Genomic DNA, 57,671 nt, shown 5'->3' with positions numbered 1-57,671 from the left:
GCATAAGGGCGCATAGCAGTAATTGCATCTTGAGCCTTTTTTAATTTTGCAGCAGAAACCATTTTCATCGCCGATGTAATTTGCATCGTGGATGAAACAGAAGTAATCCTATTACGTATTTCCTTTAAGTTTGCCATGTTTTTATAGTAATTAGTAATTAGTGAATAGTAATTAGCTCTTCACTAATCACTATTCACTTTTCACTGAAAATTAATTATATTTTGCTGAAATTTCTTTTGCTACTTTTTCTAAAACGTCAGTGATGTTGTCATCAAATTTACCTGCTTTAAGAGCATTTAATGTATCTCTGTGTTTAGCGTTTAAGTATTCTAAGAAATCTTTTTCAAATTCTTTTACTTTTTCTACAGGTACATTTCTTAACAAGTTTTTAGAACCTGCATAAATGATTGCTACCTGATCTTCTACTGTAAAAGGAGAGTTTAAACCTTGTTTTAAGATTTCAACGTTTCTTTTTCCTTTTTCGATAACGTTTAAAGTTACTGCATCTAAGTCAGAACCAAATTTCGCGAATGCTTCTAATTCACGGAATTGAGCTTGGTCTAATTTTAATGTACCTGCAACTTTTTTCATAGATTTGATTTGCGCATTACCTCCAACACGAGATACCGAAATACCTACGTTGATTGCAGGACGAACTCCAGAGTTGAATAAATCACCATCTAAGAAAATTTGTCCGTCTGTAATCGAAATTACGTTTGTTGGGATATATGCAGAAACGTCACCTGCTTGCGTTTCGATAATTGGTAATGCTGTTAATGAACCACCACCTTTAACGATTCCTTTGATAGAATCTGGTAAGTCATTCATGTTTTTAGCGATTTCGTCGTTAGCGATAACTTTACAAGCTCTTTCTAATAAACGAGAGTGTAAGTAGAAAACGTCTCCAGGATATGCCTCACGTCCTGGTGGTCTTCTTAATAATAAAGATACCTCACGGTAAGCAACAGCTTGTTTAGATAAGTCATCATAAACAATTAAAGCTGGACGACCAGAATCTCTAAAATATTCTCCGATTGCAGCACCTGCCATAGGAGCATATACTTGCATAGGAGCTGGGTCAGAAGCGTTTGCAGCAACAATAACAGTATAAGCCATTGCACCTTTTTCTTCTAACATTTTTGCAATTCCTGCTACAGTTGAAGCTTTTTGTCCAATTGCAACATATATACAGAATACAGGTTGTCCTGCATCATAAAATTCTTTTTGATTTAAGATGGTATCAATACAAACTGTTGATTTACCAGTTTGACGGTCACCAATAACCAACTCACGTTGTCCACGACCAACTGGAATCATTGCATCAACTGCTTTTACTCCTGTTTGTAATGGTTCAGTTACTGGTTGACGAAAGATAACTCCTGGAGCTTTTCTTTCTAATGGCATTTCGTATAAATCACCACCGATTGGTCCTTTTCCATCAATTGGGTTTCCTAAAGTATCTACAACACGACCTACCATTTGTTCTCCTACTTTAAGAGACGCAATACGTTGTGTTCTTTTTACAGTTGAACCTTCTTTGATTCCTGTTGATGGCCCTAAAAGTACCACCCCAACATTGTCTTCTTCTAAGTTCAATACGATAGCTTCTAATCCGTTTTCGAATTGTACTAACTCTCCGTATTGAGCGTTTGATAATCCGTAAACACGAGCGATACCGTCTCCTACTTGAAGTACTGTTCCAACTTCTTCTAACGATGCACCAGATTCAAAACCTGATAATTGTTGTTTTAATATTGCTGATATTTCAGCAGGTTTAATTTCAGCCATTGTGATATATCTTTAATGGTATATTAATTACTAAACTCTCTTTTTAAATTTTGCAATCTGTTTGCTACAGACGCATTGTATTGTTTGTCACCCATTCTTAATATAAATCCACCAATGATAGCCGGATCTACAATATTTTGGATGGTAATATTTTTATTTGAAAACGTTGCAATTTTTGCTAATACTTTCGCTTCTAACTCAGGAGATATCGGAAATGCAGTTGTTACTAATGCAGTTTCTATCCCATTAAGTTCATCATGTAAAGCATTGTATTGTAAAGCAACATCTTGCAACAACTCAAATCTTTTATTTACTAAAAGTAATTGAAACAAGCTTTTTGTTTCTTTTTGAGCAGAAGCAAAAATTTCAGTTACTGAAGAAAATTTGATTTCTCCTTTAACTACTGGACTTAGCAAAAATTCTTTCAATTCAGCACTGTCTTTAATTGCATTTACAATTGAAGTCATGTCTGCATTTACAGCAGGTGTGTTATTGTTTTCTTTTGCAATATCCAAAATGGCTTTAGCGTATCGTATTGCTGCTCTAGTTCCTGCCATGATATTAGTTTAATTTTGCATCACCTAACATTTTCTCAACTAATTTAGTTTGAGCTTCTTTGTTAGATAATTCTTCTTTTAACAATTTCTCAGCAATTTCTAATGACAAAGAAGAAACTTGATTTTTCAATTCTGCCATAGCTGCATTTTTTTCACTTTCGATTGAAGCTTTCGCTTGATCAATCATTTTTTCACCTTGCGTTTGCGCTTCAGATTTAGCGTCGGCAATCATTTTTTCTTTGATTTCTCTTGCTTCTTTAAGCATTAAATCTCTTTCTGCTCTTGCTTCAGCTAATAATTTTTCATTGTCAGCTTTTAAATTTTGCATATCTTTCTTAGCATTTTCAGCTGCTAATAAAGCATTTTTAATTCCTTCTTCTCTATCATTAACTGCATCAAGAATAGGTTTCCACGCAAACTTTTTTAATAATAGAATCAATCCAACAAATATAAGTACTTGCCAAAAGAATAATCCAAATTCAAACTGATTTATTAATTTATCCATTATATATGATTTTAAACTTTTTTGTAATGATAAAACAATAGTTACAACCAACCGTTGCAACTATTGTTTTTAGTTTTTAATTAAGCAGCAAATAATGCAGCGAAACCAATACCTTCAATTAACGCAGCAGCAATAAGCATAGCTGTTTGGATTTTTCCTGAAGCTTCTGGTTGGCGAGCGATAGCGTCCATTGCTGAACCACCGATTTTACCAATACCTAAACCTGCTCCGATTACAATTAATCCTGCTCCTACAATAGTTGGAATTTGCATAATATATATATTAAAAATTAAACATTCTTATTAATGATGTGCTTCTTCATGGTGATGTTCTTCGTTTGCTGAACCAAAATATAGTGCAGATAACATTGTGAAGATATACGCTTGTAAAAAAGCAACTAATATTTCAAGAATTGAAAGAACAAATGATAGTCCAAATGACAATGTGCTTCCAATCCAGCTTTTAAAAATAAACATTAAACCAATAATACTCATTAACACAATGTGTCCTGCAAAAATATTTGCATATAAACGTATCATTAATGAAAAAGGTTTAATTATTACTCCTAATAATTCAATAGGAGCCAGAACTATTCGCATTAATTTTGGTACACCTGGCATCCAAAAAATATGCCCCCAATAGTTTTTATTAGCTGTAAAGTTTGTGATTAAAAACGTTAAGATAGCTAATGAAAAAGTAATGGTTAAGTTTCCAGTAACGTTAACTCCTAGTGGAGTCAATCCAAAGATGTTTAAGAATAAAATAAAGAAAAAGATAGTTAATAAATAACTCATGTATTTCTTATAATTTTTTTCACCAATGTTTGGAATAGCAATTTCATCACGAATATAAACTACTAATGGTTCAAATATTCTTCCAAATCCTGATGCAATTCCTCCATTTTTAGCATAAGATTTTGCAAGTCTTACAAAAATGAAGAACATTAAAAAAGCTGTAATTAAAATAAATAGAACACTTTTTGTAATTGAAAAATCTATTGGTCTAGCATTTGAAGGATGACCAGTTTTTTCATCTTCATGAATAGTTCCTTTCTCATCTGTTTTGTAGATTTTACCATCATGATGGTTAATTACATAGTAATTTCCATTAGATTCAGCTACACTTTCTCCATGGTGAAATTTTGATGAAGAAAACACATGTAATCCGTTATCCCATAAAATTACTGGAAGTGGAAAACCGACATGTTTACCTTCTTTGAAATCTGAGTATAATGTAAAATCGTGTGAATCTAAAACGTGGTGTTTAGTAAATGCTTTTACTTGAGATTTAATATCTGTTGGTTCAGCGTGTCCATGTCCTTCTTCGTGAGCAACTTCTTCTGTTTTTGGAGCAGCATGAGCTTCAACAACAGTAGAATCATTTGTAGAATTTGCAAAATTCACAATAGGCATTAAAGCCATTGTCATTGCAAGTATAAACTGGAGTGGTTTTTTTGAAATCACCATATCTTTTGTAAACTTAAACTATGAGGTTTATAAAATTTGGTGCAAAGGTACATTTTTTCTTTATATTCCAATTATATTGATGTTTTTTTTTGACTATTTTTTATTCAATATTTTTGCGACTATTATTGTTTCGATAAGAAGAAATATAATAAAAACGGCAAAAAAGTTGATTTTCTCTATCTTATTGTCTTGAAGATGAAGAACTGGACGCACTAAAAAAAACGCAATAACCATTTTTATACTAGTTGCAATCATGAATACCATACCTGTATTGTCAAAGTTTTTATCTGAAATTTTAGTGACAGTAATTAATACTACCAATGAAAGAATAAAAAAAACAAAATAGAGTGTAGGTATTGAATAATAAAAGCTAATTTCTTTTCCTTTAAATTGAGGTAGTTGAAAAAGTAATAAATGTATAATTGAAAGAGGTAAAGCGGCAAAGATTAGTTTTTTTAAAATTGCAATACTATTTGTCATTTTTATTCAATTGATTTACTTGTCTTATAACGTTATACAGCGCTAAAAACACACCTATTAATGTTACTATTTTTGTATAAGTGTTATCAGCGTTTCCATATTGTTCATCCAACCATTTACCAAAATAGGAAAAAACAAAAATCACAATTCCCATTTGGATAGGAATATTAATTAAGGCTAGCCATTTGTTAAATTGATTTTTGTTTTCTGGCATTATTTATTAAATTTCTTGGATGCTTCAAAGGCTACGCATTTCGCAACTAGCTTCAAATTTTGCACCTGGTTCAACAGCTAATTTTCCAACAATAACTTCTCCAGTTATGTGGGCTTTAGATTTGATATTTAGCATGCCTTCCGCTTGTAATTTACCTGAAAATTTTCCTTCAATGTCGATACTTTTACAAATAATATCTCCTTGAACTTCACCTGTTGGACCAATTACAATTTTTCCTCCAGAGGTAAAGTTTCCAGTTAATTTTCCGTCAAGTCTAAAATCAGCTTTTGTAGAAATATCTCCAGTTATCGAAGTTCCTTCAACAATTCTATTGGTTTTTCCCAATAAATGATCTTGGTTTTTAACTTTGTCAAACATTTTTGAGGCGTTTTTTTGAGGTTATTATTTATTCAACTGTAGCCATTCTTCAAATTTTTTCTTCATTTGAACAATTTTATAATCTTCGGTTGAAATGATGTAGGCTTGATCTTTAATTTTATAATTTTTATGCTCTTTTAAAACAGACAATACTGAATTAGCCGATTCTTTTGAACTGAATCCATGAATTACTATAAAATTATCCGTCACAGTGTAAATATCATTTGAAGATTTTAGCAATACTGCGTTTGCATCTTTAAGATATTTTTCAATTTTATCTGTCAAATTTTTAACCTCTTTATCCAAAGGGAATTTCTTTGGGAAAAGTATTTTCCATTCTGTAGCTTCTTCTTTACTAAAGGTTAAAGCTTCTAATTTAGGTATATCGGTTTTAAGTAAATTTTCAGCTTGTTTTCCTTCTTCGATATTTGGATAAGTTAGTGCTACAAAGTTTAATGCTTTTTTGTATTCTTCTAAACCTTGTAATCTTCCAATTACTTTTGCTTTAAGTAATTCAAATTTTGATACAGCTTCTTCTCCAGTAAATCGATTGATTTGTGCGTCAACTTCTGCAAGTACTTCTCTAATTTGGTTGTTTTCAAATTTTTTGTACAAAGCATTGTAAACAATTTCTGGATTTGCTTCATCTGTAATTTCAACACTTGGATTTTTTACAATTTCTGCATATCTGCTAGTTGGGTATTCTGATAAAATTTGTTGTTTCATTAGCTCGGCTTTTGCTGGAGCTATTATTTGATAAATTTTAAACAAATTGTATTTTGCAGGAAGAATTAATCGCTCTTCTGGATTGTTCTTTAATAATTGCTCTAAACGAGCAGCTGCCAATTCATTTTCTCTGAATTTTTCCTTATAAATAATGCCTAATTGGTAATATGCAAAGTTTCTGTCTTTTGCCAAACTGTCTAATAATTTTGTGTCAGTAGGTATTTGTTTTAGGTAAAAATCCGAATTATATTTTGGATTAACAGCTAATGCAGTAGAATCAGTTTCTTTTTCATCTGATAAATCTTCTTCATCTGCATTATTTGAATCCAGATTTGTATCGGAAGACCATCTCCAATTATCTTTTAAAACACGTTTTCCCCATTTACCACTAAATTCTTTTTTACCATATTCAACCGTTACGGGGTTGTAGAAATAAAAACTGTTGTTATCTATACTTCCCATGTCTCCCATTCCTGGCGGTAATGTTGATGGTCCGCCATCTTTAGGCATTGTTGGAAGATTGTCTTTTCCTTGTTTTAATGGATCACCAGTATTTTTATTGTTGGCTGCTAAAATATTAGCTTCTTTCTCTGCTTTTTCTGCAGCTAGTTTAGCCTTTTTTTCGTCTGATGCTTTTAGTTTTATGATGTAATCGTCATAATATTTTTTTCTATCTAAATCATTCATTGCTACTACAGTCAAAATGCTATCGTTTTGCTGCGCAATGGTTTCATATTTTATTACATCGTCTAGATTGACTCTTTTCTTTTTAATTTTTCTGTATTCTCTTGTTCTTTCGTCTAAGCGAAGTAATGTACTGTCATAATATTTTCCAGCAATTTTATATTGAGCTTCTCTAAAATGGATTTCACCAATATTTCTATAATTTGAAGAAACTAAATATTTGTCTTGAGAGGTAGATTTGATAGATTTATTATAATATTTTTCTGCAACTCTATTTTTTTCTTGTTTGTCATAAAAAAGTCCAATTTGATGATTCAAAACATCTAAATATGGGCGATTTTCTCTGTCTTCTAATAGTTTTGTGAATTTTTCTACAAAAGCTAAAGTATCACCTTTTTTGTAATCAAATTGTTGTGCTTGTTTAGCATGGGCTTGAATAATATATCTGCGTGGAGATTTTCTATTCATTTGGATTACATCATCAAAAGCTAAATAAGCACTGTCTTGATAATTCATGCTTTCATACAATTGTCCTAAAATAAAAGAATATCTTGCTTTTTCTTCGTTGTTTTCCGTTGTTTCTTTAGCAATTTTTATTGTAGCAATTGCGCTATCTTTGGCTTGAATATTAAGATAGGCTTGTGTTAACATTGCATTTGCATCGGCTAAATCTTGACCCGATATTTTTTTATCTTCTAAAAGTTTTTTAAGATTTTTTATAGCAACTTCATCGTTGTCTAAACGAATGTTTACTTTCTCACGCCATACTTTCGCATGATAAATTTTATCACTTAGTGGGTATTTGTACAAAATGTAATTTAATGCCTCTAAAGAAGGAATAAAACGATTATCATAGTAACGTGCTTTTGCTAACAACAAATAAGCTTCGTCCATTTGCGGGTTTTTTTCTGTACCGGCAATGTTCATGGAATGCTTTTGAATGGCTTTAACTGCTTTTTCTTCTGCACGTTCAAAGTTTGGGTTTTTTGTTTGGCCAGGTAATAAAGCTTCTTCATTGCTTGGCATTCTTTCAACAGGAAGAATTTCCCAAAAATTATCTTGATAGGTTGTTTTTAAGTCCGCTAAACCTTTGTCTAGCGCTAGATTTCCGTTATACAAAACATTATATTCTGTAGTAACTGCGTGGAAATTACGGTTAATAAATTTATCCTTTTTAACAGAACAAGCTATTAAAAAAAGTATAAAACTAATCGATAAAGAGTATTTTATTATGTTGCTTTTCAAGGTAAAAACGTTTTTGTTCTTAAACTACTAAAACTTGTTTTTAGTATGTACAGAATGGTAAAAATACGTTTCTTTTTTTGAAGTGAAAAAAAATAAGCAAATTTTTGTTAATCAAATACGTTTTTCAAGTCTTTAATTACCTTGAAAGCAATGTCAATTTGTTCGTCACTCACAATAATTGTAAACTCATTAGTAGTTGAAATTACTTCATGAATTATGATTCCTTCCCAAGCTAAACGCTGAAAAATATAATAATAAACACCTGGAGTTGAAATGTTTTCTTGAGGTAACTTTACTGTAATAGATGAAAGGTTTTCTATTTTATGTGTTAATTTTTCACCTTTGAATAAGGCATCAATTATAGGACTAATTGAAGCACTGGTTACAATATTGGTTTCATTTACACCACGAGAAGATGTATAAAAGATATCTTGTAATTTGTTAATTTCTGATAATAATTTCGCTTGGTTTTCCAATAATGTATTTGAAATCACAAAGGTATAATCTGTTAGAGATGAGCGAACGGTGATTTCGCCAATATTTTTTAAGACTTTTGAAATTTTATAATTGATTTTAAAATCTAATTCTTCAGAAAGTCGTTTTAACGACATTACAACGGCGCCTTGTTTTACATCTTTTCCTAAATGAGCTTCTAATTCTGGCATCATTATTCTAGCCAAAGAAGTTAGGTTGATGATTCCTTGCGAAAGCGAACTCAATAAAAAGGGTTTAGATTTTATGTATTGTTCTACTACTGATGAGATAGTTTTCATTCTAAATTGTTGTATTTGTAGTTATTTGGTACAAATATATAAATTTAAAAACAAATTGTTATAAATATAACATTAAAAATAATAAAAAGCTTCTTCAATGTGTTCTATAACAAATTCTGAATTTTCTTTATGAATTGCCACAATATCAAATCGAACTTCGGCATCAATGTCGTTTTGGGTAACGTATTCATTTATAGCTTTTACTAATAATTGAATTTTTTTAGGTTTTACAAATTCCTGTGGTAATCCAAAATCGATGCTCGAACGCGTTTTTACTTCAACAACAGCTAATATTCCATTTTTTTGAGCAATAATATCAATTTCAGCTTTATCAAAAAACCAATTCGTTTCTAAGATTTCGTAACCGTTTTTTTCTAAGAAATCAACTGCTAATTCTTCTCCAAACTTCCCTAAATCGTTATGTTCTGCCATTATTAATGTTTAGTTATTTGAAAGACAAAATCACTTCTTTGTCGTTTACTTCAAAATCAACTTGTTTTCCTAGAATCAATGTTCGGTTGTCTTTTTGATGTCCTGCTGGAAATTCAAAAGCAATAGGAATGTTGTATTCTTTGGCAATTGCAGTAATAATTTGCACTTCGTTTTGCCCGAACGGAATTTCGTTATCGTGCATGTCAGCCATACTTCCTACAATAATTCCTTTTACATTTTCAAAATAACCGTTGCGTTTTAAATTGTACATCATTCTGTCGATGTGATACAAATACTCATCCAAATCTTCAATAAATAGAATTTTTCCTTTCGTATCAATCGATGATTTCGAACCTAATAAACTATATAAAATCGAAATATTTCCACCAACCAATTCACCCGAAGCTTTTCCTTTTACATCATATGCTTTTGATGGAATTGCATAGGAAATAACTTCTCCAAAAAGCGCTTTTCGCAGCGTTTCTTTTACTTCTTCAGGTGCTTTTGGAACCGTAAACGGCATAATCGAATGCAATGTCGCTACTCGTTCCACATTCAATTGACTGTGTAAAACAGTAACATCAGAAAAACCCATAATCCATTTTGGATGCTTTTTGAATTTGGTAAAATCTAACGAATCAATAATTCTAACCGTTCCATAACCACCACGAGCACACCAAATGGCTTTGATGTTATCGTCATCCATCATTTCTTGAAAATCGGCAATTCTTTCGTCATCGGTTCCGCCTAATTGGCAACTATCTAAACCAATGGTTCTGCCTAATTTAGCTTTTAATCCCCAAGATTCTAATAATTCAATAGCGGGTTTTGCATCTTCTGGAAAAAATTTACGAGCCGTACAAACAATAGCAACTGTGTCGCCTTTTTTAAGATAAGGTGGAATTTTCATTTTCTTTTGCGAATGAGAAAAGTTTGAAATTAAAATAAGTATCAAAATAAATCTATACATCGTCAGATTTTATTAACTCAAAAGTAAACAAAATCCAATTAAAATTCGGGATTTCATCACTAATCGATTATTTTTGCATCAAATTTTATGATGATATGTTAGAAAATCCAAAAAGATATACGATTACAGCGGCTTTACCTTATACGAATGGTCCTATTCACATTGGACATTTAGCAGGTGTTTATGTTCCATCTGATATTTATGCGCGATATTTACGTTTACAAGGAAAAGATGTAGCTTTCATTTGCGGAAGTGATGAACACGGCGTAGCAATTTCAATGAAAGCGAAAAAAGAAGGTATTACGCCACAACAAGTAATTGATAAATACGACGGAATTATTCGTCAATCGTTTTTAGATTTCGGAATTTCTTTTGATAATTATTCGAGAACTTCAGCTGAGATTCATCACAAAACGGCTTCGGAATTTTTTAAAAAATTATATGATAACGGAGATTTCATCGAAGAAACTACCGAACAATTATACGATGCAAAAGCGGACCAATTTTTAGCTGACCGTTTCGTAACAGGAACTTGTCCAAAATGCGACAATCCAGAAGCGTATGGCGATCAATGCGAAAAATGTGGTTCGACTTTAAATGCAACGGATTTAATTAATCCGAAATCAACAATTACTGGAGAAACTCCAATTTTAAAATCTACAAAACATTGGTTTTTACCTTTAAATCGTTACGAATCGTTCTTAAGAGAATGGATTTTAGAAGGTCATAAAAACGACTGGAAACCGAATGTTTATGGACAAGTAAAATCGTGGGTTGATGGTGGTTTAGAACCAAGAGCCGTAACACGTGATTTGGATTGGGGAATCGATGTTCCAGTGGAAGGTGCGGAAGGTAAAAAATTATATGTTTGGTTTGATGCGCCAATCGGCTACATTTCGTCAACCAAAGAATGGGCGGCTCGCGAAGGAAAAGATTGGGAACCGTATTGGAAAGATGCCGATACAAAATTGGTTCACTTCATTGGAAAAGATAATATCGTTTTCCATTGTATCATTTTCCCAGCGATGTTAAAAGCAGAAGGAAGTTACATTTTACCTGATAATGTTCCAGCAAACGAATTCTTAAATTTAGAAGGAAACAAATTATCGACTTCTAAAAACTGGGCGGTTTGGTTGCACGAATATTTACAAGATTTTCCAGAAAAACAAGATTCGTTGCGTTATGCTTTAACAGCAAATGCTCCAGAAACCAAAGACAACGACTTTACTTGGAAAGATTTTCAAGCAAGAAATAATAACGAATTAGCAGCGATTTTTGGAAATTTCATCAATCGTGTGGTGGTATTAACTAATAAATATTACAACGGAATTGTTCCAGCTCCAAACGAATTCACAGAAGTTGATGAGCAAACGTTAGCCGAATTAAAAGCATATCCAGCCGTAATTTCAAGTTCAATTGAGCGTTACCGTTTCAGAGAAGCGTTAGGTGAATTAATGAATGTGGCTCGTTTAGGAAATAAATACTTAGCGGATGAAGAACCTTGGAAAATGGTAAAAGAAAATCCGGCAAGAGTGCAAACACAAATGTATGTGGCGTTGCAAATTGCTTCAGCTTTAGCCGTTTTATCGGAACCATTTTTACCTTTTACAGCTAAAAAATTATCGAATATTTTAAAAATTGATGCTTTAGGTTGGAACGATGTAACTACTAAAACAGATTTGTTACCATCAGGGCATCAAATTGGTCAAGCCGAAATCTTGTTTGCCCAAATTGAAGATGCAGAAATCCAAAAACAATTAGACAAATTAGAAGCAACTAAAACCGCAAATAAAGTGGAAAACGCAAAAGCTGAACCGCAAAAAGAAACAGCTTCATTTGAAGATTTTGCAAAAATAGATTTACGAATCGGAACCATCATCGAAGCAGAAAAAATGCCAAAAGCTAACAAATTGTTAGTGTTAAAAGTAGATACTGGTATTGATGTAAGAACCATTGTTTCTGGAATTGCAGAGCATTTTACACCTGAAGAAATAATTGGAAAACGCGTAACCGTTTTAGTAAACTTAGCACCAAGAGCATTACGTGGTGTGGAAAGCGAAGGTATGTTGTTGTTAACAAATAATGCAGAAGGTAAACTAGTTTTCGTAAATCCAGATGCGGAAGGTGTGATTAATGGTGCGATGATATCTTAAATTATATATTGACAATGAAAAAGTTTATTTTACTGTTCTTTCTGTTCTCAAAATTAACTTTCTCTCAAGAGTTAGTAAATTCGATTGACATTAATCTTGACAAGATTAAAAGTTTTTATCGTATTGAAGACCCCAATAACAATGAGTATGCTCTTATTTTAAAAAACAAAGAGAACATTGAATTAATAAAAACTGACAAAAGTTTTAATGTATTAAGTAGGTTTGAGCATATAGAAATTGATAAGTCTGGAGATTTCATGGGTAATAGTATAAAAGAAAATTTATTCTATACTTATTGGAAAAAGAACAAAAAAACATTGGAGGTACTAACTATTGATTTTGAAAATAAAAAGATTATTAAAAATGAAATAAACTACCCCATTGACAGTAATGAAAGAATTTTATCTAGTTATACAAAAGATGCATTTTTTAATACTATTACTGTAACCAAAGAAACATCAATTATAAATTATTACAGATTTAATGGTCTAACAGTAGAAAAAAATTCATTTGACTGCTCTAATATGAGTTTTGTCAATTCATTAAATCAAAAAATAAAGTTTTGGGATTTTTTAAATGACGAAAACGGAACAGTTTACAAGGCTTCTTTTCCAATATTTTTAACGGATAAAATTAACTTTAACTCTGTTCATGCAACGGAAAAAAAGAAAATTTATGTTGATAATGAAAGAATTATTATTTCATCAGATGTAAATAATAATTTTAGTCAATTTGTAATACTGTCGTTAAAAGATTTTACCGCAAATAGCCACATTGTTTCTAAGCAGGATGAAAATTCAATTGATTCATTTTTATCTAAGGAAACGAATTCTTTTGTAATTGACAATAAAATTTTTATAGCTAAATTTAGCAATGAAAGAATTTCAATCATTATTAAAAACTTTGACAATAAAACACTTAACTCTTTTTCAATAACTGCTACAGAAGGTCATCAGTATATCAATTCAGAACTTATAGAAGAAGTTGGAGGTATAAAAAACAGAGAAATTCTTAAAAATGAAGAGAAATTCTTAAGAAAAAGTTTTGCTAAAAATCCTTCAATAACAGGATTCCTTTCAAACGATAATTATTATTTATCTATAGCTGGAGTTTCTTATCCAAGACAACAATCTTATCAAATGCTTGGAATGTTTGGGTTAGTTGGAGGTATTGCGGCAGCAATCATTAATGATGGTTCAGGATCATCAATTACTTCTTATTCAGATAAAGATGTTGTATATATTAGAAGTTGTATATCTTCTTCAGATTTCAAGCCAACAAATTTGAAAAACGTGACTTCAAATTATGATAATGTTAGATCTTACGTTGAAAATAATAATTCAAAAGAAAATTTTTTAACTCTTTTTGAAAGTAATAACCATTTTTATCTTTTTGCCCATAAAAACAAACAGGAAAAAGTGACAATATATAAATTCTAATTTTTTCATGAACCCCAAAATAATCGCTTTCGACGCAGACGACACTTTATGGCACAACGAACCTTATTTCGATGAAGCACAGGAGCGCTTTTGTGTGTTGTTTCAAGATTATGCATCGAGCCAAGAAATTTTGGGATTGATTTTGAATCATCAGGTGAAAAATTTGCCTTTGTATGGTTTCGGAATTAAAGCGTTTACGTTATCAATGATTGAAACTGCTTTGCAATTGACCAATCATCAAATTTCGGGAAAAGGAATTGAGCAAATTTTAGCTATTGGAAAAGATTTATTGCAAAAACCTGTCGAATTGTTGCCAAACGTAGAATCAGTTTTGGAACAGTTGAAAGGAAAATATAAATTGGTTGTAGCCACAAAAGGCGACTTAAAAGACCAACATAGAAAATTACACGATTCGGGAATTGGCGCTTACTTTCATCACATTGAAGTCATGAGTGATAAAGCCGAATTAGATTACGAAAAAATGTTAGGGCGTTTGGATTGCAAAGCCGAAGATTTTCTAATGATTGGAAATTCCTTAAAATCAGATGTCTTACCAGTTTTAAATATTGACGGACATGCAATACACATTCCGTATCATACGACTTGGGAATACGAAAAAATTGATTTCGAAATCAAACACGAAAATTTCAAATCGTTTACCCATATTACTGAGATTTTACCTTTGTTAAAATGAAACGAAAAATTGACATATCTTCTTGGAATCGAAAAGGACATCTAGAGTTTTTCTCAGCTTTCCAAGAGCCTTTTTTTGGAATAACTACAACAATTGATTGTACAACTGCTTATGAAAAAGCAAAGGCAATGCAAATTTCATTTTTTGTATATTATTTTCACAAAACTTTAGCTGCTGTTAATCAAATTGAAAATTTCAGATATAGAATAGAAGGTGAAGATGTGTTTCTATACGAGGAAATTGACGCTTCTGCTACTATTATGAGAGAAGATAAAACGTTTGGATTTTCGTTTATGAAATTTCATGAAGACATTCACGAATTTAATACAATTGTTCAAACAGAAATTGAAAGAATTCAAACCACTACTGGAATTTTAACGAGAGAATATCCTGAAAACATTATTCATTTTTCGGCTGTTCCTTGGATAAATTTTACTGGATTAACGCATTCTAGAAATTTTGGTGTTGCCGATAGTTGTCCAAAAATTTCCTATGGAAAACTAGTAGAAGAAAACGGAAAGAAATCGATGGCGCTTTCAGTTACAGCACATCATGGCTTGGTTGATGGTTATCACATAGGCTTATTTATTGAAGCTTTGCAAACCGAATTAAACAAATAAACCACCAACTTTCGCTGGTGGTCTTTTCTCAAACGGCATTCAAAATAGCTAAAATATCTTCTCCGAATCGCTCCGATTTTTGTTTCCCAAAACCTTTGATTTGTTGTAATTCATTTAAGTTACTTGGCTTATACATGGCTAAATCGATTAATTCTGAATTGTGACAAATCATATACTTTTTCAGTTTCAAAGCTTCCGATTTTTCGTTTCTCCATTGATTTAAATACCCATAAACTTGTTTGTCTTTCGGATTTAAATCTTCATAAGATTTACGTTCTAATCGTTCTGGTTTTTCTTGTTCTTCTGATTCATAATGAACAATAACCGACCAATGCGCTGCTTCACTTTCCACAAATTGAGTACTTGATTTTTTAAACGTTACCGTATTCAAAAAAGCATTCAATTGTTGTTGATCGTACTCCAAAAATGCGTTATCCAAACGGATTGAAAATACTCTAACTTGCATAACATCTTTATTTACCGATTAACAAAATTTCATTGGCAACAACTTCTGTAACATAGCGTTTGTTTCCGTCTTTGTCGTCGTAACTTCTGTGGGTTAACTTACCTTCTATTCCGATTTCTTTTCCTTTGGTTACAAATCTTTCGATGATGTCGGCTGTTTTTCCCCAAGCGGTTACTCGGTGCCATTGCGTTTGTTCTACTTTGTCACCGTTTTCACGATAATACACTTCGTTTGTAGCAATGCTGATGTTTGCTAATTTTTTTCCTCCTTCAAGGTTTTTGATTTCTGGTTCTTGACCTACGTGTCCGATTAATTGTACTGAGTTTTTCATGGCGTATAAATATTAAATGTTTGTGTTACTTGATTTTTTGGAACACGGATTTAATAAATTAGAATAATTTAAAAAATCTATGTTGAACTTGATTTTTGAATTTGTTCTTGAACTTGACTATTTGCTTAATAAAACCAATTCATTAGCAACCACTTCTGTGATATAACGTTTGTTTCCGTCTTTATCGTCGTAGCTTCTGTGGGTTAGTTTACCTTCGATGGCAACGTGACTTCCTTTGGTTAATAATTTTTCAATAATGTCTACTGTTTTTCCCCAAGCGGAAACGCGGTGCCATTCGGTTTGTTCTACTTTTTCACCTTTGGCGTTGGTGTAATTCTCATTCGTAGCGATAGTAAAGTTTGCTACTCGTCCAGATTCTAAATTTTTGATTTCTGGTTCTTGGCCTACGTGTCCGATTAATTGTACTCTGTTTTTCATGGCGTGTAAAAATTTAAATAATTAATAAAATTGATTTTTGAAATTGAACTTGTATTTGAATTTTGCTTTCGTTCATTTCGACAGTGCAAAGATGGGACAAGAAAAAAACGTTATTCGGTATTTAGCTATTTAATATCGGTTGTAAATATTTGTAAGCGTTTGTAAATGGAAAATATTTTTGTATATTAGCTTTAATTATAAGACTTTACAGATGAAAAAATCAATCTTTCAAAAAGGTATTTATTTTTTACTTTTTATTTGTTCGTTTAGCACATTTGCACAAAAAACTCTTAATTATAACGATGAAAAAGGTTCTCCAAAAGCCACTTTACAAGATGTAAAATGGATTGTTGGCAATTGGACAGGCGAAGCTTTAGGTGGCATTTGCCAAGAAACGTGGAGCGAACCGATTGGAAATTCGATGATGTTTAGTTTCAAATTAGTGGTAGATGGAAAAGTCGCTTTTTATGAATTGGGACACATTATTGAGAAAGACAAAACGTTATTATTACAACTCAAACACTTTGACGGCGAATTAAAAGGTTGGGAAAAAGCGGAAGTAAGCGAGAATTTCAGACTGGTAAAAGTTACTCCAACCCATGTGTATTTTGACAAATTTACATTTGAGAAAATTTCGAATAACGAAATCAATATTTACGTGGTTTTTGAAGATAGTGGTAAGGAAATGAAGTTTAATTTTAAGAAGTAAGCCATGAGTAAAACCTGTTTAGAATGTGGCGATAAAATCATCGGTCGCGAAGACAAAAAGTTTTGTTCGGATGGCTGCCGCAATGCGTACAACAACAAAATGAATAAAGATCAGAACAATCTGATGCGCAACATTAATAATAAATTGCGTAAAAATTATCGCATTTTGTGTGAACTCAACCCAGAAGACAAAGGAAAAACCACAAAAACCAAATTACTTAGTAAAGGGTTTGATTTTGAGTTTTTTACCAGCATGTTACAAACCAAAACCGGCAACACTTATTTCTTTTTGTACGACCAAGGCTATCGCGCGTTGGAAGATGATTTTTATATGTTGGTAAAGAAAGATAGTTAAGAGAATAGATGAAAGAAGAAAGAGAAAAGATTGCCATACTCGGTTGTGGTTGGCTGGGTTTACCTTTAGCCAAATCATTGCTTTCAAAAGGTTACGAAGTAAAAGGTTCTACGACTTCGGAAAGTAAATTGGTAATTTTGAAAAATGCTGGGATTTCGCCTTTCCAAATTCAATTGGAGGAACATCAAATCATTGGAAATATGGAAGATTTTCTGAAAAAAATCGATGTTTTAGTGATTGATATTCCGCCTGGATTGAGAAGAGAACCTTCGACTTCAAACGAAATGACATTTGTAAATAAAGTAAAAACGTTGATTCCGCTTATCGAAAAATCAGAAATTCAGAAAGTTATTTTTGTGAGTTCGACTTCGGTTTATGGTGATAGTTTTCCTATTGTTGAAATTACAGAAGAAACAACCCCAAATCCCGATACCGAAAGTGGCAAGCAATTAGTTATTGCTGAAACTCTTTTACAATCAAATCCAAATTTTAAAACTACGGTAATTCGTTTTGGTGGTTTGCTTGGCGAAGATCGTCATCCAGTGAAATTTTTGGCAGGAAGAACGAATGTTGAAAATCCAGATGCACCAGTGAATATGATTGAGAGAAAAGATTGTATTGGAGTTATAGAAAAAGCTCTCGACTTCGCTCGAGATGACAATTGGGAATGGAATCAAACCTTTAACGCTGTCACACCTCAGCATCCAACGCGCAAAGCATATTATCACAAAAAAGCGGATATTTTGAATTTGCCATTGCCTACCTTTGCAGAAAATTCGGAATCGAAAGGTAAAATTATTTCTAGTGAAAAAGTAGAAACGATTTTAGGTTATTCGTTTCAAAAAGAAATTTAGTAATGGCGTATTTTAGCGTATTTCACAATTACATCAAGCAAAAGAAAAATGCGATTGGCTTACCAATTTTAGCATTAATTTGGATTAGCTTTTTCTGGGGAACGACTTGGATTGCTTCCAAAGAAGGTGTAAAACATATACCTCCGATGCAATTGGTAGCGCTGCGTCAACTTTTTGGTGGATTGTTGTACTTGCTTTATTTCTTAATCAAAAAACATCCTTGGCCAAACAAGCGACAATGGCGCACTATTCTAGTTTTGAGCGTTTTGAATTTCATGCTGAGTAACGGTTTGAGTACTTGGGGTGTAAAATACATTTCGAGTGGTTTGGGAGCGATTATTGGTTCAATATTTCCACTTTGGATAGTAATAATTAGTCTATTTCGCGGTCAAAAAACATCTTGGAAAGCGGTTGTAGGTTTGATTGTCGCTTTTGGCGGAATTTGTGTGATTTTCTACGATTACCTTAACGATTTCTTAGAACCTGAATTCCGTTTTGGAATTTTACTTTCAGTAATTGCTACGTTTACTTGGGCGTTATCTTCGATTTATATCAAAGAAAACAAGACGAATTTCAATCCGTATTTTAGTTTGGGATTGCAAATGTTGATTTCGAGTATTGTGATTTCAAGTGTGATTGGATTTAATGGCACTTCAGTCCCGTTAAGTGAAATTCCTGTTATTTCTTGGTGGTCGATTGGTTATTTGGTGGTTTTTGGTTCGGTATTGACGTTTATAGCTTTTATTTATGCTTTAGAAAATTTACCAACTGAAATCAGCAGTTTGTATGCCTATATCAATCCGATGGTGGCGTTATTTTTTGGTTATTTGTTGTTTAATGAACCTTTAACTACTGCGATTATCATTGGCGGAACAATAACGATTATTGGACTTTATTTAGTGAATCGTGCGATTAAGAAGAAATAAATTTAGCCACGGATTAAAAGATTAGAAGGATTACAATCTGTGAAAATCCTTTAATCCGTGGCGATAATCTCAACTGTTTTATTAAACAAAAAATCCCACCTAAAAAGATGGGATTTGATTTATTCTTGAATTTGATTACCAAATTTTCACACGCTTGTCTGGTGCTACATACATTCCGTTGTTTGGTTGAATGTTGAACGCTTTGTAGAACGCTTCCACATTTTGTAACGGTACATAAGCACGGTACATTCCCGGTGAATGAGGGTCTGTTTTTACTTGATTTTTGATGGCTTCGTCACGCATTTTACTTCTCCAAATGGTTGCCCAAGAAATAAAGAAACGTTGCTCAGGTGTAAATCCGTCAATCAATCCTGGATTTCCGTTTGCTTTCAAATAGATTTGTAATCCGTCATAAGCTGCATTAACTCCACCTAAATCTCCGATGTTTTCTCCTAAAGTAAATTTTCCATCCACAAAAATTCCAGGTAAAGGTTCTAAAGCAGAATATTGGTCTGCTAAAGCGCTACCTAATGTGGTAAATTGTTTCAAATCTTCATCACTCCACCAGTTTACTAAATTTCCTTCAGCATTATATCTTGAACCTGAATCGTCAAAGCCATGTGAAATTTCGTGACCAATTACAGCTCCGATTCCGCCATAATTTACAGCTTCATCTGCTCTGTAATCATAAAATGGAGGTTGTAAAATAGCCGCAGGAAATACAATTTCGTTATTGGTTGGATTAAAATATGCATTCACCGTTTGTGGCGACATACCCCATTCTTCTTTATCTACTGGTTTTCCAAGTTTTTCAACATTTTGTTGATGGCTCCATAATGCATATAATCTTGAATTTTCGAAATAGGTTCCACCATTATTTGGGCTTACTACTGTTAATTTTGAATAGTCTTTCCACTTATCAGGATAACCGATTTTTATTCTTGATTTTTGTAACTTTAATTTTGCGTTTTCTTTTGTTTCTTTTGTCATCCAAGGCAAATTATCGATACGATTTTCAAATGCTGCAAAAACGTTTTTAATCATTGCTTCTGCTTTTGCTTTTGCTTCTGGTGGGAATTTTTTCGCAACATATAATTTTCCTAAAGCTTCACCTAGTCTTCCGTTGACAGTTGCTAAAGCTCTTTCATCAGCTGGACGTTGTTTTACTGCGCCTGTTAAAGTTTTGCCATAAAATTCCCAGTTAGCATTTTCAATTTCTGTAGAAAGTATTCCAGATGAACCTCTAAGGGCAGTCCAACGCATGTAGGCTTTCCAATCTTCAATTTTGTTTTCTTGAAAAATAGCTTCAACAGCTTGTAAGTATTTTGGTTGAGAAACAACTACAGAATCAATTTTTCCAATTCCTACTGTTTGAAAATAACTATTCCATTCTACTGACGGCAATAATTTTTGTAAATCAGCAATTGCCATTGGGTTGTAAGTTTTTCTTCTATCTCTACGTTCAACTCTATCAAAAGTTGCGGTCGACATTTTAGTTTCTAAAGCTAAAATTTTCTTTGCATTTTCTGTTGCAGTAGTTTCAGATTCTCCTATAAATTGAAGCATTCTAGAAACGTGAGCAATATATTTTTCGCGTTTCTCTTTGTTGTCAGGTGCATCAGATACATAATAATCTCTGTCTGGCAAACCTAAGCTTCCAGTTCCTACATAAACAACATTTCTATTGCTGTTTTTAGCATCTGCACCAACATAACTTCCAAAGAACCCTAATCCCATTTCTGGTTCTAATTCAGCTAATAATGTTACTAATTCTTTTGAATTTTTAACAGTATTTATTTTAGCTAAATAAGGTTTAAGAGGCTCAATTCCAGATTTATTTCTGCTAACAGTGTCTAAGATAGATTTGTATAAATTGATTGCTTTTGCTTGATCTGAATTTGGATCGATGGTTTTATCATTTATTGCCTCTTTAAGAATTGCCATGACATCGTCATCAGTGTTTTTACGAAGTTCGTCAAAACTTCCCCAACGGGTTCTGTCTGCTGGAATTTCGGTTTTATCTAACCAGCTTCCGTTTACATATCTATTGAAATTGTCTGCTGGACTTGTTGATTTGTCCATGTAATTCACATTGATTCCAATTGGTTCTTGTTTTTTTACTGCTTCTTGATTCGATTTGCACGAATAGAAAGTTGCTGTTAAAAAAAGGAAGCCTAGACTTCCTCTTAAAATGAATTTATTCATAATTTATTCTTTAATAATTCTTTTTACGGTTGCTTGTTCATTACTCATGATTTTTACAAAATAAATTCCTTGAGATACGTTTGATAAATCAATTGCAGTTTCAAAGTTTGTTACAGAAATTTCTTTTTTAGACCAAACAATTTTACCTGTTAAATCATAAACATCAATTCCGGTTGGTTGAATGTTTCCTAATGAAATATTGAAAATTCCTTTAGAAGGATTAGGGTAAACAAAAACATTATTTAATTCAAAATTTTGATTTGAAAGCGTTCCATTAATAACAAAGTCGTCAATATTAACTCCTAATTGAGTGACAGATTCGTCAGAATGAAACACAATTCTAAAAATGATATTTGTTTCTGAGTTTAGAGCATTTAATGGATAGGTATATGTAGTCAAAGTAGTATTTGTTCCTGTCCATTGACCACCAGGACAATTATTACAATCTGTTCCCGTGGTAAGAGGAGTTCTGTCACTATTATACCAATTAGTATCCATAGTTCCTAATAAATTCCATGTTGCCCCAAAATCGGTTGAATATTGTACATAAGTAACATCCCAATTTACCTCTAAATCATATTTCATTGCAAAACTAATTTGAGGATTTATAACATTTGATAAGTTATAACATTGAGATACTAAGTATGATTTAGTTACATTAGGATAATTTCCAGTAACATTTGTTGTGTATACTGTATTACCAGCAGAACTCATAGCTCCAGTTGTTCTGATACCTCTTTGCCATTGCGATCCGCTTCCACCATCATTGTATGAAATTAAAGCATTGGAAGGTGTTGTAAAAGGATTAACCACTCCAACAGTTCCAGCATCATTAACATAAAAAGTTGAGGAACCACTATTGTTGTCTGAATAGGCATCATTAGTTATAGTTGTGGTTACATTTAAAGTATGTACACCTCTTGTTAAAGTAACGCTAGGTAAATTAATACTAGTATTTGTATTTGGTGCAATTGAACCATTCCAAGTAAAGCTATTTGGTGTACTGTCTATTGTATAATTAATTGTAACCGATGTGATTGGATTTGTTCCGCTATTTTTAACTTCAATTTGAGGAATAACAGTATCGCCACAATTAATGTTTACACCTGGACTTTGAATACTCACAAATTTTACATCATCTGCAGGAATTTGAATAGGAATATCTGTTTGCCAAATACCTCTTCCGTAAGTTGCTGCGACAAGTTTTGCGTCTTCTAAGTTTATTTCTAAATCGGTTACAGACACATTTGGTAAATTTGTGTCGAATGCTTGCCAAGTAGACATTGAATCATCTCTGTAGTAAACACCTAAATCAGTTCCAACATATAGAGGATTGTCAGTGTTTCTTCCTTGATGCACAATTATATTTTTACCGATATTTGGTAATCCTGTGAAAAAATTAGCAAAAGATGTTCCTCCATTTGTAGATTTTAATACACCTCCAGAAGTACTTTGAGTAGTTATATAAACAATATTACTATCAGTTGAATGAACTTCTATAGAAGTTATGTTACTTGTGGTTGTATATACATTTGTAAAAGTGATACCTAAATCGGTGCTTTTGTATAAACTAGAACCATTAGCAACATACATAATATTGTCATTTGATGGGTCAATACTAATTAGTTCTAGATTACCAGTACCAATGGTTCCTGTGTTTTGTTGAACCCAAGCTCCAGAAACCAATTTGTATAAGTTGTTATAGCCTGCAAATAAATCTCCAGCAGCGTTAGCCATTAAAGGAGTTACCCAATTGCCATCAACACCAGGAGATCCAACAGAAGCACTAATTCCATTTCCAGCATTGTTGCTTATGTAAAGACTTCCTCCACTTTGAATAAAGCCATAATATTGATTTGGATTATTTGGATTTATAGCAGTGTCCATTCCGTCAGCGCCATAATAATTTTTCCATTGACCACTACTATACGCGTGTCCACCATTATCTTGTAATCCTCCCACCATGTTTGCAGCGGATTGTTTTGAAACAGCAATTTTATAAAATTGGCTAATTTGAACACCGGCTGTTAAATCAGTAAAGTTTGTTCCGCCATTGTTTGAAACATAAATTCCACCATCACTTCCACAAAAAAGTTTACTTCCATGGAATCCTAAGTAATGGATGTCAGCATGAGTATACGATGGAGCCGTTGGCGAACTCCAATTGTTTAATTTGGTTACAGTAGCTCCACCATCAGTAGATTTCCAAACATTCAAACAACCCGTATAAATTTCATCCGCATTAGTAGTTGAAGCGGCTAATGCTAAATCATACCATGATTGATTAGACTCAAAAACGTCTCCAGTTGTTGATTCGTTTGATGAGGTTTTAGTCCAACTTGTTCCTGAATTAGTAGAACGATATATTCCTTGCATATCACCGCTAGAATTAGCACTCAGCACATAGATGTAATTTGCATTCGCAGGTGTTACATCTAATAAAAGTCTACTAGAAGTTGCAGGTAATCCTAAAGTGATTTGAGTGAAACTTGTTCCTGAATTTGTTGAACGATAAAAATTTGTGTCAGAAACAGCATAAACAGTTGTTGGGTCTCCAGGTTTTAATCGAATACTACCTTGAGAAAAATCACCTGTTTGTACACTTGACCAGGAAGTACCACCATTTGTAGTTTTATAAATTCCGTTATTTGTTGCGCACCATAATATTTGATTATTTGTGGGATGAATAATTAAATCACCAGCTCTTGATGGGTTAGAGCCTCCCATAGTACCAGTTGCATTCCAGGTTAAACCACCATCAGTAGATTTATATACTCCAACCGAATATGAATCTCCTGCATCTTTGTCTCCAGTAGCTATGTAAATTGTATTTGAATTTGAGTAATCAACAGCTATTCCAGAAACACCTATTTGAGGTAATTCATCTGTAAGTGGAGCCCATGTTGAGCCATTGTCTGTAGATTTCCAAATTCCCCCAGCAGGTGAACCTAAATAAACAATATTGCTATTTGATGGGTCAACATGAACGGTATTTACACGACCTTGACCTGAAGACCAAGAGCCAGTATTTGTATGGGTAAAAGGGCCTACAGGTTGCCAGTTACTTACAGGCAATGAAAAAGCACTATTTTTATTTGTCTTCGCTATGTTTTTTTGACGCCAAGCATTCCAAAATTCATCAGATGACATGACGTAACCTTGATCATTAGTATAACTTCTCCAATGGTATTCCCATCTCATAAAAGGCTTGTAACCAGAACCTTTAACGTTTTTGTCTCTTGTTGACCAATATTGGTTAAATGAAGTTACCAATTCGTCAATAGTGGCTTCGCCAGTTCGTGCTGTAGATACGTTAGCCATCCATGGGGCAGAAGGATTAAATTGTGAAAAACCTAAAAAGGAACACAATAAACTAACAATCAAGTAATTTTTAGTCATATTAGTAGTAGTTAAATAGTAAAATTTCACAAATATAGCAAAGAAAATCAACATATTACAACTTTAACGTTCGTTTGAAGTGGCTTTAAAGCCTAATTATGTTTATTTTTGCAAAAAAATATAATGCTAAAATATCTGAAACCATATAGAACATTTATAATTGTCTTTTTGATTTTGTCAATAGCTATTTTTTTTGGAATTTATTCTTTACAAACTCCTGAAAAAATGTTACCAATATATTCACCAAGAGATATTAATCCTGAATTAGTTGATTCTACGGTGCAACATATTGGCATCGACCATAAAATTGCTGACTTTGCTTTTACCAATCAAAATGGGAAAATAATTACACAGAAAGATTATGAAAACACTATTTATGTAGCGGATTTCTTTTTTACTACTTGCCCAACGATTTGTCCAAAAATGACCGATAATATGGTTTGGTTGCAAAAGCAATTAAAAAAATATCCAAGCGTAAAACTTTTGTCTTTTTCTGTCACTCCAGATATTGATACTCCAGAAGTACTTAAAAAATATGCCATTAAAAAAGGAGTGGATGATTCACGTTGGAATTTAGTAACCGGAGATAAAAAGGAAATTTATTACTTAGCAAGAAAATCATATTTGGCTGTAAAAACTGGAAAACCAGAAGAATTATATGACATGGTTCATACCGAAAATTTTATTTTGGTAGACAAAAATAAAAGAATTCGCGGTTTTTATGATGGAACAAATCTAAACCAACCCAGTGATGACCCAAAAGTAAAAAACATGCAACAATTACTTGCCGATATAATTTGGTTAGTTGAAAATCAAAAATAATTGGTATTAAATTGATAATTATCAGGTTTTCTAAATTTATAATTTTTACTTTTGTATTTTAATTCAATCTAAATAAGAAAATGAACACTAATTCGTCAGCTCTTAAAATAGGAGAAACAGCAACTATAACGGCTGTTAATTTAGACGAAATCCCACTAAAATTATTAGAGATGGGATGCTTGCCAGGTAATAAAATTACATTACTTCAAGTAGCACCTTTTGGCGATCCATTATATTTTAATGTGAACGATTCTCATGTGGCTATTCGTGTGGAAACCGCAAGAGAAATAAGTGTTTTAAAAGATAATTAAATGAGTTCAAATCTTATAAAAGTTGCTTTAATTGGAAACCCAAATGTGGGTAAAACATCTGTTTTTAATGAGCTTACTGGTTTAAATCAACAAGTAGGAAATTATCCAGGAATTACTGTTGAAAAAAAACAAGGTGTTTGTAAATTATCTGATAGTGTTAAAGCAAAAATTATTGATTTGCCAGGAACATACAGTTTAAATGCTAGTTCAATTGATGAAAATGTAGTAATTGAACTGCTCCTAAATAAAAATGATGAAGATTTTCCAAATGTAGCCGTTGTAGTTACAGAAGTTGAAAATTTAAAGCGAAATTTACTTCTTTTTACCCAAATTAAAGATTTAGAAATACCAACCATTTTAGTCATTAACATGGCTGATAGAATGCAATTAAAAGGAATAGAATTAAATATTCCGATTCTTGAGAAAGAATTAAAAACTAAAATTGCATTAGTAAGTTCAAGAAAAAAAATAGGGATTGAAAATCTTAAAAACCTAATTTTAAACTACGAAACACTTTCTACAGAACCTTGTTTGCACGCGTCTTCAATTGATCCAGATTATTTTAATAATTTAAGAAGAGCTTTTCCAAATCAGTTGTTATATAAGCTTTGGTTAGTGATTACGCAAGATGTTAATTTCTTAAACTTGGATAGAAACGAAATTAAAAGTTCATTTACGAAATCGCATGCCGATTTAAAAAGATTACAACAAAAAGAAACTATAAAACGCTATCAGTTTATTAATGATACGCTAAAAATAGGTCAAAAAATAGATGTTTCAAAAGCATCCGATATTCGTGCAAAAATCGACAGAATTCTGACACATAAAATTTTCGGTTATGTAATTTTCTTCGGAATTTTGATGTTGATTTTCCAATTTTTATTTGATTGGAGTAGCATTCCAATGGATTTTATTGACGAAACTTTTGCTAATTTTAGTTCACTCGCAAAGCAAAATTTACCTGCAGGAGAGTTCACAAATTTAATTAGCGAAGGAATTATTCCTGGAATTGGCGGCATCGTAATTTTTATTCCACAAATAGCATTTTTATTCTTATTTATTTCCGTTTTAGAAGAAAGTGGATATATGAGTCGTGTGGTTTTTTTGATGGATAAAATTATGCGAAGATTTGGGTTGTCTGGAAAAAGTATTGTCCCTTTAATTTCAGGAACAGCATGTGCGATTCCAGCTATAATGGGCGCAAGAAATATTGAAAATTGGAAAGAACGATTAATTACTATTTTAGTAACTCCTTTTACAACTTGTTCAGCGCGATTGCCTGTTTATGCTATATTAATCTCATTAATTATTCCCGAAAAAAGAGTGTTGGGCTTTTTAAGTTTACAAGGATTAACGTTAATGACTTTATATTTATTAGGATTTGGAATGGCAATTTTTTCTGCCTTTATACTTAATAAATATTTAAAGTTAAATTGTAAATCTTATTTTGTTGTAGAAATGCCAAGCTATAAAATTCCAATGTTTAAAAACGTTGGAATTAATGTGCTAGAAAAAACAAGAGCATTTGTAACAGGTGCTGGAAAGATTATTTTAGCGCTTTCTATTATCCTATGGTATTTGGGTTCCCATGGATTAAGTGATGATTTTAATAATGCAGAAAAAAATGTAGTAGCCGAACTTCAATCGAAAAACATCAAGCTAAATCCTTCTTTAATTGAGGATAAAGTAAATGCCTATAAACTTGAAAATTCCTATATAGGTTACATGGGAAAAACGATAGAACCAGTAATTAAACCGCTTGGTTATGATTGGAAAATAGGTGTTGCAGTAGTAAGTTCATTTGCAGCAAGAGAAGTTTTTGTAGGAACATTAGCCACCATATATAGCGTTGGAAGTCATAGTGATGAAGAAACTACGATTAAAAACAGAATGGCAGCTGAAGTGCATCCAATAACTGGAAATAAAGTATTTAATTTTGCAACAGGAATTTCGTTATTGCTTTTTTACGCTTTTGCAATGCAATGTATTTCTACGTTGGCTATAGTAAAAAAAGAAACAAATTCTTGGAAATGGCCTATAGTTCAATTAGTATTCATGAGTGGTTTTGCATATCTAACAGCATTAATTGCATATCAAGTTTTAAAATAAAAGGCATAGTTTTTGATTAAATAGAGAAAACTAAAACAGATGAAAAACACATTACTTATACTTTTATTTGCCTTAACATTAAACACCACTTTTTCTCAGAAAATTGACAAATCAAAAAAAGAGTTGAATGCAGGAAGTTCATCAAGTTCTTCATCAAGTAGTAGTTCATCGTCTTCATCATCTTCAAGAAGTTCTTCTAGTTCTAATGATTTCGGGCTGGTAGGTTTACTGGCTGAAGGATTTTTATACGTCGGTTTTTATTCAACAATAGGAGATTATAGAAATGAAGATCATTTGTATAATTCTCTTTCTAAATATCCTTATTTTGATGGTGAATCTGGTAATTTTGTTCGTGATGGAGATAGTATTCAAAGAAATAATAAAATGCGATTTGATATAGAAAATCATTTTCTGTATAGTAGTAATACTTCTTTTGGGAATCATTTAAAGGCTAAAATTAGACCTTTTCAATATTTTTATTTGCAAGCAGATTATAGAGAGTTGATAGAGAAAAATATTTTCACAAATGAATATGATAATTTATCTATGTTTCAATTTAATTTTGCATATGATAGAATTCGTTTTAAAAAGTTTAATATTGGATGGACGCTTGGAGCAACTTATATTGGAAACGAAGTAAACAAAGCAGGAATTTCCTATGGATTGAATACTGATGTTTTTGCTTTTAAAAATATAAGTTTTAATGGTGCATTTCAATTGAGTAAGATAAATGGATTATCTGTGAATTCTTTTGAGTTTAGAGGGAAATATCATAAAAAGAATTACTTTTTTTCAGCGGGTTATGAACATTTAAAAATAGCATCTCCAAGTTATAATTTTATCACAATAGGTGCTGGAATATATTTTTAAAATTATGGATATACAACAAATCTTAGTTTACTTGTCTTTGGCTGTTGCAATAGGGTTCTTAATAAAAAAATTCTTTTGGAAAAAGCGCACTAAAAAGTCAAAGCCTTGTGGCGACGATTGTGCGTGTCATTAACCCAAAGCTACGTCTAATGTCATCATCACAATAAATCCGCCGATAAAACCTAGTGTTGCTATATCAGTGTTTTTATCTTGTTGTGTTTCTGGAATAACTTCTTCCACTACTACAAAAATCATGGCTCCAGCTGCAAAAGCTAGAGCATAAGGTAATATTGGAGTAAAAAAAGTAACCGCAACTGCTCCTAAAACTCCAGCAATAGGCTCTACAATTGCAGACGATTGACCATACATAAAACTTTTCCAACGGCTCATCCCCATTCTTCTTAAGGGCATTGAAACTGCAATTCCTTCTGGGAAATTTTGAATTCCAATTCCAATAGCTAAAGTAACTGCTCCAGCAATTGAAGCTTCTGGAATTCCTGCAGCTACACCACCAAACAAAACACCCACCGCTAATCCTTCCGGAATATTGTGCAACGTAATAGCTAAAACCAAAAGGGTAGTGCGTTGCCATGGAGATTTAATTCCTTCAGTCTCTTTAAAATTGATATGTAAGTGCGGTAATACTTTGTCTAATCCAAAAATAAAAACAGCTCCCAACATAAATCCCACAGCAGCAGGAATTACTTTTACAAAACCATCTCCTTTGCTCATTTCAATTGCAGGCGCTAATAAACTCCAAAAACTAGCCGCAACCATAACGCCCCCTGTAAAACCAAGCATTCCGTCTAAAACCACTCGATTCATGTTTTTAAAGAAGAATACGAACGAAGCACCAAATGCGGTTAATCCCCATGTAAAAGTTGTAGCTAATAATGCCGCTAAAATAGGATCAATGCTTTCAAAAAAATGGATTATTGTATCAAACATAATTATTGTACATATAAATTATTAGCAATTTTATTCGAAATAGTCAAGCGTTTTCCATCGATTTCTACAGTTAAAGTATCATCAAAATCTTCTTTGTCGATTACTTTTACAATAGAACCTAATGCGATTTTTTGTTTGTCTAAATATTTTAAAAAATCGGTAGAGGAATCCTTCACGCCCACACAATGAAATGAAGCGTTAATTTCAACTTCGGATAACAATTGTTTTTCAATTTTCTTAATCACACCTTTTGCATCTGGAATAGGATCTCCATGTGGGTCAGCCACAGGAAACCCTAAAAAGGCATCCAATTTATTAATTAATTGTTCGGATTTGATGTGTTCCAATTCTTCTGCAATTTCGTGTACTTCATCCCAAGAAAAGCCTAATTTATCTACTAGAAAAACTTCCCATAAACGGTGTTTTCTCACAATCATTTTTGCAGAATGTAAACCTTTATCTGTTAAAGTAACGCCTTGATATTTCTGATAACTTACCAAATCTTTATCCGAAAGTTTCTTCATCATATCTGTTACAGATGATGCTTTTGTATCTAACATCCCAGCAATAGCATTCGTATTAACGCCTTTTGGAGAAACCAACGACAAATGATAGATAACTTTAATATAATTTTCTTCAGAAATGGTCATAATCGATTTATTTCGACAAATATATGTTCTTTTTTTAGATTGCTAAATATTTTATTTTTAGTTTTGTCTAAAAATAAATTTATGAAAACAAAAATTTCTATTTTACTTATTCTATTTTCAACTTTTACTTATTCTCAAACAAAAGACACTTTAGCTAATAATTCTGAAATGATGAATGATGTTGTAATTTCTGGAACACTAAAACCTGTTAAAAGACTCGAGTCACCAGTGCCTGTTGAAATATATACTCCAGTATTTTTAAAGAAAAATCCAACATCAAATGTCTTTGAAGCTTTACAAAATGTAAATGGGGTTCGACCACAACTCAATTGCAATATTTGTAACACAGGTGATATCCACATCAATGGATTAGAAGGCCCATACACTATGGTAACGATTGATGGAATGCCTATTGTGAGCGCACTTTCAACCGTTTATGGTTTATCTGGAATTCCGAATTCGCTAATTGATAGAATAGAAGTCGTTAAAGGTCCCGCCTCAAGTTTATACGGAAGTGAAGCCGTTGGAGGTTTAATAAACATTATTACCAAAAAACCTTTGAGTGCACCTTTGTTTTCTGCTGATATTTTTTCGACTTCTTGGTTAGAAACCAATGTGGATTTAGGTTGGAAAAGTTCGGTTGGAAAAAAAGCGGTTACTTTAATCGGCATCAATTATTACAATTACAACCAACCGATTGACAATAACAACGATAATTTTACCGATGTAACCTTACAAAAACGAATTTCCATCTTCAACAAATGGAACTTTGAGCGAAAAAACAACAAAGAATTCACCATTGCAGGACGATTATTTTACGAAGACCGTTGGGGTGGCGAAATGCAATGGAACAAATCGCATCGTGGTGGTTCGGAAGTTTATGGTGAAAGTATTTATACAAAACGTATGGAACTTTTAAGCAAATATCAATTACCAACTATAGAAAACATGTATTTGTCGTTTTCAATGACGGCACATGACCAAAATTCGGTGTATGGAAACACGATTTACTTGGCGAATCAAAAAATTGCTTTCGGACAATATACTTGGGATAAAAAGTTAGAAAATCACAATTTGTTATTGGGAGCGGCTTTTCGTTATCAATATTATGACGATAATACAACAGCTACAACGACTGCAGAACAAACAAAAATCTATAGCATTTTTCTTCAAGATGAAATAAAATTGGCTCCAAAACATCATATTTTATTAGGAGCTCGATACGATTACAACAACAATCACGGCAATATTTTTACACCGAGAATTGCCTACAAATGGAATCCAACCGAAAATGATGTGTTCCGAATTAATGCCGGAACTGGATTTCGAATTGTAAATCTTTTTACCGAAGAACACGCGGCTTTAACCGGTTCGAGAGAAGTGATAATTACCGAAGATTTAAAGCCTGAAACTTCTTACAACATCAATTTGAATTATTTGAAAAAAATTAGATTTGAAAACGGTACTTTTTTAGGTTTCGAAACTTCGGCTTGGTACACTTATTTTAATAACCAAATCATTCCAGATTACGACACCAATCCGAACCAAATTATTTATTCCAATTTAAATGGTTATGCACAAACATTAGGAATTAGCGGTAATATTGATTTAGTAACGCCTTTCGGATTAAAAGCGATTCTTGGTTTTACAATTATGGAACCGAAAAATGTACAAAATGGAGTAAGTTCAACACCTGTTTTAACGGAAAAATACAGCACCAATTGGGCAATAACTTATGATATTCCAAAATGGTTTTTGTCCATCGATTACACAGGGAATTTATATGGACCGATGCGATTGCCGATTTTAGGCGATTTAGACCCAAGACCTGAATATTCTCCTATTTGGAGTTTGCAAAACATTCAATTTACTTATAAAAAATTTCGTAGTTTTGAACTTTATGGCGGTGTAAAAAATATTTTGAATTGGACACCTAATAGAGGAACTCCATTTATAATAGCTAGAGCAAACGATCCGTTTGATGAAGGTGTTGAATACGATACAAACGGAAATGTTTTAGCCACACCAAGCAATCCATATGCTTTAACCTTTGATCCAGGTTATGTGTATGCACCCAATCAAGGAATAAGAGGTTTTTTAGGAATTCGATATACCATTTATTAATGCAACATTATCATTATATTTTCACAGGTTCAGGTTTATCGGCTTTGATGACGGTTTATAAAATGCTTTTATCTGGAAAGTTTGAGGATAAATCCATTTTATTAATTGATGAGAATGCTAAAAAAGTAAACGACAGAACTTGGTGCTTTTGGGATGAAAATAATTTGTTTAATGAAATCGTTTCAAAAAAATGGAATCAAGCTGTTTTTGCCAATGAAAAATTCAATCGGGTTTTAGAACTAACGCCTTATCAATACAAGAAAATTAATAGTTTAGATTTTTATGAATTGGTTTTCAAGAAGATTTCCGAACATAAAAACATTCATTTCCTAAATCAGAAAGTAGTTGATTTTACAGAATTAGGTAATCATTGTGTTGTAAAAACCAAAGAAGAAACCTTCACTTGCAACAAAATTTTCAATTCGATTTTTAATCCTGAAATTGTTACAGCGCAAAATAAATTTCCATTAATTCAACAACATTTTATCGGGTGGTTTATCAAAAGTAAAGAAGCAGTTTTTACACCTAACTGCGCTACCTTCATGGATTTTTCGGTCGAACAAAAAGGCAATACGCGTTTTATGTATGTTTTACCAACATCAGAAAATGAAGCGTTGTTAGAATATACATTGTTTTCAAAAGATTTACTTCTGAGGGAAGAATACGAATCTGAAATCCAGAATTACATTGAAAATTTAGGTATAAAGGAATACGAAATCATCGAAAAAGAACAAGGCAATATTCCGATGACGTGTTATCCTTTTTGGAAACACAATACAAAGAACATAATCAATATTGGTTCGGCTGGCGGTTGGACAAAAGCTAGCACAGGTTATACTTTTAAAAACGCATCCAAAAAATCGAAAGCTTTAGTTCAATTTCTAAAATCAGAATCAGACTTTTCGAAGTTTCATAAAAAAAATAAGTTTTGGCTCTATGATTTGTTATTATTGGATATTTTAAGTTCAAAAAACGAATTAGGTTCTAAAATATTTTCTTCGATGTTCAAAAAAGGAAACTCAACTATAATTTTTAAATTTTTAGATGAAGAAACTTCTATTTGGGAAGATTTTCAAGTCATTTGGAAATGTCCAAAAATGATTTTTGTGAAAGCGTTATTTGGCAGGATTTTCAAATAAGGGCAAACTATCAAATCATAACAAATCTTTATGAAATAGCATTCTGTAACAATCAAAAAACTTTGTAACTTTGCCAATCGTTAACTTATAACAATATACATTATGTATCCAGAAGAAATGGTAAACCCGATGCGTGCTGAATTAACAGATGCAGGTTTCAAAAATTTATATACAGCAGATGACGTAAAAAACGCTATCAAAGCTGAAGGTACAACATTAGTTGTGATTAATTCTGTTTGTGGTTGTGCCGCAAGAAATGCGCGTCCAGGAGCAAAAATGAGTTTAGAAGGCGGTAAAAAACCAGCTAACTTAATTACCGTTTTTGCAGGAGTTGATAAAGATGCTGTTGATGCAGCAAGAACTGAAATGTTCCCTTTTCCACCGTCATCACCAAGTATGGCGTTATTTAAAAATGGTGAATTAGTTCACATGTTAGAACGTCATCATATAGAAGGTCGTCCAGCAGAATTAATCGCTGAAAATTTAAAAGACGCCTACAACGAATTTTGTTAATCATACTATGCTAGCATATAATAAAACCGCCATTTTTTTGGTGGTTTTTTTATTTTAAACCTTACTTTTGTGCAAATTCATTTATAAATGGAAAAAATAATATCCTATCCACTTTCAATAGTGTATTACTTCTTTTTTTTACTTTGGTTAGTAATTTTTCACCCAATCCAATGGTTTTGTTTTAATGTTTTTGGGTATAATGCGCACCGTTTAAGTGTTGCCTATTTAAATTGGTTTTTAGTAAGAACAACACATATTTTAGGTACTTCCTATCATCTTAAAGGGATGGAAAATATTCCAGACAACAAACCTTTAATTATAGTGGCAAATCACCAAAGTTTGCACGATATCACCACCATTATTTGGTTTTTAAGAAAAGCACATCCAAAATTTATAAGTAAAATAGAATTAGGAAAAGGAATTCCAAGTGTTTCATACAATCTAAAGCATGGCGGTTCAGCATTAATTGATAGAAAAGATCCAAAGCAGGCATTGCCAGAAATTAAAAAAGTAGCCGAATTAATAAACAACAATAATTACTCGGTAGTAATTTTTCCTGAAGGAACTAGGAGTAAAACAGGAGCGCCTAAACCATTTGCTGTGAATGGATTAAAAATGCTATACAAATTTGCGCCGGATGCTTATTTTTTACCTATTACAATTAATAATTCTTGGAAAATGACTAAATTTGGACAATTCCCCCTAGGTCTTGGTAATAAATTAGAGTTCCAAATCCACGAACCGATGAAAATTTCTGAGTATAAATTTGAAGAAATTTTTGAAAAAACCGAAAAAGTAATTACCGAAAACATAAAAAAATAAACCCATGTCTATACAAAATGTACGACTAGAAGTGATGCAATTTCTAGAAAAGAAAATTGACACTTTTGTCGATGAATTTTTAATTCCTGTTGAAAAAATCTGGCAACCTACCGATTTACTTCCAAATTCTCAAAATGAAACTTTTTTTGATGATGTAAAAGAACTTCGTGAAATTGCTAAAGATTTACCTTACGATTTTTGGGTTACTTTAGTGGGGGATACTATTACAGAAGAAGCTTTACCAACCTATGAATCATGGCTTATGAATGTTGAAGGTGTGGGACAAGAAGGACAAAATGGATGGAGTAAATGGATTCGTCAATGGACTGGAGAAGAAAATCGTCATGGAGATGTATTAAACAAATATTTATACCTTTCAGGAAGAGTAAATATGCGTGAAATAGAAATGACAACACAGCATTTAATTAATGATGGTTTTGATATTGGAACAAGTAATGATCCTTATAAAAACTTTGTTTACACTAGCTTTCAAGAATTAGCAACTTATGTTTCTCATAATAGAGTAGCACAAATTGCAAAAAAATATGGTGATAAAAAATTACACAAAATGTGTAATCTAATTGCCGGAGACGAAATGCGTCATCATTTAGCTTACAGTGAATTTATCAACCAAATTTTTAAAGTTGACCCAAGCGAAATGATGTTGGCTTTTCAGCACATGATGAAACATAAAATTACGATGCCAGCTCATTTTTTAAGAGAATCTGGGCAAAAAATAAGTACTGCTTTTGAACAATTCTCTGATTCTGCACAACGAATTGGAGTGTATACTGCTGCTGATTATGTAGATATCATGCAAAAATTAATTGATAAATGGGAAATTGATAAAATTTCAGGATTAACTGATGAAGCTGAAAAAGCTAGAGACTTTTTAATGAAGTTACCAGCAAGGATGATAAAAGTATCCGAAAGATTAGTAATTCCAGAAACAGGACATATTTTCAAATGGGTAGAACCCGCATTGGTTAGATAATTAGAATAAAGCTAAAAATCTTAAAACTAGATTTTTAGCTTTTAAATAAACGATATGCAATTAATAAACAATACAATTCTTTTTGTAAAGCAACAACTTAAAAATGCAGAAGGTGGGCACGACTGGTTTCATATAGAACGTGTGTATAAAAATGCGTTATTAATTGCTAGAGAGGAAGAATGTGATATATTAATTGTAAAACTTGGTGCTTTATTGCACGATGTTGCTGATTCAAAATTTCATAACGGAGATGAATCGATAGGCCCAAAAATTGCGCGCGAATTTTTAGACTCTCAAGGTTTAAAAGAAGATTCCATACAGCATATTATTGCAATAATTGAGAATATTTCGTTTAAAGGAGGTAATTTCGAAAAAAAATTCAATTCTAAAGAATTAGAAATTGTGCAAGATGCCGATAGATTAGATGCACTTGGAGCCATTGGAATTGCTAGAACATTTAATTATGGAGGTTTTAAAAATAGAGCGCTTTACAATCCAAATATTCAGCCAAATCTCAACATGAACAAGGAAGAGTATAAAAACAGCGAGTCACCTACCTTAAATCACTTTTACGAAAAACTATTATTGCTAAAAGATAAAATGAATACGCCAACGGGTAAAAAATTAGCCGAAGGACGTCATAAATATATGGAGCTATTTCTCTCACAGTTTTATGCTGAATGGGATGGAGAAAAATAATAAACAATTATAACACAAACATTTTCTTAACATTATAATTGTTATTTTTGTTTTTATCTTATTTAAAAAATCATGAAAAACACAATTTTAATAATGGCTTTAGCAACTTCTATGGTCTCATTGGGTCAAACCCAATTAAAATATCCTAAAACCCAAAAAGGAGAAGTTATTGATGTCTATTTTGACACAAAAGTTGCCGATCCTTATCGTTGGCTTGAAGACGATAGGTCTGTAGAAACAGGCGATTGGGTAAAAGCCCAAAACGAAGTTACTTATAATTACCTTTCTAAAATACCATTTAGAAATGATTTAAAATCAAGATTAGAGCAGCTTTGGAATTATGAAAAAATAAGTGCGCCATTTAAAGAAGGTAGCTACACATATTATTATAAAAACAATGGCCTTCAAAATCAATCTGTTCTATACAGAAAAGATGCAAAAGGAGTTGAATCTGTTTTTTTAGACCCCAATACTTTTTCAAAAGATGGAACATCATCACTTGGAGGAGTCAATTTTTCTGAAGATGGTTCAATTGTAGCTTATTCAATTTCAGAAGGCGGAAGCGATTGGCGTTCTGTAATTGTGATGGATGCCATTTCTAAGAAAATCTTAGAGCCTACTCTCGTAGATATTAAGTTCAGTGGTGTTTCTTGGAAAGGAAATGAAGGTTTTTATTATTCGAGTTATGACAAACCTAATGGAAGTGAACTTTCAGCAAAAACAGACCAACACAAATTATATTATCACAAATTAGGAACAAGCCAAAAAGAAGATAAAGTTATTTTTGGTTTAGAACAAAAACGCAGATATGTTGGTGGCTATGTTACAGAAGATAATCGTTTTTTAATTATTTCTGCAGCTAATTCTACCTATGGGAATGAGTTATATGTTCAAGATTTGACAAAACCAAACAGTCCAATAATTACAATTGTAGATAATTTCAACACCTCAAATAGTATAATTGATAATGAAGGTACAAAATTATTTATAGAAACCGATTGGAATGCACCTAACAGCAGAATTGTTACGGTTGATTTCAGTAGTCCAAAGCCTGAAAACTGGAAAGATTTTATCGCTGAAACCGAAAATGTATTGTCGCCATCTACTGGTGGGGGCTATTTTTTTGCGCATTATATGAAAGACGCTGTTTCAGTAGTGAAGCAATATGATTATCAAGGAAAATTAGTTCGTGAAATAAAACTTCCAGGTGTTGGAACAGCAGGAGGATTTGGGGGTAAGAAAAAAGAGAAGACGTTATATTTTTCGTTTACAAATTATATAACCCCTGGTTCTACATATTCATTTGATGCGGATTCAGGTTTATCAAAAGTGTATGAAACGCCTAAAATTGATTTTAAATCAAGCGATTACGAATCAAAACAAATTTTCTACACATCAAAAGATGGAACGAAAATACCTATGATTATAACCTATAAAAAAGGATTAAAATTAAATGGCAAAAACCCAACGATTCTATATGCTTATGGTGGATTTAATGTAAGTATTACCCCAAGTTTTAGTATTGCAAATGCAGTTTGGATGGAGAATGGTGGTGTGTATGCAGTTCCAAACATTAGAGGCGGTGGTGAATATGGCAAAAAATGGCACGATGCTGGAACAAAAATGCAAAAGCAAAATGTTTTTGATGATTTTATAGCTGCAGCTGAATACCTAATTGCTCAAAAATACACTTCTTCTAATTTTTTAGCCATAAGAGGAGGTTCAAATGGAGGTTTATTAGTTGGTGCAACTATGACCCAAAGACCAGAATTAATAAAAGTTGCTATTCCAGCCGTAGGTGTTATGGACATGTTGCGTTATCATACTTTTACTGCAGGTGCTGGTTGGGCATATGATTATGGAACGGCTCAAGATAGTAAAGAAATGTTCGATTATTTGAAAGGATATTCACCAGTACACAATGTAAGACCAGGAGTGAAATATCCAGCTACAATGGTTACAACAGGCGATCATGATGACCGAGTTGTGCCAGCACATAGTTTTAAATTTGCAGCAGAATTGCAGGACAAACAAGTTGGAAATAACCCAACATTAATTCGTATCGACATTAATGCTGGTCACGGAGCAGGAAAATCTGTTGCGGCTACAATTCAAGAAAATGTTGATATACAAGCATTTATTTTATTTAATATGGGTTTTACACAATTACCAAAATAAGAAAATAATGTATTAATATAAAAAAGCTCAGTTGTTATGCTGGGCTTTTTTAGTAATTCAAAATTGTTTTATGGATACCATTTTATCTCTTGCAAATGATGCACAAAATATTTGGAAACAGACTACTTTGCACCAACGAATATTGTTGCTACCAAAATTATCGGAAGTATTATTAGAAAACAAGATAGATTATGCGACAATAATCACACAAGAAATGCGCAAACCAATCACACAATCTATTGCTGAGATTGAAAAATGTGCGCTTTTGTGTAGTTATTATTATGAAAATGCTGAAGATTTTTTAGCAACTGAAAGTATAAAAACAGAGGCGAGTGAAAGTTTTATAACCTATGAACCTTTAGGGGTTATTTTAGGAATCATGCCTTGGAATTTTCCCTTTTGGCAAGTGTTTCGATTTGCGGTTCCAACAATAGTTGCTGGGAATACAGTGGTTGTTAAGCACGCAAGTAATGTTTCAAAATGTGCTGAATTAATAGAATCTATTTTTGAAAAAGCTGGTTTTCCAAGAGGTTGTTATCAAAATTTGCCAATTTCAAGCAATAAAGTTGCCAATGTTATCGCAAATCCAATCATAAAAGCAATTTCTTTGACCGGTAGTGAACAAGCCGGAATGGCTGTAGCTACGGAAGCTGGAAAACAGTTAAAAAAATGTGTGCTTGAATTAGGAGGAAATAATGCTTTTATAGTTTTGGAAGACGCAAATGTAGAAAAAGCGGTGGCAATTGCTGTAAATGCACGCATGCAAAATGCGGGTCAAAGTTGTATTGCAGCCAAACGATTTTTATTACACGAAAAAATCGTCGAGGATTTTATAACTCAATTCAAAATTGCAATTCAAAATTTAAAAACGGGAAATCCATTAGAAATAACCACACAAATTGGTTCGTTAGCACGAATTGATTTGGCTGAAGAGTTAGAGGTGCAGGTTCAAAAATCAATAGCAATGGGTGCTAAATTGATTTTGGGTGGAAATAGAAAGGAAGCTTTTTATGAACCCACCATTTTAACCGAAGTATCAACCGAAATGCCTGTTTTTAAAGAAGAAACTTTTGGACCAGTTGCGGCAATCATAACTTTTAAAACTGTTGAAGAAGCTATTGCGTTAAGTAATAAATCGGAATTTGGTTTAGGAGTATCAATTTTCACGCAAAATATAGCCGCAATTAAAGCACAAATTCCTGCATTCAACGAAGGAGCCGTTTTTATCAACGAAATGGTAAAATCAGATCCAAGATTGCCTTTTGGTGGAATTAAAAAATCAGGATATGGAAGAGAACTTGCAGAAGATGGCATCAAAGAATTTGTGAATGTAAAAACAGTTGTAATTAATACACTATAAAATTTTGAATCAATAGAAATTGATTTGATTTTTTAGATAAAACACAATTGAGTATATAAATACAAGGTTAAAATTGAATTTTAAATAAAAATAACAATTTAACCCCTTGTTTTTGTGTGTATAATGTTTTAAAATACGCTTTTTTATTAATTTTACCCTATAAATTTTAGGGGATGAAAATAGAAAAACGCTGGATTACTTCTTTTGCAATTATTTGCTTTATTGCTATTGCTAGTTTGTTTTGGGAAAACAAAAATGAATTGCAAGCAAACTTCCTAACTGCTGAAGCTATTAATTATGCCGATGTAGCTTGGTTATTAACATCGTCTTCTTTTGTGTTATTAATGACGCCTGGATTATCTTTTTTTTATGGAGGAATGGTCGGGAAAAAGAATGTAATTTCTACGATGCTACAAAGTTTTATTTCACTTGGTGTAGTGAGTTTACTCTGGATAGTGGTAGGATTTAGCTTGGCTTTTGGAGAAAGTTTAGGATTTGAAATAGAAGGAAAGCATTATGGAATTATTGGAAACCCCTTTGATTTTATGTTTTTTGACAATGTGAGTTCCTTACCACATAAACAGTTAGCAAGTACAATTCCATTTGTTTTGTTTGCTTTGTTTCAAATGAAATTTGCCGTAATTACTCCAGCCATTATTACTGGTTCATTTGCAGAGCGTGTTCGTTTTATTTCGTATTTGCTTTTCATTTGTTTGTTTACTTTGTTCATTTATACCCCATTGTGTCATATGGTTTGGCATCCAAATGGATTGCTTGGAAGTTATTTTGGTGTGAAAGATTTTGCAGGCGGAACAGTTGTTCACATGAGCGCAGGTTTTGCTGCTTTGGCTGGTGTTTTGGTTTTAGGTAAGAGGAAAAACAGTGAGCATATTCCCACTAATATTCCTTTTGTGTTGTTAGGAACAGGAATGTTATGGTTTGGCTGGTTTGGATTCAATGCAGGTTCGGCATTAGCAGCAAATGGAACCGCTGCAATAGCTTTTGCAACCACCACTCTAGCTTCAGCTTCAGCAATGTTAACTTGGATATTTTTCGACAGACTAAATGGCAGAAAAGTTTCTGCTTTAGGAGCATGTATTGGAGCAGTAGTAGGTTTAGTTGCTATTACACCTGCTGCAGGTTTCATTTCTATACCTAAAAGTATTTTCTTCGGATTTATTGCGGCTATTGTTTCTAATAAAATGTTGTATTGGAATAAGTTAAAAGCAATTGATGATACATTAGATGTTTTTGCTTGTCATGGAGTTGGAGGAATTATGGGAATGATAGTGACTGCTATTTTTGCAGAAGGAGAAAACGCGAGTTTATTACATGGTGGTTGGTCGGTTTTTGGGCACCATATGACTGCATTAGGTTTAGTTTCTCTATTTACTTTTCTGGGTTCATTAATACTCTATAAAGTAACAAATTGGTTTATTCCATTACGTGTTTCCGAAGAATCTGAGCGTATAGGACTCGATTTATCGCAACATAACGAAAAGTTCTAAAGATAAAATGGTATTTTTGATTTGTTTATAATTAAAAATTCAACTATCATGAAAGTATATTATCTCTTTTTTTTAGTATTAATGAGTTGTGCCTCAACACAAAATACAAGCGATAAAAAAGCGGAAATCACATTTTTTTTAGACAATTGGCATAAAGCAGCAGCTGAGGCAAATTATGAGAATTATTTCAACGCAATGTCAGACGAATCAATTTTTATAGGAACTGATGCTACAGAAAATTGGAATAAAACAGCATTTCAAGCTTTTGCAAAACCTTATTTTGACAAAGGAAAAGCATGGAATTTCAAAGCGATTGAACGCAATATTTATTTTAGTGAAGATGGTAAATTAGTTTGGTTTGACGAATTATTAAATACACAAATGAAAATATGCCGAGGTTCTGGGGTTTTAGTACAAGAGAATGGACAATGGAAAATAAAACATTATGTGCTTTCTATGACGGTACCGAATGAGAATACAAATGATGTAGTAAAAATAAAAGCACCTATTGAAGACAAAATACTTTTCGAAAAAAAGTAAGGATAAACAAAAATAATATACAATCCCAAGATAATTTGTCTTGGGATTTTTTTTTGACCAAATGTTAAAATTTACTTTTTTCTCATTTTGAGAAAACCAATATAATTTTCTTCTCGTAAATGCATCTAAACAAAATTCTCAAAAAAATGAAAATCAACAGAACAGTCAAAATTATAGCAGGAAGTATTCTCGGAATATTTGTACTTCTTTTTTTGGTTTTAGTAGTACATATTGCAACTGCAAAACCAGTTGAAATCGATAATGCATCACTTCAAATAAGCCGAATTGATTTCAAAGAACCAATAGACTCACTTAAAGCAAAAGAAATTCATAGAAACTTAAAAAAAATTCCAGGAGTTAAAACAGATAGATTAAATATAGAAACTGGTGTTTTAGTTTATTTTCATGATATAAAAATTGCCAATTCAGAAGAAATATACAATCAATTAATTGCTTTGGGAGATTATAAAGCTGAACGATTTGTACTTCCTAAAGGATTAGAAAATAAAACCGCTTGTCCTGTTATGACTGAAGATGGTTTTAGTTATAAATTTTCAAGAGGAATTCAACGAATTTTTAATTAATTTCCAAATACTATTACTATGAAAAATTTTTCAAAATTAGCCTTAGTGGCTTTATTTATTGCATCGGGAGCATTTGTAACATCATGTAACGATGACGATGATAAAGCTGCTGAACCAGCATCTTTGTATGCGAAATTAGGTGGAACAACAATGGTTGCTGACCCAAACAATCCTAGTCAAATGATTGAGCAAGGACGTTTAAGCTATCGTTCGGTTGTAGATTCAACAATTACATTAATTGTGGCAGATATTGTCACGGGAGCTGAAGGAAATTTAGGGGCTCATTTTGCTCCAATTGTTTCCGAAGTTTCAAGTGGGAATGCTACAAATGTTTCTATTTTGAGTAAAAATTTAACAGATTTCTTTTCTGCAAATACAGGGGGTGGTGCTACTAATGTTTACACAGGTTTAGATATGGTAGCTGCACATGATCCAGCTCAAAATCCTCGTATGGGTGTAAAATCTACTGATGCTGATTATGATAAATTTATTGGTTATGTTGGTGCAGCGGCAGGATTAAATGGTGTTACGGATCCACAATTAATAAATGAAGTTGTAGCGGTGTTAGAATCGTTGAGGGCTCCTATAGTTCAGGAGTAAGTTTGTTTTTTGTTTTAACGAAAAACGCTCCAAATAGTTGGAGCGTTTTTTTATTTTTTATAAACGTGTTCTTTTAAATTTTGGAACATATCTATTGTCATTGTTGAAATATCAAAATCATTTTTCCAACCCCAATCTTCTCTTGCCGATGAGTCATCAATACTTGCTGGCCAGCTATCTGCAATTTTTTGACGAAAATCTGGTTCATAACTCAATTCAAATTCAGGATAATGTTTTTGAATTTCTGCTCCAATTTGTTTTGGTGTAAAACTCATTGCCGCTAAATTATATGAAGAACGTATTTTAATTTTTTCAGTTGGAGCTTGCATAATGCCAATAGTTGCTTTGATAGCATCGTCCATATACATCATTGGTAATTCTGTGTTTTCTGATAAAAAGCTTGTGAATCTACCCTCGGTAATGGCTTTGTGATAGATATCAACAGCATAATCTGTTGTGCCACCACCTGCTTCGGTACTCCAGCTAATCAAACCCGGATATCGAATACTTCTTACATCTACACCATATTGTTTGTTGTAATATTCGCACCATCTTTCTCCTGTTTGTTTTGAGATACCATAAACTGTTGAAGGCTCCATTATGGTATATTGAGGAGTATTGTGTCTTGGTGTTGTAGGTCCAAAAACGGCGATGCTTGAAGGCCAGAAAATTTTCTTAATTTTTCCTGCTTTGGCTAAATTTAAAACATGAAACAAAGAATTCATATTCAAATCCCAAGCAAAGGCTGGGTTTTTTTCTGCTGTTGCCGAAAGTAAAGCCGCCATTAAATATACATCCGTAATATGATATTGCTCTATTAAATGCTCAATTTGATTATAATCTAAAGCATTAACCACTTCAAAAATCCCATTATTCACCACATCGTTATTCAATTTTCTGATATCAGAGGCAATAACATTGTTAACACCATAAGTTGCTCTTAACTTTGCAGTAAGTTCGGTACCTATTTGACCACAAGCACCAATTATTAAAATTTTCGTGTCCATTTGATAGAATATAGAGGAAACAAATATAACGTTTTCGAATGAATTGAAAAGCGACAATTTTGTTATATTTTTAATATTACCCAACTTTAAATTGTAATTTGTTAAAAAAAACAACGAATAATAAGAATAGTTAAATCTTAAGTGCTTTTAAATCAAATAGCTGCTATGCTTTGAGAAGCTCCAATCTTCTGATAATCCTTTTACTAAGACATTAAAAACACAATATTCTTAAAATAAGATTTTAGGTTTTCGCTTCACAATTTGTTATATTTGATTCAAGAGTATTCTTATACTTGCTATTAACAACCTACAGACTTTACCATTTGTAGTAATAAACAGTAAAAAATGAAGACATTATTAATATTAATCACAGTGTCAATTGTTTTAAACAATACGGTTTTTGTTGAAGGAAAAAATTATAAAGGATATATATTTTCAAAAGAATATGAAAACAAGTATTTTATCAGGTCTACCAATAAATTTTTCACTCCAACCGTTGATGATATAAAAGAAGTTGAAAAATCATTAATCATTAAAGCAAAAGAAATTAAGAAAAATAAAATATTAACTCAAAATGAATGTTGGAATTATAATGATTTGTATAAATACAACAGGCAGTATTTTGGTGAGTTTGATGAGAATGGTAATAAACTGATTTTTATAAACTTTGTATTAAAGAAATCAACTCCAGACTATTGGAATAAAGAAATAGTGGTTTTATTAGAGGACAACTGTAAGAATGTTTGGAATGATAAAATTTTAATTAAATGATCTGAGTAATACTCAATGTTTTCGTATTTTGTGATAACCAAATTTAATTCATTACAACTATTTTAAAAACAACAAATAAATCAAATAGGAGTTAAGATATTATTAGATTAGTCATTCTTCTTAGAGAATGCTTTTGTGAGGATATAATCACTGATTTTGTTAAATTTTATAAACATGAAACGCAATATAGTTATAGTTTTCTTTTTTATTTCATGCTCAATTTGTTCGCAAAATAGCTTAAATGACATTTTGGACACTATTTATAAATCAAAAAAAGAAATAAGAATTAAAAAATGTAAAAGAGGCAAATACATTTTAAATAAAGACAAGTTTTGTGATATTAAAAATAAAAGTTATGTAACAGAAATTTATGCTCAAAATTCTAAAAAATCTTTTTACAGCTTAGTTCGTTTAGGAAATTATAAAGAATATGATTTGTATACTGTAATATCAAACAAGATTCTTGATGTAGAAAAAAATTTCGTTGTACCCAATTCGTTTAGTTTTTTTCTTATTTATGATAAAAATTTAAAAAAGTTAATTTATATCAATTCAAGTACATCAATAGGTTCCGTTAGTTGTGAAGGAAAAGAAATAATATTAACATATAGTATTAGTTTTTTAATGAGTAATATCTATCTTATTAATGATGATTTTATGCCGATAAGCAGTTTAAGATGTTTTAAAGATGAATCAGGTTTAAATAAATATTTTTTGTCGATATATGACCATCAAGATAATTTTTTCATAGAAAAAACCAATGTAAAGGATAACTATATTTATGATGACTCCAAATTAATTCCTTTCGAAGACTTAATTTTTATATTAAATTTAATTCCTAACGTATATAATTATCAAAAGGAATGTTCTGATTCAAACTGCTTTTCTGAAATAACTAAAATTGCATTAGAAAAAAGGTAAAAAGAGGCAATGTTTTCGTATTTTGTAATAACCGGATTCACTTCATACAACTATCTTAAAAACAACAATCAAATCAAAACAAGTTAAGATATTATTAGATTAGCACCGAGTTTTTGTAAACATTTGTACCTTTGTTTTTTAAAATAAAAAAATGAAAGGTTTTATAGTAAGTATATTGGTTTTAACATTAGGGTTGTTTGCTTGTGAAAATGATTCGCAACAACAACTGGAAGCACAAAAAATAGCAAGAAAAAACGAAGCTGTTTTTAAAAATATTTCCAAAATGTGGCAGTTTCATTTTCCAAATGCAAGACCAGAAGTTAAAGCAACACTAAACTCTTGGAATGAATGGAGACAATTTGAAATTGAAATGCTTCAAAAACCAAAATCTACCTTGTCTGCTTTTCAATTAAAAACCAAAAATTTATCGTCAAAAGCAGATACTTTGGCGTTTACAATTCCATTTGAATATAAAAAACCTCAGGTGTTGAGTAGAATAACTACTTTGAACACCAAATTAAAATCTTTAGAAACTTTCATGAATTTACAAGTAATTCCTGAGCAAAAAGTAGCTAAATTAATTCCAGAAATTAACGAAGAAATTAAAGGTTTATACAATCAATGGGATGAAATTATTATTAAAAAAGCCATTCCTAAAGAAATAGGTGAAGAATTAATGTTACAAGCATTAGACACCGCAAGAAATGCCAGACCTTCTCAAATGAATGAGAAAATGGAGATTTCAAACAAAATAAAATAACATATTAAATAGTTACAAAATGAAAAAAAATCATCCCTATAGATTTTTAGTAATTATAACTTTATTGTGCTTACAGTTTAGTTCAGCTCAAAACACATTGTTTTCTGATTATGCTTCAAATTATGGCTCTTGGACTAATGGTAGCAATGCAGGTACAGGTTTTTCAACTTGGGATTTATGGACACAAAATACTGATGCCACACACTTTGCAGGGCATTTTTTAGGAAGTTCATCAGGGCAAGGATTTGGAGACATTAACTCAAGTGGAACTTCATTTTCAATGTATGCTAATCCATCGGGTACTTTTGTACAAGCAAATGCACAACGATTTTTAACGAGTACAGGTTCTCCAGCTGTAGGAGGAAGACAGTATTTGTTACCAGGACAATCTTTCAAAATAGATTTAGCAATTGCCTTCAGAAATGGATACAAAGGAATTGATTTAATGGATCAAAATTTTGGTTTATTATTTAATTTTAATGTCGGTTCAGATATGTATGCAACAACAACAAATGCTAATTTAGGTTGGGCATACAATCAGACGTCGGTTTTTCAATTGCAAGTGAACCAAACGGATACAAACGCTTACGAAGTTATTATTACAAGAGGTTCTGATGTTTATACTTCAGGAATACTCACTGGACAATTTTCAGGATTCAAATTATATGTGGGAAATACAGATGGAGGAAATGATTTGAATAACCTCCACGCAAATAATTTAGTAGTTCAAAATTGCGCAATGACAACCACTTGGAACGGAACATCTTGGGATAAGGGAGAACCAAACGCAAATAAAAATGTTGTTTTTACAGGGAATTATGCTTCCACAGCTGGATTCAATGCTTGTTCTATAACAGTAACAAACAATGCAGTTGTTACCATTAATGCAACACATACAGTAACTGTTGAAAATACGGTGACTGTTGATGCGGGTTCCAATTTAATTTTTGAAAATAATGCTTCGTTATTGCAAACTAATGCAAGTGCTGTAAATGTTGGAAATATTACATACAAAAGAGATGCAGCTCCTATGCGTCAATATGAATTCACCTACTGGGGTTCGCCAGTTGTGGGTCAGGTTTTAAATGTGTTTTCACCATTAACATTAGGGGACAAGTTTTATTCATTTAATGCAGTATCAAATCAGTGGGTGATTGAAAATCAGTTCAATGCAATGACGCCTGGAAAAGGTTATGCTATACGTGCTCCCCAAGGATATACTTCTACACCACAAATATTCAGTGGTGCTTTTGTAGGTGTTCCAAATAACGGAAATGTAGTTGTTCCTGTAGAAGCATATAATGTTTCTTTGGGGAATTATAATTTTTTAAGCAATCCATATCCTTCAGCAATTAGCGTTGTGAGTTTGGTAAATAATTCAAGCTTAGGTTCTTTTTATTTCTGGACACATAATACGCCAATTAATGCCAATGTATTTACAGCAGACGATTATGCAGTAAGAACCAAATTTATTGGTGTTGCGGCAGTTTCAGGAGGAGCTTCTCCTAGTGCTTATATTTCAGCAGGTCAGGGTTTTTTCGCACAATCAAATGCAACTGGAAATGTAACTTTTACAAATTCAATGCGCGTTGCAAACAATAATACTCAGTTTTATAAAAACAGTAATGCTAATACAAGCACACAAACCGACCCAGACTTTTATTTCATGTGGTTAAACATGACCAATTCTGGAGGTGCTTTTAAACAATTGGCATTAGGATATTTAGACGGTGCAACAGATGGTTTTGACAACGGAATTGATGCGCCATCTGCTGCTGGAACCTACATTAGTTTTTATACTTTAATTGGAACCGCACCTTATGCAATTAACGGAAAAGCCTACCCATGGGATATAGACGACACGTTAGCAATTGGCTACACTTCAACATTAAATGGAAGCTTTGATATTGCAATTGACCATTTTGATACTTTTTTTAATGATAAAGATGTTTTCATAGAAGACACAAGTAATGGAACGTATCATAATTTGAAAATAAGTCCATATACTTTTACAACAGCGATTGGAACTTTTGATTCGCGCTTTGTATTGCATTATCAAGATTTATCATTATCTAATGATGATTTTAGTGGAAATGAAAATTCAGTATATGTTTTCAAAGAGAATAATCAACCAAAAATCGTTTCAACAAAATCAAACATTACAAGTGTAATAGTTTACGATATGTTAGGAAGAATTGTCCTTTCAAAAGATAAAATAAACACTTCAGAAGTTGTTCTTTCAGATTTAATAGCGAATAATCAGGCGCTAATTATTAAAACAACATTAGAAAATAACGTTACCGTTGCTAAGAAATTCGTTTTTTAACAAACGTTTCAGTAATATAACCACTACTTTTCTATTGAAAACGTAGTGGTTTTTTTATTTTTGTAGTCCATTAAAAAATTCATTTTGAGCAAGTCCGACATTTTATCCATTTACGATAAGTCACCAAAGATTGCCGTTTTAGAAAGTACATTCGCAGCACGCCAAAAGTCTCAAATGACGGGTTTGGTTGGCTCGTCGTTGTCTTTTGTGGCACATTCGCTGTTTAAAAAATCTGAACTTCCTTTCCTGATTTTATTCAGTAATAAAGAAGAAGCGGCTTATTATTTAAACGATTTGGAGCAATTAATTAATGCCGAAGACGTACTTTTTTACCCAAGTTCGTACCGAAGACCTTATCAAATTGAAGAAACCGACAACGCAAATGTACTTTTACGTGCTGAGGTTTTAAATCGAATCAATTCGCGCAAAAAACCAGCAATAATTGTTTCGTATGCTGAAGCCATTTTCGAAAAAGTCGTTACTCGAAAAGAATTAGAGAAAAACACCTTGAAATTGTCGGTTGGCGATAATTTATCAATCGATTTTATCAACGAAACTTTATTTGAATACAATTTCAAACGAGTTGATTTTGTTACCGAACCGGGCGAATTTTCCGTTCGTGGTGGAATTATCGATGTGTTTTCGTTTTCCAATGATAATCCATACCGAATTGAATTTTTCGGCAACGAAGTCGATAGCATCAGAAGTTTTGATGTGGAAACCCAATTGTCAGTTGAAAAGCTGAAAAAGATTTCAATCATTCCAAATGTCGAAAATAAATTATTACAAGAAAACCGAGAAAGTTTCCTAGATTATATCAATGAAAAAACAGTTTTAGTGATTCAGAATACCGAATTATTAGGACAACAATTAGATAAATTATTCGACAAAGCCAATGAAGCTTTCGAGAAATTATCCAAAGATATCCAACACGCAAAACCAGAAGAATTATTCTTAAATCAAAAGCAGTTTTTAAAACGTGCTCTTGATTTTTCGGTAATTGAATTAAACAATCAAGCGGTTTTTAAAATTGATAAGAAAGTCGAATTTCACATACAACCGCAACCGTCTTTCAACAAACAATTCGATTTGTTATTGAATAATTTGAGTGAAAATCATTTCAACGGTTACAAAAATTATTTGTGTTGTTCCAACGAAAATCAGGCGAATCGTTTTCATGATATTTTTGAAGATATTGATGAAGCCAATCACGAAAGCATTCGCAAACAATATAAAACGATGGTTTTGCCTTTGTTTGAAGGTTTCATCGATGAAGAAAATCAAATTGCGTGTTATACGGATCATCAAATTTTTGAGCGTTACCATAAGTTTTCTATTAAAAATGGCTATTCGAAAAAGCAAACCATTACGTTAAAAGAATTGACTTCCTTGTCGGTTGGCGATTATGTAACGCACATCGATCACGGAATTGGAAAATTCGGAGGTTTGCAGAAAATTCAAGTCGAAGGCAAAACGCAAGAAGCTATAAAATTGGTCTATGCCGATAACGATATTGTGTATGTGAGCATTCATTCGCTACATAAAATCTCAAAATACAATGGGAAAGATGGCGCGCCTCCAAAGATTTACAAATTAGGAAGTACCGCATGGAAAACCCTAAAACAAAAAACAAAAGCACGTGTAAAACATATTGCGTTCAACTTAATTCAGTTGTATGCGAAGCGAAGATTAGACAAAGGTTTTCAGTTTGCACCCGATAGCTATTTGCAAAAAGAATTAGAAAGTTCGTTCATTTACGAAGATACACCCGACCAAATTACCGCAACAGCCGATGTAAAGGCAGATATGGAAAACGAACGTCCGATGGACCGATTAGTCTGTGGTGATGTTGGTTTCGGGAAAACAGAAGTGGCGATTCGTGCTGCTTTTAAAGCGGTAGATAACGGAAAACAAGTTGCTGTTTTAGTGCCAACTACTATTTTGGCGTATCAACATTACCGAACGTTTTCGGAACGTTTGAAAGATATGCCGGTTACCGTAAGTTATGTGAACCGATTTAGAACGGCGAAACAAAAAGCCGATACACTTCAAAAATTACAAGAAGGGAAAGTCGATATTTTAATTGGAACACATCAATTGGTCAATAAAAATGTTGTGTTTAAAGATTTAGGTTTGTTGATTATCGACGAAGAACAAAAATTCGGTGTCAACGTAAAAGACAAATTGAAAACTATTGCTACAAATGTCGATACCTTGACATTAACCGCAACACCAATTCCGAGAACGTTGCAGTTTTCGTTGATGGCGGCACGAGATTTATCGGTAATTACTACACCTCCGCCAAATCGTTATCCAATTGAAACGCACGTGATTCGTTTTAACGAAGAAGCCATTCGTGATGCAATTTCGTATGAAATTCAGCGTGGTGGACAAGTTTTTTTCATCAATAACCGAATTGAAAACATCAAAGAAGTTGCTGGAATGATTCAACGCTTGGTGCCAGGAGCAAAAGTAGGCATCGGTCACGGTCAAATGGATGGAAAAAAATTGGAAGAATTGATGTTAGCTTTCATGGAAGGTGAATTTGATGTTTTGGTCGCAACCACCATTATCGAAAGTGGTTTAGATGTACCGAATGCGAACACGATTTTCATCAATAACGCCAATAATTTCGGATTGTCTGACTTACACCAAATGCGTGGTCGTGTGGGACGAAGTAATAAAAAAGCGTTTTGTTATTTCATTACACCACCCTATTCGATGATGACAGGTGAAGCGCAAAAACGTATTACCGCTTTGGAACAATTTAGCGAATTAGGAAGCGGTTTCAACATTGCGATGAAGGATTTGGAAATTCGTGGTGCGGGCGATTTATTAGGTGGCGAACAAAGTGGTTTTATCAACGAAATCGGTTTTGATACCTACCAAAAAATCATGAATGAAGCCATTGAAGAATTGAAAGAAAACGAATTCAAAGATTTATACCAAGAAGAAAACGACATCGAAACCAAAGAATTTGTCAAAGACATCCAAATTGATACCGATTTTGAATTGCTGTTCCCAGATGAATACATCAACAATATTACCGAGCGTTTGAATTTATACAACGAGTTGAGTCAAATTAAGGACGAAGCCACGTTGCAACAATTTGAACAAAAACTAATTGACCGCTTTGGTGCGTTACCAAAACCAGCGATTGCTTTACTAAATAGCGTACGTATTAAATGGAAAGCCACCGCAATGGGAATTGAACGTTTGATGATGAAACAAGGCAAAATGATAGGCTATTTTATTGGCGACCAACAAAGTGATTTTTACCAAAGTAATCGTTTTATGAACGTACTACAATTTGCGCAACGCAACGGCAACGTATGTAAAATAAAAGAAAAAGAAACCAAAAACGGCTTACGTTTATTACTGACTTTTGATAATGTTAAGTCGGTAAATAAGGCGTTGGAGTTGTTGGAGGGGATTTAGGTTGATTTAGTTTTATTATTGTTAATAAAACCTGTAAGGATTAAAAAGTATAAAACTAATAAACCCAATACTTTCCATGCTGTCATAATTTTAAAAAACCACAATAAGGGAATTAAGAAAAAAATAAACCCAAGAAAAAAGTTTTTAATACCGTTATTTTTGTTTTTGATTTTGAAAACTTCAAAAAGATAATTTTTAATAAAAGTTAAATAACAGAAAAACAAGAAGCTAATTATTATTTTTCTTTTAATAGTAAAAACTAAATCATGGTCAATTATCCAAGGAATAATTATGGTTAAGGCTAATATTAAATAGAAAGTAAAAACTATAACATTTTTTATGTTACTAATTCTTTCTAGATTACTTTTTACTAATTCAACATAAGTTAAATTTATATTTATAATATTCTCATTAAATAAAGTTAGGATATCTCCTTTTATGTTTTTTTTGAATACTGTTTTTTCTTTATATTTTTTATAGACTTCATAATCACTTTTGCCATCCTTTATTTCTTGCTCAATATCTTCACAATCGTTAACATCTTTAGTAATGAATTTATAAGCATCTCTTAAAACTATGCATTCCAATTTATTGGTAGATGCATCAGTATAAAAGTTGTGTAGATAACCACCATATAACTCATTTTTCTCATTTGTTTGAACTAAAACATCAGCTTGAGTATATAGGTATTTATTGTTGGAGTATTGATTGCCATTTATTTTTTTTGACCTTGATAAATAGTGCCAATAATTTTTATATCTCAAAAATTGAACATGAACATCAAGGTTTAGAATTCGAATTATTTTGTATGAGAAGTATCCAAAAACTGCTGAAATTAGATATATTAACAAAATAAGGTAAAGAAAGTTTAAATATATTTTTGAGTTTTTGTCTGTTTCTTCAGGAAGTTTGTTATTTGATAAGCTTTCAAACAAATCCTTTATTGTGTCATAAGTTAAATAATTTGCTATTTTAAAATTAGTATGGTTTTCTAGATAGATAAAGGACAATACACAAAGAGAAATTATTATCACACTGAAAAAGACAGTCCAAAGGAAACGTTCCATTAAATTACCTTGTTGGAATTGTTTATTAAAATCCCCTCCAAAATAAAATTTCCTGAACAAAATGCCAGGAAATATAAATATCATGATATAAAATATTGTATTTAATGCTACATTTTCCAAATTTTAACCTAATGAAATAGTTATTTTTTGGTTTGATAATTCTAAATCATAAGTTTTTTCAGATTTATGATTTAATAAATATTCTACGGCATCATCAAGTTTTTTCTTGTCTTGAGGATTGTTAATTATTTCCATAACATCATCACTAATTAAAGAATTCTCAGTTGAAAATTCTGAAGAAACTCCTGAAAATAATATATTGAGAGTTTTTCTCAAGCTATTTTTTATTTTGTTTACTTTCATAAGTCTATTTAATTTAGTTTTACAAATTTATATAAAAACATGTATAATATTTCTAATTTAACATTTTTTTCGTAACTACCCAAACAACTCACTCACCACATCTTCAATCTTTGCCACTAAAACAATTTTGATTCCTGTATTTTTCAACGAAATTTTATTGTGTTTGGAAACAAAAATCGTGGTAAATCCTAATTTTTCTGCTTCTTGAATGCGTTGTTCAATACGGTTAACGGGTCTAATTTCGCCTGAAAGCCCTACTTCTCCTGCAAAGCAAAAACCTTCGGCAATAGCAATGTCTTCGTTTGAAGATAAAATAGCAGCCACAACCGCTAAATCAATTGCTGTGTCTTCAACTGAAATTCCGCCCGTTACGTTTAAGAATACGTCTTTGGTGCCTAGTCTGAAACCAGCACGTTTTTCTAAAACAGCTAAAATCATGTTCAAGCGTTTGGCGTTGTAACCTGTGGTGCTGCGTTGTGGCGTTCCATAAACTGCGGTGCTTACTAAAGCCTGAATTTCAATCATCAACGGACGCATGCCTTCTAAAGTGGTAGCAATTGCCGTTCCTGAAAGTTGCTCGTCTTTATGTGAAATCAAAATTTCAGAAGGATTATCCACTTCACGCAAACCCGAACCTTGCATTTCGTAAATACCTAATTCGGCAGTAGAACCAAAACGGTTTTTCAACGAACGTAAAATACGGTAAACATGATTTCTGTCGCCTTCAAATTGTAAAACCGTATCGACCATGTGTTCCAAAATCTTTGGTCCAGCGATGGTTCCGTCTTTTGTAATGTGACCGATTAGAAGAACAGGAGTGTTGGTTTCTTTGGCAAATTTTATCAACTCAGCCGTACATTCTCTAATCTGAGAAATACTTCCCGCAGACGATTCAATATAATCGGTATGTAAAGTTTGAATCGAATCGATAATCACAATATCAGGTTCAATTTCTAAAATTTGACGGAAGATATTTTGGGTTTTGGTTTCGGTTAAAATGTAGCAATTATCGCCATTAGAAGTAATGCGTTCGGCACGCATTTTAATCTGTTTTTGGCTTTCTTCTCCCGAAACATAAAGCGTTTTGTAAGGTAGTTTTAAAGCAATTTGCAACAGCAACGTACTTTTTCCAATTCCTGGTTCGCCTCCTAATAAAGTTAAGGAGCCCGGAACCAATCCGCCACCCAAAACCCGATTCAACTCGTTATCTGTTGTGTTCAATCGGATTTCTTGTGCGGTATCTATTTCTTTAATCAGTAAAGGTTTGGTTGCGGCTTTTGAAGTAGCACTAGTGGTTTTCCAAGCTACTTTTTCTTCTTTTTGAACCAATTCTTCTACAATGGTATTCCATTCTTTGCAAGCATTACATTGACCTTGCCATTTTGAATATTGGGTGCCACAGTTTTGGCAAAAGAAAGCCGTTTTTACTTTACTCATTTTGTTTTATTCTGTTTTTTCTGTTGGAGTTTCTGCTGGAGCTTCTTCAGTAGGTTTGTCTTCTTTCCCTTTTAAAGCTTCGGCTTTATTCAGCATATAATCTTTGGTTAATTCTCTAATTTCTTCTTGTGTATAAGCTTTTTGATATTCTTTTAATGCTTTTTTAAAGTTACCTGTTTTTTCATAGTACATAGCTTGGTGATAGGTTCCTAAGATTGTTTTTGGGTAATGTTTATTAGCATAATTAGACAACGTTTGAAAATCCTCATAAGCTTTGTTTTTCATAATAGCTGCTTCAATAGCTTTGAAATCGGATAGTCTTGGTTTAATTTGTAGGCCTAATTTTGTATTTAAATCATCATATTTTTTAATTAAATAATCAGTATAGCCCGATTCTAATTTTAATATTTTGTCTTGGAATTCTACCATAGAAATAGGTTGGTAGCCATCAAAAATGAAATATAGTGCATTAGGAATTGCTTTTGCAACCAAAGAATAATGTGATGCTCCTTTAAAAGTATCGTTTTGATATTTAAAAGTTGGATTTGGAATCGCTTTAATATTTGTGTCTAATTCGGTTGCTTTTTCATTGATTTCTGGCAAATCACTTTCACCGGTTGCTTGATAGTAAAATACTGGTTTTGTAATTTTTGTCAAGCGCTCGGCTACTCTAGTTTCCATAGCTGGTGCCATTTCTGGAGCTAACGAAATGTAGGCATTAAATATTGGGTTGTCTTTGTATAAATAAAAATTTAAGAATCCAGCGGTTGTGTCATGACCTGCAACTACTCTAAAAGGAAGTGTTCTGTATTTTGATTCAACATAAGGATACAATTCTTGCCCTACAAATTCAAAGAAATTTGCCCCAGTTCCAGATGGAAATCCTGCTTCATCAAATTCGCTATCAGCAAAACGAGTTTCTCCATTGTTTTGGTTAATAGCAATGATAATCATTTCAGGTAAATCGTCCCAATAACTACCATATTTTAAAACACCTTCAAAAGGATCTAGTAAATATTCCCCATCCAATAAAACTAATGTAGGGTATTTTTTTTCGGGACTTGTTTCGTAAGAAGGCGGCGTAACCACTGTAAAAGTTCTTGTTCCAATCTTTTTTGATTCAAGTGATTCATTAGTACGTTGTGCAAAAAGCGCATTAGTAGCTAATAAAATTAGCAATAGTAGTTTGGTTTTCATTATAAATAGTTTGGTTAAATGGAGTAGCAATTTACTAATTTATTTCTTATTTAATACAGGTAAAAGCAAATAAGATAATAAACCAAGAAATATAGTTAAAAGCGTTTGAGATGTCCAAATTAACCATCCAAAAGCGACACTAATATCATTTGAAATGCCATACAATGAAAAAATCATAGCTATCGCTAGCGGATAAGCGCCAAGACCTCCATTTGTAAAACCTACAGCAAGCGTGCCAAAAATAAAGCCCATAACTACTACATCAAAACTAATATTTGTTGTTTCAGGCAATGCGAAAATAGTCACATAAAACATAATTAAGTATGAAAACCATATAAAAAATGAATGAAAAATGTAATTCCATTTATCTTTCATTTTTAAGATACTTTGCATACCTTCAATTAATCCGGCTAATTTTTGTTTTAGTTTTAAAATAATTTTCCATTCGGCATAAATCCAAACTAAAATAAATATGATAAACATTAAGAAACCCGCAATTGAAACCCAGATTAAAGTTTCAAATTTTACGTTTTTTTCGAGCAAAAAGGAGTAAATTTTGTCATATTGAGAAACAAATCCAACGGCAACAAAAAGCAAAAAGATTAGCATATCTACAATGCGTTCCGCAACTACGGTTCCAAATGCTTTGTCAAAGGGCACGTTTTCATATTTTTTAAGCAAAGCAGCTCTAGAAATTTCTCCTGAACGCGGAATGGTTAAATTGACCAAATAAGAAACACAAACCGTCATTAAATCATTGCGAAATTTAGTTTGATAACCTAAATGCTGTAAAGCAAATTTCCAGCG

Annotated in this window: 55 protein-coding genes (2 of these 55 running past the window's edge); 29 read left to right on the top strand and 26 right to left on the bottom strand. The window is 32.3% G+C overall.

What is annotated here, in order from left to right; all coding sequences use genetic code 11:
• The 13 genes from atpG to G4L40_RS01255 all read right to left on the bottom strand — a co-directional run.
• On the bottom strand, positions 1–137 hold the beginning of the coding sequence (gene atpG, locus G4L40_RS01315; protein ID WP_166235249.1) for an ATP synthase F1 subunit gamma. It extends 721 nt beyond the left edge of the window; the window shows 137 of its 858 coding nt (coding positions 1–137); the start codon lies at positions 135–137; the stop codon falls past the left edge of the window.
• A gap of 73 nt (positions 138–210) precedes the next feature.
• Positions 211–1,788 carry a F0F1 ATP synthase subunit alpha gene (gene atpA, locus G4L40_RS01310; protein WP_166235247.1) on the bottom strand — a complete coding sequence of 526 codons (1,578 nt, stop codon included), beginning with the start codon at positions 1,786–1,788 and terminating at the stop codon, positions 211–213.
• A gap of 23 nt (positions 1,789–1,811) precedes the next feature.
• Positions 1,812–2,345, bottom strand: coding sequence for an ATP synthase F1 subunit delta (atpH, locus tag G4L40_RS01305; RefSeq protein WP_166235245.1), 534 nt, complete (start codon positions 2,343–2,345; stop codon positions 1,812–1,814).
• Between the two features lie 4 nt (positions 2,346–2,349).
• A complete protein-coding gene (locus G4L40_RS01300) occupies positions 2,350–2,850 on the bottom strand; it encodes a F0F1 ATP synthase subunit B (protein ID WP_166235244.1) in 501 nt (166 codons plus the stop codon).
• Positions 2,851–2,930: 80 nt separating this feature from the next.
• Positions 2,931–3,122 carry an ATP synthase F0 subunit C gene (gene atpE / locus G4L40_RS01295; protein WP_008255642.1) on the bottom strand — a complete coding sequence of 64 codons (192 nt, stop codon included), beginning with the start codon at positions 3,120–3,122 and terminating at the stop codon, positions 2,931–2,933.
• A 30-nt stretch (positions 3,123–3,152) separates the two neighbouring features.
• Entirely contained in the window at positions 3,153–4,316 is a 1,164-nt protein-coding gene (gene atpB / locus G4L40_RS01290; RefSeq protein WP_166235242.1) for a F0F1 ATP synthase subunit A, read from the bottom strand.
• Between the two features lie 93 nt (positions 4,317–4,409).
• Positions 4,410–4,796, bottom strand: a complete 387-nt coding sequence (locus G4L40_RS01285) for a hypothetical protein (protein ID WP_166235240.1) — start codon at positions 4,794–4,796, stop codon at positions 4,410–4,412.
• Positions 4,786–5,010: an AtpZ/AtpI family protein gene (locus G4L40_RS01280; protein ID WP_166235238.1), complete on the bottom strand. Its 225-nt coding sequence runs from the start codon at positions 5,008–5,010 to the stop codon at positions 4,786–4,788. Before G4L40_RS01280 ends, G4L40_RS01285 begins: the two co-directional genes overlap by 11 nt.
• A 24-nt stretch (positions 5,011–5,034) precedes the next feature.
• On the bottom strand, positions 5,035–5,388 hold the full coding sequence (locus G4L40_RS01275) for a bactofilin family protein (protein ID WP_166235236.1): 354 nt from the start codon (positions 5,386–5,388) through the stop codon (positions 5,035–5,037).
• 24 nt (positions 5,389–5,412) lie between these two features.
• Complete coding sequence (gene porW / locus G4L40_RS01270) at positions 5,413–8,043, bottom strand: type IX secretion system periplasmic lipoprotein PorW/SprE (RefSeq protein WP_166235234.1); 2,631 nt, start codon at positions 8,041–8,043, stop codon at positions 5,413–5,415.
• Positions 8,044–8,150: 107 nt separating this feature from the next.
• Complete coding sequence (locus G4L40_RS01265; RefSeq protein WP_166235232.1) at positions 8,151–8,816, bottom strand: aspartate kinase; 666 nt, start codon at positions 8,814–8,816, stop codon at positions 8,151–8,153.
• 72 nt (positions 8,817–8,888) lie between these two features.
• Positions 8,889–9,248 carry a YraN family protein gene (locus tag G4L40_RS01260; protein WP_166235230.1) on the bottom strand — a complete coding sequence of 120 codons (360 nt, stop codon included), beginning with the start codon at positions 9,246–9,248 and terminating at the stop codon, positions 8,889–8,891.
• 13 nt (positions 9,249–9,261) lie between these two features.
• Positions 9,262–10,158 (bottom strand): S66 peptidase family protein, encoded by an 897-nt coding sequence (locus G4L40_RS01255; RefSeq protein WP_235922558.1) that lies wholly within the window; start codon positions 10,156–10,158, stop codon positions 9,262–9,264.
• A gap of 155 nt (positions 10,159–10,313) precedes the next feature.
• On the opposite strand from G4L40_RS01255, the gene metG reads away from it, so the two are divergent.
• The 4 genes from metG to G4L40_RS01235 are packed head-to-tail and all read left to right on the top strand — an operon-like array spanning position 10,314 to position 15,124.
• Positions 10,314–12,371 (top strand): methionine--tRNA ligase, encoded by a 2,058-nt coding sequence (metG, locus tag G4L40_RS01250; RefSeq protein WP_166235226.1) that lies wholly within the window; start codon positions 10,314–10,316, stop codon positions 12,369–12,371.
• 14 nt (positions 12,372–12,385) lie between these two features.
• Entirely contained in the window at positions 12,386–13,810 is a 1,425-nt protein-coding gene (locus G4L40_RS01245) for a hypothetical protein (protein WP_166235224.1), read from the top strand.
• 7 nt (positions 13,811–13,817) lie between these two features.
• Entirely contained in the window at positions 13,818–14,504 is a 687-nt protein-coding gene (locus tag G4L40_RS01240) for an HAD family hydrolase (RefSeq protein ID WP_166235222.1), read from the top strand.
• Positions 14,501–15,124, top strand: a complete 624-nt coding sequence (locus G4L40_RS01235) for a chloramphenicol acetyltransferase (RefSeq protein ID WP_166235220.1) — start codon at positions 14,501–14,503, stop codon at positions 15,122–15,124. Before G4L40_RS01240 ends, G4L40_RS01235 begins: the two co-directional genes overlap by 4 nt.
• Positions 15,125–15,152: 28 nt before the next feature.
• Here G4L40_RS01235 and G4L40_RS01230 read toward each other — a convergent pair whose 3' ends face one another.
• The 3 genes from G4L40_RS01230 to G4L40_RS01220 form a co-directional block, all read right to left on the bottom strand.
• Positions 15,153–15,590 (bottom strand): HRDC domain-containing protein, encoded by a 438-nt coding sequence (locus G4L40_RS01230; protein ID WP_166235218.1) that lies wholly within the window; start codon positions 15,588–15,590, stop codon positions 15,153–15,155.
• Between the two features lie 7 nt (positions 15,591–15,597).
• Entirely contained in the window at positions 15,598–15,921 is a 324-nt protein-coding gene (locus tag G4L40_RS01225) for a single-stranded DNA-binding protein (RefSeq protein WP_166235216.1), read from the bottom strand.
• A gap of 117 nt (positions 15,922–16,038) precedes the next feature.
• Positions 16,039–16,359, bottom strand: coding sequence for a single-stranded DNA-binding protein (locus G4L40_RS01220; RefSeq protein WP_026725498.1), 321 nt, complete (start codon positions 16,357–16,359; stop codon positions 16,039–16,041).
• 211 nt (positions 16,360–16,570) lie between these two features.
• On the opposite strand from G4L40_RS01220, the gene G4L40_RS01215 reads away from it, so the two are divergent.
• From G4L40_RS01215 to G4L40_RS01200, 4 genes are read left to right on the top strand one after another with little or no spacing between them, the layout of a single operon-like run.
• On the top strand, positions 16,571–17,068 hold the full coding sequence (locus G4L40_RS01215) for a DUF6265 family protein (RefSeq protein ID WP_166235214.1): 498 nt from the start codon (positions 16,571–16,573) through the stop codon (positions 17,066–17,068).
• A gap of 3 nt (positions 17,069–17,071) precedes the next feature.
• The gene (locus G4L40_RS01210) at positions 17,072–17,422 is read left to right on the top strand and encodes a hypothetical protein (protein ID WP_113987668.1); all 351 of its coding nucleotides are present in this window, start codon (positions 17,072–17,074) and stop codon (positions 17,420–17,422) included.
• Between the two features lie 8 nt (positions 17,423–17,430).
• Positions 17,431–18,276 (top strand): SDR family oxidoreductase, encoded by an 846-nt coding sequence (locus tag G4L40_RS01205; protein WP_166235213.1) that lies wholly within the window; start codon positions 17,431–17,433, stop codon positions 18,274–18,276.
• A gap of 2 nt (positions 18,277–18,278) precedes the next feature.
• A complete protein-coding gene (locus G4L40_RS01200; RefSeq protein WP_166235211.1) occupies positions 18,279–19,202 on the top strand; it encodes a DMT family transporter in 924 nt (307 codons plus the stop codon).
• Between the two features lie 135 nt (positions 19,203–19,337).
• Here G4L40_RS01200 and G4L40_RS01195 read toward each other — a convergent pair whose 3' ends face one another.
• Entirely contained in the window at positions 19,338–21,407 is a 2,070-nt protein-coding gene (locus G4L40_RS01195) for a M13 family metallopeptidase (RefSeq protein WP_166235209.1), read from the bottom strand.
• A 3-nt stretch (positions 21,408–21,410) separates the two neighbouring features.
• Positions 21,411–24,806, bottom strand: coding sequence for a VPS10 domain-containing protein (locus G4L40_RS01190; RefSeq protein ID WP_166235207.1), 3,396 nt, complete (start codon positions 24,804–24,806; stop codon positions 21,411–21,413).
• 123 nt (positions 24,807–24,929) lie between these two features.
• Between G4L40_RS01190 and G4L40_RS01185 the strand changes: the two genes are divergently transcribed.
• The 4 genes from G4L40_RS01185 to G4L40_RS01170 all read left to right on the top strand — a co-directional run bounded on the left by G4L40_RS01185 (position 24,930) and on the right by G4L40_RS01170 (position 28,918).
• Complete coding sequence (locus G4L40_RS01185) at positions 24,930–25,628, top strand: SCO family protein (RefSeq protein WP_166235205.1); 699 nt, start codon at positions 24,930–24,932, stop codon at positions 25,626–25,628.
• Between the two features lie 80 nt (positions 25,629–25,708).
• Positions 25,709–25,939, top strand: coding sequence for a FeoA family protein (locus tag G4L40_RS01180; protein WP_166235203.1), 231 nt, complete (start codon positions 25,709–25,711; stop codon positions 25,937–25,939).
• Positions 25,940–28,048 carry a ferrous iron transport protein B gene (gene feoB / locus G4L40_RS01175; RefSeq protein ID WP_166235201.1) on the top strand — a complete coding sequence of 703 codons (2,109 nt, stop codon included), beginning with the start codon at positions 25,940–25,942 and terminating at the stop codon, positions 28,046–28,048.
• Between the two features lie 39 nt (positions 28,049–28,087).
• Entirely contained in the window at positions 28,088–28,918 is an 831-nt protein-coding gene (locus tag G4L40_RS01170) for a hypothetical protein (RefSeq protein WP_166234766.1), read from the top strand.
• A gap of 129 nt (positions 28,919–29,047) precedes the next feature.
• Here G4L40_RS01170 and G4L40_RS01165 read toward each other — a convergent pair whose 3' ends face one another.
• Together G4L40_RS01165 and G4L40_RS01160 are read right to left on the bottom strand one after the other, a co-directional pair.
• On the bottom strand, positions 29,048–29,866 hold the full coding sequence (locus tag G4L40_RS01165; RefSeq protein WP_166235199.1) for a ZIP family metal transporter: 819 nt from the start codon (positions 29,864–29,866) through the stop codon (positions 29,048–29,050).
• A 2-nt stretch (positions 29,867–29,868) separates the two neighbouring features.
• Positions 29,869–30,516: a metal-dependent transcriptional regulator gene (locus tag G4L40_RS01160; protein ID WP_166235197.1), complete on the bottom strand. Its 648-nt coding sequence runs from the start codon at positions 30,514–30,516 to the stop codon at positions 29,869–29,871.
• 81 nt (positions 30,517–30,597) lie between these two features.
• On the opposite strand from G4L40_RS01160, the gene G4L40_RS01155 reads away from it, so the two are divergent.
• From G4L40_RS01155 to G4L40_RS01100, 12 genes are all read left to right on the top strand, one after another.
• Positions 30,598–32,640: a TonB-dependent receptor plug domain-containing protein gene (locus G4L40_RS01155; RefSeq protein WP_166235195.1), complete on the top strand. Its 2,043-nt coding sequence runs from the start codon at positions 30,598–30,600 to the stop codon at positions 32,638–32,640.
• Positions 32,640–33,779, top strand: coding sequence for a lycopene cyclase family protein (locus tag G4L40_RS01150; RefSeq protein ID WP_166235193.1), 1,140 nt, complete (start codon positions 32,640–32,642; stop codon positions 33,777–33,779). Before G4L40_RS01155 ends, G4L40_RS01150 begins: the two co-directional genes overlap by 1 nt.
• Positions 33,780–33,881: 102 nt before the next feature.
• Complete coding sequence (locus G4L40_RS01145; RefSeq protein WP_166235191.1) at positions 33,882–34,292, top strand: BrxA/BrxB family bacilliredoxin; 411 nt, start codon at positions 33,882–33,884, stop codon at positions 34,290–34,292.
• 87 nt (positions 34,293–34,379) lie between these two features.
• A complete protein-coding gene (locus G4L40_RS01140; RefSeq protein WP_166235189.1) occupies positions 34,380–35,114 on the top strand; it encodes a lysophospholipid acyltransferase family protein in 735 nt (244 codons plus the stop codon).
• Positions 35,115–35,118: 4 nt separating this feature from the next.
• On the top strand, positions 35,119–36,108 hold the full coding sequence (locus tag G4L40_RS01135; RefSeq protein ID WP_166235187.1) for an acyl-ACP desaturase: 990 nt from the start codon (positions 35,119–35,121) through the stop codon (positions 36,106–36,108).
• A gap of 54 nt (positions 36,109–36,162) precedes the next feature.
• A complete protein-coding gene (locus tag G4L40_RS01130) occupies positions 36,163–36,807 on the top strand; it encodes an HD domain-containing protein (RefSeq protein WP_207785302.1) in 645 nt (214 codons plus the stop codon).
• Positions 36,808–36,879: 72 nt separating this feature from the next.
• Positions 36,880–38,985, top strand: a complete 2,106-nt coding sequence (locus G4L40_RS01125) for a prolyl oligopeptidase family serine peptidase (protein WP_166235185.1) — start codon at positions 36,880–36,882, stop codon at positions 38,983–38,985.
• 70 nt (positions 38,986–39,055) lie between these two features.
• Positions 39,056–40,345 (top strand): NAD-dependent succinate-semialdehyde dehydrogenase, encoded by a 1,290-nt coding sequence (locus G4L40_RS01120; RefSeq protein WP_166235183.1) that lies wholly within the window; start codon positions 39,056–39,058, stop codon positions 40,343–40,345.
• A gap of 173 nt (positions 40,346–40,518) precedes the next feature.
• Positions 40,519–41,853, top strand: a complete 1,335-nt coding sequence (locus G4L40_RS01115) for an ammonium transporter (RefSeq protein WP_166235181.1) — start codon at positions 40,519–40,521, stop codon at positions 41,851–41,853.
• 48 nt (positions 41,854–41,901) lie between these two features.
• Positions 41,902–42,393 (top strand): nuclear transport factor 2 family protein, encoded by a 492-nt coding sequence (locus tag G4L40_RS01110; RefSeq protein WP_166235179.1) that lies wholly within the window; start codon positions 41,902–41,904, stop codon positions 42,391–42,393.
• A gap of 146 nt (positions 42,394–42,539) precedes the next feature.
• Positions 42,540–42,977: a hypothetical protein gene (locus G4L40_RS01105; RefSeq protein WP_166235177.1), complete on the top strand. Its 438-nt coding sequence runs from the start codon at positions 42,540–42,542 to the stop codon at positions 42,975–42,977.
• A gap of 18 nt (positions 42,978–42,995) precedes the next feature.
• Complete coding sequence (locus G4L40_RS01100; RefSeq protein WP_166235175.1) at positions 42,996–43,577, top strand: globin family protein; 582 nt, start codon at positions 42,996–42,998, stop codon at positions 43,575–43,577.
• 50 nt (positions 43,578–43,627) lie between these two features.
• Here the strand turns inward: G4L40_RS01100 and G4L40_RS01095 are convergent, their stop codons facing one another.
• Positions 43,628–44,584 (bottom strand): NAD-dependent epimerase/dehydratase family protein, encoded by a 957-nt coding sequence (locus tag G4L40_RS01095; RefSeq protein WP_166235173.1) that lies wholly within the window; start codon positions 44,582–44,584, stop codon positions 43,628–43,630.
• Between the two features lie 345 nt (positions 44,585–44,929).
• Here G4L40_RS01095 and G4L40_RS01090 point away from each other — a divergent pair, with 345 nt between their 5' ends.
• The 5 genes from G4L40_RS01090 to mfd all read left to right on the top strand — a co-directional run bounded on the left by G4L40_RS01090 (position 44,930) and on the right by mfd (position 52,800).
• Positions 44,930–45,355, top strand: a complete 426-nt coding sequence (locus G4L40_RS01090; protein WP_166235171.1) for a hypothetical protein — start codon at positions 44,930–44,932, stop codon at positions 45,353–45,355.
• Between the two features lie 174 nt (positions 45,356–45,529).
• Positions 45,530–46,276 (top strand): hypothetical protein, encoded by a 747-nt coding sequence (locus tag G4L40_RS01085; protein ID WP_166235169.1) that lies wholly within the window; start codon positions 45,530–45,532, stop codon positions 46,274–46,276.
• A 151-nt stretch (positions 46,277–46,427) separates the two neighbouring features.
• The gene (locus G4L40_RS01080; protein WP_166235167.1) at positions 46,428–47,036 is read left to right on the top strand and encodes a hypothetical protein; all 609 of its coding nucleotides are present in this window, start codon (positions 46,428–46,430) and stop codon (positions 47,034–47,036) included.
• 19 nt (positions 47,037–47,055) lie between these two features.
• Positions 47,056–49,362 carry a T9SS sorting signal type C domain-containing protein gene (locus tag G4L40_RS01075; protein ID WP_166235165.1) on the top strand — a complete coding sequence of 769 codons (2,307 nt, stop codon included), beginning with the start codon at positions 47,056–47,058 and terminating at the stop codon, positions 49,360–49,362.
• Positions 49,363–49,536: 174 nt separating this feature from the next.
• Positions 49,537–52,800 carry a transcription-repair coupling factor gene (gene mfd / locus G4L40_RS01070; protein ID WP_394367759.1) on the top strand — a complete coding sequence of 1,088 codons (3,264 nt, stop codon included), beginning with the start codon at positions 49,537–49,539 and terminating at the stop codon, positions 52,798–52,800.
• On the opposite strand, the gene G4L40_RS01065 is transcribed toward mfd, so the two are convergent.
• The 5 genes from G4L40_RS01065 to G4L40_RS01045 form a co-directional block, all read right to left on the bottom strand.
• On the bottom strand, positions 52,797–53,987 hold the full coding sequence (locus G4L40_RS01065; RefSeq protein ID WP_166235162.1) for a hypothetical protein: 1,191 nt from the start codon (positions 53,985–53,987) through the stop codon (positions 52,797–52,799). The genes mfd and G4L40_RS01065 overlap by 4 nt on opposite strands.
• Before the next feature lie 3 nt (positions 53,988–53,990).
• On the bottom strand, positions 53,991–54,203 hold the full coding sequence (locus G4L40_RS01060; RefSeq protein ID WP_166235160.1) for a hypothetical protein: 213 nt from the start codon (positions 54,201–54,203) through the stop codon (positions 53,991–53,993).
• A 102-nt stretch (positions 54,204–54,305) separates the two neighbouring features.
• Entirely contained in the window at positions 54,306–55,667 is a 1,362-nt protein-coding gene (radA, locus tag G4L40_RS01055) for a DNA repair protein RadA (RefSeq protein ID WP_166235158.1), read from the bottom strand.
• Between the two features lie 6 nt (positions 55,668–55,673).
• Positions 55,674–56,864, bottom strand: coding sequence for an alpha/beta hydrolase (locus G4L40_RS01050; RefSeq protein ID WP_166235156.1), 1,191 nt, complete (start codon positions 56,862–56,864; stop codon positions 55,674–55,676).
• Positions 56,865–56,903: 39 nt separating this feature from the next.
• Positions 56,904–57,671, bottom strand: the 3' portion of a protein-coding gene (locus tag G4L40_RS01045; protein ID WP_166235154.1) for a lysylphosphatidylglycerol synthase transmembrane domain-containing protein. Its footprint extends 195 nt past the window's final position; only the last 768 of its 963 coding nucleotides appear in the window; its start codon lies off the right edge, out of view; it ends in the stop codon at positions 56,904–56,906.

The organism is Flavobacterium celericrescens (genome assembly GCF_011392075.1).
GTDB classification, from domain to species: domain Bacteria; phylum Bacteroidota; class Bacteroidia; order Flavobacteriales; family Flavobacteriaceae; genus Flavobacterium; species Flavobacterium celericrescens.
This window is presented reverse-complemented; position numbering and strand designations above follow the sequence as displayed.

Excerpts from the sequence above, each read along its gene's own strand:
- G4L40_RS01075 (WP_166235165.1), top strand. The coding sequence starts at position 47,056 with ATGAAAAAAAATCATCCCTATAGATTTTTAGTAATTATAACTTTATTG.
- G4L40_RS01145 (WP_166235191.1), top strand. The coding sequence starts at position 33,882 with ATGTATCCAGAAGAAATGGTAAACCCGATGCGTGCTGAATTAACAGAT.
- G4L40_RS01160 (WP_166235197.1), bottom strand. The coding sequence starts at position 30,516 with ATGACCATTTCTGAAGAAAATTATATTAAAGTTATCTATCATTTGTCG.
- atpH (WP_166235245.1), bottom strand. The coding sequence starts at position 2,345 with ATGGCAGGAACTAGAGCAGCAATACGATACGCTAAAGCCATTTTGGAT.
- G4L40_RS01105 (WP_166235177.1), top strand. The coding sequence starts at position 42,540 with ATGAAAATCAACAGAACAGTCAAAATTATAGCAGGAAGTATTCTCGGA.
- G4L40_RS01100 (WP_166235175.1), top strand. The coding sequence starts at position 42,996 with ATGAAAAATTTTTCAAAATTAGCCTTAGTGGCTTTATTTATTGCATCG.
- G4L40_RS01205 (WP_166235213.1), top strand. The coding sequence starts at position 17,431 with ATGAAAGAAGAAAGAGAAAAGATTGCCATACTCGGTTGTGGTTGGCTG.
- atpA (WP_166235247.1), bottom strand. The coding sequence starts at position 1,788 with ATGGCTGAAATTAAACCTGCTGAAATATCAGCAATATTAAAACAACAA.
- G4L40_RS01200 (WP_166235211.1), top strand. The coding sequence starts at position 18,279 with ATGGCGTATTTTAGCGTATTTCACAATTACATCAAGCAAAAGAAAAAT.
- G4L40_RS01050 (WP_166235156.1), bottom strand. The coding sequence starts at position 56,864 with ATGAAAACCAAACTACTATTGCTAATTTTATTAGCTACTAATGCGCTT.
- G4L40_RS01245 (WP_166235224.1), top strand. The coding sequence starts at position 12,386 with ATGAAAAAGTTTATTTTACTGTTCTTTCTGTTCTCAAAATTAACTTTC.
- G4L40_RS01280 (WP_166235238.1), bottom strand. The coding sequence starts at position 5,010 with ATGCCAGAAAACAAAAATCAATTTAACAAATGGCTAGCCTTAATTAAT.
- G4L40_RS01235 (WP_166235220.1), top strand. The coding sequence starts at position 14,501 with ATGAAACGAAAAATTGACATATCTTCTTGGAATCGAAAAGGACATCTA.
- G4L40_RS01125 (WP_166235185.1), top strand. The coding sequence starts at position 36,880 with ATGAAAAACACAATTTTAATAATGGCTTTAGCAACTTCTATGGTCTCA.
- G4L40_RS01215 (WP_166235214.1), top strand. The coding sequence starts at position 16,571 with ATGAAAAAATCAATCTTTCAAAAAGGTATTTATTTTTTACTTTTTATT.
- G4L40_RS01170 (WP_166234766.1), top strand. The coding sequence starts at position 28,088 with ATGAAAAACACATTACTTATACTTTTATTTGCCTTAACATTAAACACC.
- G4L40_RS01085 (WP_166235169.1), top strand. The coding sequence starts at position 45,530 with ATGAAACGCAATATAGTTATAGTTTTCTTTTTTATTTCATGCTCAATT.
- G4L40_RS01155 (WP_166235195.1), top strand. The coding sequence starts at position 30,598 with ATGAAAACAAAAATTTCTATTTTACTTATTCTATTTTCAACTTTTACT.
- G4L40_RS01275 (WP_166235236.1), bottom strand. The coding sequence starts at position 5,388 with ATGTTTGACAAAGTTAAAAACCAAGATCATTTATTGGGAAAAACCAAT.
- feoB (WP_166235201.1), top strand. The coding sequence starts at position 25,940 with ATGAGTTCAAATCTTATAAAAGTTGCTTTAATTGGAAACCCAAATGTG.
- G4L40_RS01135 (WP_166235187.1), top strand. The coding sequence starts at position 35,119 with ATGTCTATACAAAATGTACGACTAGAAGTGATGCAATTTCTAGAAAAG.
- G4L40_RS01220 (WP_026725498.1), bottom strand. The coding sequence starts at position 16,359 with ATGAAAAACAGAGTACAATTAATCGGACACGTAGGCCAAGAACCAGAA.
- G4L40_RS01285 (WP_166235240.1), bottom strand. The coding sequence starts at position 4,796 with ATGACAAATAGTATTGCAATTTTAAAAAAACTAATCTTTGCCGCTTTA.
- mfd (WP_394367759.1), top strand. The coding sequence starts at position 49,537 with ATGACGGGTTTGGTTGGCTCGTCGTTGTCTTTTGTGGCACATTCGCTG.
- atpB (WP_166235242.1), bottom strand. The coding sequence starts at position 4,316 with ATGGTGATTTCAAAAAAACCACTCCAGTTTATACTTGCAATGACAATG.
- G4L40_RS01090 (WP_166235171.1), top strand. The coding sequence starts at position 44,930 with ATGAAGACATTATTAATATTAATCACAGTGTCAATTGTTTTAAACAAT.
- G4L40_RS01180 (WP_166235203.1), top strand. The coding sequence starts at position 25,709 with ATGAACACTAATTCGTCAGCTCTTAAAATAGGAGAAACAGCAACTATA.
- radA (WP_166235158.1), bottom strand. The coding sequence starts at position 55,667 with ATGAGTAAAGTAAAAACGGCTTTCTTTTGCCAAAACTGTGGCACCCAA.
- G4L40_RS01185 (WP_166235205.1), top strand. The coding sequence starts at position 24,930 with ATGCTAAAATATCTGAAACCATATAGAACATTTATAATTGTCTTTTTG.
- G4L40_RS01195 (WP_166235209.1), bottom strand. The coding sequence starts at position 21,407 with ATGAATAAATTCATTTTAAGAGGAAGTCTAGGCTTCCTTTTTTTAACA.
- metG (WP_166235226.1), top strand. The coding sequence starts at position 10,314 with ATGTTAGAAAATCCAAAAAGATATACGATTACAGCGGCTTTACCTTAT.
- G4L40_RS01225 (WP_166235216.1), bottom strand. The coding sequence starts at position 15,921 with ATGAAAAACTCAGTACAATTAATCGGACACGTAGGTCAAGAACCAGAA.
- G4L40_RS01300 (WP_166235244.1), bottom strand. The coding sequence starts at position 2,850 with ATGGATAAATTAATAAATCAGTTTGAATTTGGATTATTCTTTTGGCAA.
- G4L40_RS01080 (WP_166235167.1), top strand. The coding sequence starts at position 46,428 with ATGAAAGGTTTTATAGTAAGTATATTGGTTTTAACATTAGGGTTGTTT.
- G4L40_RS01110 (WP_166235179.1), top strand. The coding sequence starts at position 41,902 with ATGAAAGTATATTATCTCTTTTTTTTAGTATTAATGAGTTGTGCCTCA.
- G4L40_RS01265 (WP_166235232.1), bottom strand. The coding sequence starts at position 8,816 with ATGAAAACTATCTCATCAGTAGTAGAACAATACATAAAATCTAAACCC.
- G4L40_RS01260 (WP_166235230.1), bottom strand. The coding sequence starts at position 9,248 with ATGGCAGAACATAACGATTTAGGGAAGTTTGGAGAAGAATTAGCAGTT.
- G4L40_RS01120 (WP_166235183.1), top strand. The coding sequence starts at position 39,056 with ATGGATACCATTTTATCTCTTGCAAATGATGCACAAAATATTTGGAAA.
- G4L40_RS01095 (WP_166235173.1), bottom strand. The coding sequence starts at position 44,584 with ATGGACACGAAAATTTTAATAATTGGTGCTTGTGGTCAAATAGGTACC.
- G4L40_RS01150 (WP_166235193.1), top strand. The coding sequence starts at position 32,640 with ATGCAACATTATCATTATATTTTCACAGGTTCAGGTTTATCGGCTTTG.
- G4L40_RS01165 (WP_166235199.1), bottom strand. The coding sequence starts at position 29,866 with ATGTTTGATACAATAATCCATTTTTTTGAAAGCATTGATCCTATTTTA.
- G4L40_RS01115 (WP_166235181.1), top strand. The coding sequence starts at position 40,519 with ATGAAAATAGAAAAACGCTGGATTACTTCTTTTGCAATTATTTGCTTT.
- G4L40_RS01240 (WP_166235222.1), top strand. The coding sequence starts at position 13,818 with ATGAACCCCAAAATAATCGCTTTCGACGCAGACGACACTTTATGGCAC.
- G4L40_RS01255 (WP_235922558.1), bottom strand. The coding sequence starts at position 10,158 with ATGAAAATTCCACCTTATCTTAAAAAAGGCGACACAGTTGCTATTGTT.
- G4L40_RS01130 (WP_207785302.1), top strand. The coding sequence starts at position 36,163 with ATGCAATTAATAAACAATACAATTCTTTTTGTAAAGCAACAACTTAAA.
- atpE (WP_008255642.1), bottom strand. The coding sequence starts at position 3,122 with ATGCAAATTCCAACTATTGTAGGAGCAGGATTAATTGTAATCGGAGCA.
- G4L40_RS01140 (WP_166235189.1), top strand. The coding sequence starts at position 34,380 with ATGGAAAAAATAATATCCTATCCACTTTCAATAGTGTATTACTTCTTT.
- G4L40_RS01190 (WP_166235207.1), bottom strand. The coding sequence starts at position 24,806 with ATGACTAAAAATTACTTGATTGTTAGTTTATTGTGTTCCTTTTTAGGT.
- G4L40_RS01210 (WP_113987668.1), top strand. The coding sequence starts at position 17,072 with ATGAGTAAAACCTGTTTAGAATGTGGCGATAAAATCATCGGTCGCGAA.
- G4L40_RS01230 (WP_166235218.1), bottom strand. The coding sequence starts at position 15,590 with ATGCAAGTTAGAGTATTTTCAATCCGTTTGGATAACGCATTTTTGGAG.